Source organism: Allorhizobium sp. DMC15, from assembly GCF_056314065.1.
Genome location: NZ_JBQUZB010000001.1, coordinates 57,672 through 114,858, shown reverse-complemented (window position 1 = coordinate 114,858; position 57,187 = coordinate 57,672). Strand labels below are relative to the sequence as shown.

At 61.5% G+C, this 57,187-nt stretch carries 52 protein-coding genes, 1 tRNA gene and 1 riboswitch (2 of these 54 only partly in view); of the genes, 26 read left to right on the top strand and 27 right to left on the bottom strand.

What is annotated here, in order from left to right; translation table 11 throughout:
* A protein-coding gene (locus tag ACT53S_RS00515; RefSeq protein ID WP_476065546.1) for a nicotinate phosphoribosyltransferase crosses the window boundary here: on the top strand, positions 1–1,177 show its 3' portion. The gene continues 221 nt to the left of window position 1, outside the view; 1,177 of the gene's 1,398 nt are visible here — the last part of the coding sequence; the start codon falls outside the window, past its left edge; the stop codon is at positions 1,175–1,177.
* Positions 1,178–1,191: 14 nt separating this feature from the next.
* Here ACT53S_RS00515 and ACT53S_RS00510 read toward each other — a convergent pair whose 3' ends face one another.
* The gene (locus tag ACT53S_RS00510; protein ID WP_113378337.1) at positions 1,192–1,443 is read right to left on the bottom strand and encodes a hypothetical protein; all 252 of its coding nucleotides are present in this window, start codon (positions 1,441–1,443) and stop codon (positions 1,192–1,194) included.
* Positions 1,444–1,601: 158 nt separating this feature from the next.
* Here ACT53S_RS00510 and ACT53S_RS00505 point away from each other — a divergent pair, with 158 nt between their 5' ends.
* Complete coding sequence (locus ACT53S_RS00505) at positions 1,602–1,925, top strand: DUF6665 family protein (RefSeq protein WP_476065545.1); 324 nt, start codon at positions 1,602–1,604, stop codon at positions 1,923–1,925.
* Positions 1,926–1,937: 12 nt separating this feature from the next.
* Here ACT53S_RS00505 and ACT53S_RS00500 read toward each other — a convergent pair whose 3' ends face one another.
* Positions 1,938–2,561, bottom strand: a complete 624-nt coding sequence (locus tag ACT53S_RS00500) for a ribonuclease D (RefSeq protein ID WP_476065544.1) — start codon at positions 2,559–2,561, stop codon at positions 1,938–1,940.
* 554 nt (positions 2,562–3,115) lie between these two features.
* On the opposite strand from ACT53S_RS00500, the gene ACT53S_RS00495 reads away from it, so the two are divergent.
* Together ACT53S_RS00495 and ACT53S_RS00490 are read left to right on the top strand one after the other, a co-directional pair.
* Complete coding sequence (locus ACT53S_RS00495; RefSeq protein WP_476065543.1) at positions 3,116–4,540, top strand: phosphomannomutase; 1,425 nt, start codon at positions 3,116–3,118, stop codon at positions 4,538–4,540.
* Positions 4,541–4,592: 52 nt separating this feature from the next.
* On the top strand, positions 4,593–5,339 hold the full coding sequence (locus ACT53S_RS00490) for an SDR family NAD(P)-dependent oxidoreductase (protein ID WP_476065542.1): 747 nt from the start codon (positions 4,593–4,595) through the stop codon (positions 5,337–5,339).
* 32 nt (positions 5,340–5,371) lie between these two features.
* Here the strand turns inward: ACT53S_RS00490 and ACT53S_RS00485 are convergent, their stop codons facing one another.
* Genes ACT53S_RS00485 through ACT53S_RS00475 form a run of 3 tightly spaced genes read right to left on the bottom strand, consistent with a single transcriptional unit; the run spans position 5,372 to position 8,732 of the window.
* Positions 5,372–6,589, bottom strand: coding sequence for a class I SAM-dependent methyltransferase (locus tag ACT53S_RS00485; protein WP_476065541.1), 1,218 nt, complete (start codon positions 6,587–6,589; stop codon positions 5,372–5,374).
* A complete protein-coding gene (locus ACT53S_RS00480; RefSeq protein WP_476065540.1) occupies positions 6,586–7,377 on the bottom strand; it encodes a DUF1365 domain-containing protein in 792 nt (263 codons plus the stop codon). Before ACT53S_RS00480 ends, ACT53S_RS00485 begins: the two co-directional genes overlap by 4 nt.
* Positions 7,374–8,732 carry an NAD(P)/FAD-dependent oxidoreductase gene (locus tag ACT53S_RS00475; RefSeq protein WP_476065539.1) on the bottom strand — a complete coding sequence of 453 codons (1,359 nt, stop codon included), beginning with the start codon at positions 8,730–8,732 and terminating at the stop codon, positions 7,374–7,376. Before ACT53S_RS00475 ends, ACT53S_RS00480 begins: the two co-directional genes overlap by 4 nt.
* A 241-nt stretch (positions 8,733–8,973) precedes the next feature.
* On the opposite strand from ACT53S_RS00475, the gene ACT53S_RS00470 reads away from it, so the two are divergent.
* From ACT53S_RS00470 to ACT53S_RS00450, 5 genes are read left to right on the top strand one after another with little or no spacing between them, the layout of a single operon-like run.
* Positions 8,974–9,543 (top strand): sigma-70 family RNA polymerase sigma factor, encoded by a 570-nt coding sequence (locus ACT53S_RS00470; RefSeq protein ID WP_476066612.1) that lies wholly within the window; start codon positions 8,974–8,976, stop codon positions 9,541–9,543.
* Positions 9,540–10,214 carry a ChrR family anti-sigma-E factor gene (locus tag ACT53S_RS00465; RefSeq protein WP_476065538.1) on the top strand — a complete coding sequence of 225 codons (675 nt, stop codon included), beginning with the start codon at positions 9,540–9,542 and terminating at the stop codon, positions 10,212–10,214. The genes ACT53S_RS00470 and ACT53S_RS00465 overlap by 4 nt, the downstream gene beginning before the upstream one ends.
* A gap of 40 nt (positions 10,215–10,254) precedes the next feature.
* Positions 10,255–10,656: a DUF2177 family protein gene (locus ACT53S_RS00460; RefSeq protein WP_113378347.1), complete on the top strand. Its 402-nt coding sequence runs from the start codon at positions 10,255–10,257 to the stop codon at positions 10,654–10,656.
* Positions 10,657–10,713: 57 nt separating this feature from the next.
* Complete coding sequence (locus tag ACT53S_RS00455; RefSeq protein WP_476066611.1) at positions 10,714–11,724, top strand: ligase-associated DNA damage response exonuclease; 1,011 nt, start codon at positions 10,714–10,716, stop codon at positions 11,722–11,724.
* Between the two features lie 4 nt (positions 11,725–11,728).
* A complete protein-coding gene (locus ACT53S_RS00450) occupies positions 11,729–13,345 on the top strand; it encodes a cisplatin damage response ATP-dependent DNA ligase (protein ID WP_476065537.1) in 1,617 nt (538 codons plus the stop codon).
* A gap of 21 nt (positions 13,346–13,366) precedes the next feature.
* On the opposite strand, the gene glpK is transcribed toward ACT53S_RS00450, so the two are convergent.
* The 13 genes from glpK to ACT53S_RS00385 form a co-directional block, all read right to left on the bottom strand.
* Positions 13,367–14,860: a glycerol kinase GlpK gene (glpK, locus tag ACT53S_RS00445; protein WP_476065536.1), complete on the bottom strand. Its 1,494-nt coding sequence runs from the start codon at positions 14,858–14,860 to the stop codon at positions 13,367–13,369.
* A gap of 80 nt (positions 14,861–14,940) precedes the next feature.
* Positions 14,941–16,662 (bottom strand): ABC transporter substrate-binding protein, encoded by a 1,722-nt coding sequence (locus tag ACT53S_RS00440; protein WP_113378351.1) that lies wholly within the window; start codon positions 16,660–16,662, stop codon positions 14,941–14,943.
* Positions 16,663–16,744: 82 nt separating this feature from the next.
* Entirely contained in the window at positions 16,745–17,026 is a 282-nt protein-coding gene (locus ACT53S_RS00435; protein WP_142072391.1) for a DUF2160 domain-containing protein, read from the bottom strand.
* 10 nt (positions 17,027–17,036) lie between these two features.
* Complete coding sequence (locus ACT53S_RS00430; RefSeq protein ID WP_113378353.1) at positions 17,037–17,855, bottom strand: carbohydrate ABC transporter permease; 819 nt, start codon at positions 17,853–17,855, stop codon at positions 17,037–17,039.
* A 13-nt stretch (positions 17,856–17,868) separates the two neighbouring features.
* Positions 17,869–18,738, bottom strand: a complete 870-nt coding sequence (locus ACT53S_RS00425) for a carbohydrate ABC transporter permease (RefSeq protein WP_113378354.1) — start codon at positions 18,736–18,738, stop codon at positions 17,869–17,871.
* 2 nt (positions 18,739–18,740) lie between these two features.
* Positions 18,741–19,811, bottom strand: coding sequence for an ABC transporter ATP-binding protein (locus tag ACT53S_RS00420; protein WP_476065535.1), 1,071 nt, complete (start codon positions 19,809–19,811; stop codon positions 18,741–18,743).
* A gap of 11 nt (positions 19,812–19,822) precedes the next feature.
* Positions 19,823–20,902, bottom strand: a complete 1,080-nt coding sequence (locus ACT53S_RS00415; RefSeq protein ID WP_476065534.1) for an ABC transporter ATP-binding protein — start codon at positions 20,900–20,902, stop codon at positions 19,823–19,825.
* 45 nt (positions 20,903–20,947) lie between these two features.
* Positions 20,948–22,456 (bottom strand): glycerol-3-phosphate dehydrogenase, encoded by a 1,509-nt coding sequence (gene glpD, locus ACT53S_RS00410; protein ID WP_476065533.1) that lies wholly within the window; start codon positions 22,454–22,456, stop codon positions 20,948–20,950.
* A 90-nt stretch (positions 22,457–22,546) separates the two neighbouring features.
* The gene (locus ACT53S_RS00405) at positions 22,547–23,335 is read right to left on the bottom strand and encodes a DeoR/GlpR family DNA-binding transcription regulator (RefSeq protein WP_113378433.1); all 789 of its coding nucleotides are present in this window, start codon (positions 23,333–23,335) and stop codon (positions 22,547–22,549) included.
* A 75-nt stretch (positions 23,336–23,410) separates the two neighbouring features.
* A complete protein-coding gene (locus ACT53S_RS00400) occupies positions 23,411–24,421 on the bottom strand; it encodes an iron ABC transporter permease (RefSeq protein ID WP_142072383.1) in 1,011 nt (336 codons plus the stop codon).
* 70 nt (positions 24,422–24,491) lie between these two features.
* Positions 24,492–25,451 carry an ABC transporter substrate-binding protein gene (locus ACT53S_RS00395; protein WP_476065532.1) on the bottom strand — a complete coding sequence of 320 codons (960 nt, stop codon included), beginning with the start codon at positions 25,449–25,451 and terminating at the stop codon, positions 24,492–24,494.
* A gap of 16 nt (positions 25,452–25,467) precedes the next feature.
* Complete coding sequence (locus ACT53S_RS00390) at positions 25,468–26,262, bottom strand: ABC transporter ATP-binding protein (RefSeq protein ID WP_476065531.1); 795 nt, start codon at positions 26,260–26,262, stop codon at positions 25,468–25,470.
* A 195-nt stretch (positions 26,263–26,457) separates the two neighbouring features.
* Positions 26,458–26,689, bottom strand: a riboswitch (cobalamin riboswitch).
* 124 nt (positions 26,690–26,813) lie between these two features.
* The gene (locus ACT53S_RS00385) at positions 26,814–28,085 is read right to left on the bottom strand and encodes an NAD(P)/FAD-dependent oxidoreductase (RefSeq protein ID WP_476065530.1); all 1,272 of its coding nucleotides are present in this window, start codon (positions 28,083–28,085) and stop codon (positions 26,814–26,816) included.
* A gap of 122 nt (positions 28,086–28,207) precedes the next feature.
* Here ACT53S_RS00385 and ACT53S_RS00380 point away from each other — a divergent pair, with 122 nt between their 5' ends.
* Positions 28,208–28,417 carry a hypothetical protein gene (locus ACT53S_RS00380; RefSeq protein WP_113378434.1) on the top strand — a complete coding sequence of 70 codons (210 nt, stop codon included), beginning with the start codon at positions 28,208–28,210 and terminating at the stop codon, positions 28,415–28,417.
* A 279-nt stretch (positions 28,418–28,696) separates the two neighbouring features.
* Here ACT53S_RS00380 and ACT53S_RS00375 read toward each other — a convergent pair whose 3' ends face one another.
* Entirely contained in the window at positions 28,697–28,876 is a 180-nt protein-coding gene (locus tag ACT53S_RS00375) for a hypothetical protein (RefSeq protein WP_476065529.1), read from the bottom strand.
* 135 nt (positions 28,877–29,011) lie between these two features.
* Between ACT53S_RS00375 and ACT53S_RS00370 the strand changes: the two genes are divergently transcribed.
* The 9 genes from ACT53S_RS00370 (at position 29,012) to ACT53S_RS00330 (ending at position 38,880) form a co-directional block, all read left to right on the top strand.
* Complete coding sequence (locus ACT53S_RS00370) at positions 29,012–29,965, top strand: sugar-binding transcriptional regulator (RefSeq protein WP_113378362.1); 954 nt, start codon at positions 29,012–29,014, stop codon at positions 29,963–29,965.
* A gap of 148 nt (positions 29,966–30,113) precedes the next feature.
* A complete protein-coding gene (locus ACT53S_RS00365; protein ID WP_142072373.1) occupies positions 30,114–31,427 on the top strand; it encodes an ABC transporter substrate-binding protein in 1,314 nt (437 codons plus the stop codon).
* A 159-nt stretch (positions 31,428–31,586) separates the two neighbouring features.
* On the top strand, positions 31,587–32,459 hold the full coding sequence (locus ACT53S_RS00360; protein ID WP_113378364.1) for a carbohydrate ABC transporter permease: 873 nt from the start codon (positions 31,587–31,589) through the stop codon (positions 32,457–32,459).
* 10 nt (positions 32,460–32,469) lie between these two features.
* Positions 32,470–33,294 carry a carbohydrate ABC transporter permease gene (locus ACT53S_RS00355; RefSeq protein ID WP_113378365.1) on the top strand — a complete coding sequence of 275 codons (825 nt, stop codon included), beginning with the start codon at positions 32,470–32,472 and terminating at the stop codon, positions 33,292–33,294.
* 11 nt (positions 33,295–33,305) lie between these two features.
* The gene (locus tag ACT53S_RS00350) at positions 33,306–34,304 is read left to right on the top strand and encodes an ABC transporter ATP-binding protein (protein ID WP_113378366.1); all 999 of its coding nucleotides are present in this window, start codon (positions 33,306–33,308) and stop codon (positions 34,302–34,304) included.
* On the top strand, positions 34,301–35,080 hold the full coding sequence (locus ACT53S_RS00345) for an L-iditol 2-dehydrogenase (RefSeq protein WP_113378367.1): 780 nt from the start codon (positions 34,301–34,303) through the stop codon (positions 35,078–35,080). Before ACT53S_RS00350 ends, ACT53S_RS00345 begins: the two co-directional genes overlap by 4 nt.
* Positions 35,081–35,114: 34 nt before the next feature.
* On the top strand, positions 35,115–36,599 hold the full coding sequence (locus ACT53S_RS00340; protein ID WP_476065528.1) for a mannitol dehydrogenase family protein: 1,485 nt from the start codon (positions 35,115–35,117) through the stop codon (positions 36,597–36,599).
* Between the two features lie 6 nt (positions 36,600–36,605).
* Positions 36,606–37,313, top strand: coding sequence for an HAD family hydrolase (locus ACT53S_RS00335; RefSeq protein ID WP_476065527.1), 708 nt, complete (start codon positions 36,606–36,608; stop codon positions 37,311–37,313).
* The gene (locus tag ACT53S_RS00330) at positions 37,306–38,880 is read left to right on the top strand and encodes an FGGY family pentulose kinase (RefSeq protein WP_476065526.1); all 1,575 of its coding nucleotides are present in this window, start codon (positions 37,306–37,308) and stop codon (positions 38,878–38,880) included. The genes ACT53S_RS00335 and ACT53S_RS00330 overlap by 8 nt, the downstream gene beginning before the upstream one ends.
* A gap of 81 nt (positions 38,881–38,961) precedes the next feature.
* Here the strand turns inward: ACT53S_RS00330 and dnaJ are convergent, their stop codons facing one another.
* The 7 genes from dnaJ to ACT53S_RS00295 form a co-directional block, all read right to left on the bottom strand.
* Positions 38,962–40,107, bottom strand: a complete 1,146-nt coding sequence (dnaJ, locus tag ACT53S_RS00325; protein WP_476065525.1) for a molecular chaperone DnaJ — start codon at positions 40,105–40,107, stop codon at positions 38,962–38,964.
* A gap of 4 nt (positions 40,108–40,111) precedes the next feature.
* Positions 40,112–40,579: a hypothetical protein gene (locus ACT53S_RS00320; RefSeq protein WP_476065524.1), complete on the bottom strand. Its 468-nt coding sequence runs from the start codon at positions 40,577–40,579 to the stop codon at positions 40,112–40,114.
* Positions 40,579–42,483, bottom strand: coding sequence for a molecular chaperone DnaK (gene dnaK, locus ACT53S_RS00315; RefSeq protein ID WP_476065523.1), 1,905 nt, complete (start codon positions 42,481–42,483; stop codon positions 40,579–40,581). Before dnaK ends, ACT53S_RS00320 begins: the two co-directional genes overlap by 1 nt.
* Before the next feature lie 288 nt (positions 42,484–42,771).
* The gene (locus ACT53S_RS00310; RefSeq protein WP_476066610.1) at positions 42,772–45,003 is read right to left on the bottom strand and encodes a transglycosylase domain-containing protein; all 2,232 of its coding nucleotides are present in this window, start codon (positions 45,001–45,003) and stop codon (positions 42,772–42,774) included.
* Between the two features lie 184 nt (positions 45,004–45,187).
* Positions 45,188–45,646 (bottom strand): YbaK/EbsC family protein, encoded by a 459-nt coding sequence (locus ACT53S_RS00305; RefSeq protein WP_142072356.1) that lies wholly within the window; start codon positions 45,644–45,646, stop codon positions 45,188–45,190.
* A 331-nt stretch (positions 45,647–45,977) separates the two neighbouring features.
* A complete protein-coding gene (locus ACT53S_RS00300) occupies positions 45,978–47,366 on the bottom strand; it encodes a dipeptidase (protein WP_476065522.1) in 1,389 nt (462 codons plus the stop codon).
* 120 nt (positions 47,367–47,486) lie between these two features.
* Positions 47,487–47,918 (bottom strand): MarR family winged helix-turn-helix transcriptional regulator, encoded by a 432-nt coding sequence (locus tag ACT53S_RS00295; protein ID WP_476065521.1) that lies wholly within the window; start codon positions 47,916–47,918, stop codon positions 47,487–47,489.
* A 442-nt stretch (positions 47,919–48,360) separates the two neighbouring features.
* Here ACT53S_RS00295 and polA point away from each other — a divergent pair, with 442 nt between their 5' ends.
* Positions 48,361–51,345 (top strand): DNA polymerase I, encoded by a 2,985-nt coding sequence (polA, locus tag ACT53S_RS00290; protein ID WP_476065520.1) that lies wholly within the window; start codon positions 48,361–48,363, stop codon positions 51,343–51,345.
* Between the two features lie 62 nt (positions 51,346–51,407).
* A complete protein-coding gene (gene pcaD, locus ACT53S_RS00285; protein WP_476065519.1) occupies positions 51,408–52,196 on the top strand; it encodes a 3-oxoadipate enol-lactonase in 789 nt (262 codons plus the stop codon).
* Between the two features lie 643 nt (positions 52,197–52,839).
* Here pcaD and ACT53S_RS00280 read toward each other — a convergent pair.
* Positions 52,840–52,929: transfer RNA gene (locus ACT53S_RS00280), tRNA-Ser, on the bottom strand.
* Between the two features lie 172 nt (positions 52,930–53,101).
* Between ACT53S_RS00280 and ACT53S_RS00275 the strand changes: the two genes are divergently transcribed.
* The 5 genes from ACT53S_RS00275 to ACT53S_RS00255 form a co-directional block, all read left to right on the top strand.
* A complete protein-coding gene (locus ACT53S_RS00275; protein ID WP_476065518.1) occupies positions 53,102–53,422 on the top strand; it encodes a hypothetical protein in 321 nt (106 codons plus the stop codon).
* Between the two features lie 135 nt (positions 53,423–53,557).
* Positions 53,558–54,217 carry a peptide-methionine (S)-S-oxide reductase MsrA gene (gene msrA, locus ACT53S_RS00270; RefSeq protein ID WP_476065517.1) on the top strand — a complete coding sequence of 220 codons (660 nt, stop codon included), beginning with the start codon at positions 53,558–53,560 and terminating at the stop codon, positions 54,215–54,217.
* Positions 54,218–54,474: 257 nt separating this feature from the next.
* A complete protein-coding gene (locus tag ACT53S_RS00265; RefSeq protein ID WP_113378379.1) occupies positions 54,475–55,467 on the top strand; it encodes a BMP family ABC transporter substrate-binding protein in 993 nt (330 codons plus the stop codon).
* Positions 55,468–55,535: 68 nt separating this feature from the next.
* Positions 55,536–57,056 (top strand): ABC transporter ATP-binding protein, encoded by a 1,521-nt coding sequence (locus ACT53S_RS00260; RefSeq protein WP_113378380.1) that lies wholly within the window; start codon positions 55,536–55,538, stop codon positions 57,054–57,056.
* A gap of 7 nt (positions 57,057–57,063) precedes the next feature.
* Positions 57,064–57,187 carry the 5' end (the start) of an ABC transporter permease gene (locus ACT53S_RS00255; RefSeq protein WP_476065516.1) on the top strand. 980 nt of this gene lie beyond the right edge of the window, so the window shows 124 of its 1,104 coding nt (coding positions 1–124); its start codon is at positions 57,064–57,066; its stop codon lies beyond the right edge, outside the window.

The window sequence follows — 57,187 nt, the reverse complement described above, 5'->3', positions numbered from 1 at the left end:
CGGTCAGCCATTCGACCGGGCCGGGTGGATGCGCATCGTCGAAACGCATGGTGGCTTGCTGCCGCTCAGGATCGAGGCTTTGCCGGAAGGTACGGCGCTGCGGCGGGGCGTTCCGGTGGTCCAGGTGGTCAACACAGACCCTGCCCTGCCCTGGCTGACCTCGCATATCGAAACTTCGCTGCTGCGTGCCGTGTGGTATCCCTCGACAGTGGCGACCACGGCCTGGCGATTGCGTATGGCGATCCTCCCCTTTCTCGAGCGGACCACGGACGATCCGCAGGGTTTGCAGCCGAGTCGGATCAGCGATTACGGCTGCCGCAGCACATCCGGGATCGAGCAGTCGGCGATCGGAGGGGCTGCCCATCTCGTTCACTTTTACAGTTCCGATTCGCTGCCTGGCATCCTTCAGGCGCGGCGCGCCTATGGCGCCGCCATGCCCGCCTCCTCCATTCCGGCGGCGGAACACGGGACAATCACCGCCTGGGGTCAGGACCGGGAGACCGAAGCCTATTCCCACCTGATCGACAAGTTCTCGAGCTTCGGGGCGTATTCCGTCGTCTCAGATAGCTACGACCTGCACAATGCGGTGACCGAGATCTGGGGTAAGAAGCTGCAGACCAAAGTGCGGGCAGCCGGCGCCACGCTGGTTGTGCGCCCGGACAGTGGCGACCCGATCGATACGCCCGTGCAGGTCGTGGCGCAGCTTGCCTATGCCTATGGGACGCGGTTGAACGGCAAGGGCTTCAAGGTGCTCGACGCGAATGTCCGGGTGATACAATCGGACGGCGTTTCGCTGCAGGATATCCAGATGATCCTGGGGCGGCTGGAAGGCATGGGCTTTTCGGCCGAGAACATCTCTTTCGGCATGGGATCGGGTCTGCTGCACAAGATCAACCGCGACACGCTGTCCTTCACCATGCGTCAGAGCGCCGTTCAGAGCGGGGCCGGCGAATGGCGGGACATCGGACGCCGCTCTCCGCATCCGCAGGACAAAGCCCCAATGGCAGGCCGCGTTGCGGCCATCGCTGACGGGACGGACATCGTGGCTATCCCGCTCGGCGAACTCGGTAGCCGGGAGAACCTGCTACAGCCCGTCTGGGAGAACGGTCGCCTGCTGAAGGAGTGGAGCTTCGACGAGGTTCGCGCGCGGGCCAGCGCCGCGAGCGTGTCGCCTTAACTCTTCAAGAGCCGTCAGTCGACAAGACGAAGGAACATCGGATAGAGCCCGGCTTCGTCCGACGGTGCCGGAATACGCTTTCCAAGCGGCTGATCTGGACGGCTGCGCTCGTCCACCATCAAGGCATCGAGCCAGGTCGCCGGCGCATAATCCGGACCTGAAGCTTCATCCTGTTGATCAATTTTATCGGTGTCCAGTCGGTCCGTATCATACGTGATGGTCGAGCGGGACAGGCTATCAAGGAGGCTGTGGGCTGCTTCCGTCATGGTCGCTTTATTTCTACGCTTTGCTTCTTGCGGAACCCTTGAAACGCGGGCCCCGGTTGCCGATTTCACTGCGGTCATGATGCAAAGTGTGCGTTAATGAAAGCTTGGCGTAATCGTTTCATTGCATCTCAATTGTCGTCTACAAGAACAGCTAGGCCATGAGCTTTAGACCTCCCGCATTTCTGCTGACATCCTCGCCGGAAGGGCTGCTTTCCGCCCTCGACCAGGAACTTGCCGGCGAGATGGCCGATGCGCTCGGACGGGCGGGGCGCAAGGTGGAAGCGGCGCTGGTCCGCTGCGCGGAAGCACGCGCGGAGTCGAGCGGGCGCCTGGAGGCTGCCCTGGACGATGCAGCGCAGGCCGTCTTTGCGCTTTCGGTTCAGCGAGAATTATGCGGTTTGCGCAACCCGGCGGCCATGATCCGCCATTACGGCATTCCGAAGGACGTCATGGCGCGCGTCGGGATCGCGCGCCGGACGTGATGTCACCGTCGCTCAGCTATGGGCGAAGATATCGGTCTCTTCCCAGCCAAGCAGGTCGAGCTTGGCGCGGGTGGGCAGGAACTCAAAGCAGGCTTTCGCATGCTCCATGCGGCCGTCACGCAGGAGCCGCTCCGTGAGGCGGTCGCGCAGCGCATGCAGATAGAGCACGTCCGAGGCCGCGTATTCGAGCTGGGCCTGGCTCAGCTTTTCAGCGGCCCAATCGGAGGACTGCTGGGCTTTGGAGATATCGACTTCGAGCAGTTCCTTGAGATTGTCCTTGAGACCATGACGGTCGGTGTAGGTCCGACACAGGCGCGAAGCGATCTTCGTGCAGAAGACGGACGCCGTGGTAACCCCGAACGTGTGAAACAGGACTGCGATATCAAAACGCCCATAGTGGAAGATCTTCTGGCGTCCGGCGTCTGCGAGAAGAGCAACGAGGTTCTGCGCTTGCGTCTGGCCTGCGGCGATCCGAACCACATCGGCGGATCCGTCGCCCGGTGACAGCTGCACAACACACAGGCGATCACGGCGGGGCACGAGCCCCAGCGTTTCCGTATCCACCGCGATCGCTCCCGTGTAACGGGCTGCGTCCTCAGCAGAAATATCGCCTTCGTGGTAGCGGATCGTCGCCATGAAACGTCTCCAGTCTCTCGTTCGTCTGCCCGCTATAAAGGAAAGGTCGAGGCGGTGCCATCCCGACGGGAGTATCAGACTTCGGGAGCTGGATGATGCAGTGATCCAAGCCATGCCTTCGTCGCATGGAAACACCTTTCAGGAGCAGCAGGATTTTCCAAACGAAGGTTCGCTTTGTCACCGATTGCTGAATTACGAAAGATTCGAAAGCGTGAATTGCAGAAATAAGTACTTCGGACCGCAGTTTCGCAGGCCTTGATATGCGTCAGACGCATTGGTGCGTTGCAACAAAGGTGATTGGCAGACCAAAGCCTTTTGAGTACAACAAACTCATCGAAGCGGCGCACTCCTCCTCCCAGCGCCGCTCGGTAGGATCGGCAATACTCCTCCTCCTCCCAATTGCCGATCAAGTTCAAGAGCCTGGCGCACCTCCTCCCGCGCCGGGCTCTTTTCATTTTTACCCGATGTTTCCTCACCTTCGTTCATCAGCTTGACGCTTGATGCCCCCTTGGGTCGGCCCATATAAGTGGCTCCGACAACCAGGGAGATATGGCATGACGGCAAAGTTCGGCACCAGCGGCCTCAGGGGACTTGCAACGGATCTGGTGGGCGCCGTCTCGGCCCTCTATTCGACCGCATTCGCCCGTCATCTCCTGTCTGAAGGACTGGCGCAGGCCGGATCCCCCGTGGTGATCGCCCGCGACTTCCGTCCGTCCAGTCCTGAGATCGCTGCCACCATCATGGCGGCCCTCAGGCGCCAGGGCCTTGTCCCGATCGATTGCGGGACGATCGCGACGCCGGCGCTTGCCCTTTACGGCGCGTCTTTGGGCGCCGCCGGTATCATGGTGACCGGCTCGCATATTCCTGCCGATCGCAACGGCATCAAATTCTACCGCCCGGACGGTGAGATCAACAAGGAGGATGAGCAGGCGGTCGTGCGTATCGCGGCCGAACTCGCGCATGACCCTGTCGCGAACCTCGTCGAGAGCAGCACCGGGGACGATCAGGAAAGGCAAGCGAGCGCCCTGTTCCTCGACCGCAACTTCCACATCCTGCCGTCCGGTAGCCTCGAGGGGAAACGTATCGGCATCTATCAACACAGCACGGTCGCGCGGGACATGTTGGTCGACGTGGTCCAGCATTACGGGGCGACGGTCTTTCCCCTGGGGCGCTCCGAAGTCTTCATCCCGGTGGATACCGAGGCTGTTTCCCCGGACACCGTGACGCAACTGGCGCGCTGGAGCGACGAGTTGGCGCTCGACGCGATCTTGTCCACGGACGGCGACGGCGATCGACCGCTGGTGGCCGACGAGCACGGGCTGCCGCTTCGCGGCGACCTTCTGGGATTGATTGCGGCGCGGTTCCTCGGCGCCGGAACGGTCGCGACACCGGTCACGTCCAATTCCGGCCTGGAAGAGGATGGCGGCTTTTCCGTCATCCGCACCCGTGTTGGCTCGCCTTACGTCATCGCCGCCATGGAGGCCGCGATGGCGGACGGCCGAGAGGGCGTTCTCGGCTTCGAGGCGAATGGCGGATTGATGCTGGGTTCGGACTTTACGGTCGAGGGCAAGGTGCTGAAGGCACTTCCGACCCGCGACAGCTTTCTGCCTGCCCTGGCGGCGCTCGGCATGGCCGCCCGAAACGCACAGTCACTGTCAGACCTCACCAAAGCCTTCAGCCTGCCGATCGCATTGAGCGATCGACTGGAAAACTTCGCAACTGAGCGCAGTGGTTCCCTGATGGCGCATATTCGCCGATCGCAGGAAAACCTCTCCGGTTTCCTCTCGCCCATCGGCACAGTGGCGGCGGTCAGCGACATCGACGGAGTGCGGGCCACGCTGGCCGACGGACGGGTTATCCATTTTCGACCTTCCGGTAACGCACCGGAAATGCGGTGCTACGTGGAAGCGAAGAGCACGGGCGAGGCGGAGGACCTGCTGAGACGCGGACTCGATCTCCTGCGCAGCTGGGCGGGATAAACCGGCGACCCGTGTCCGGCGTATTGGTCATGACACAACCGAAGAGGATTTCATGACTAAAACCGCATGGATTACCGGTTCGAGTTCCGGCATTGGCCGGGCGCTCGCCAAAAGACTGGTGGCGGACGGCTATCAGATTGCCGTCAGTGCCCGGAATGCCGGTTCGCTTGCGGAGCTCGCCGCCGAGCACCCCGGGCTAATCTTCGCATATCCGCTCGACGTGACCGATCATGAGGCCGTTCGACAGGTCGTGGACGCCGTGACAGCGGCGCATGGGCCAATTGATCTCGCTGTCTTCGCCGCCGGCTCCTACACCCGCGACTATGCCAAGGATTTCAGCGTCGAGCGAATGCGGCAGATGTTCGATCTCAACGTCATGGGAACGGCGCATTGCCTGGAAGCGGTGATGCCCGGGATGATCGCACGGAAAGCAGGGCATATCGCGGTGGTGGCTTCGGTGACCGCCTATGTGGGTCTGCCGGGCGCTGCGAGCTACGGCGCGACGAAGGCGGCACTCAACAGCCTGTGCGAGGCCCTCCATCCGGAGCTTGCCCAGAATGGCGTGACGCTTTCCGTGGTCAATCCAGGCTTCGTCGCCACGCCGCTGACCGAGAAGAACGACTTTCCCATGCCCTTCCTCGTTTCGTCGGACGAGGCCGCAGACATCATCGCCAAGGGCCTTTCCCAAGAGAAATTCGAGATCATCTTTCCATGGAAGATGGCGCTGGCGATCCGTCTGCTTCACGCGCTCCCGCACAGGCTGCGATTTGCGTTGACACGCAAGATGCTGCGCTCCTGAGGCGAAGGCGGGGCTCGCGCCCCGCCTCGGTATCAGGCCGGCTTGTCGAGCCGGAACTGGACCACATCAATGCGACCGACGCGGAAGCCGACGGCGCAGTAGTGCAGATAGAGACGCCACATCCGATAGAAGCGTCGGTCGAAGCCGAGCGGTTCGATCGACGACCAGCTACCGGTGAAGGCATTGTCCCAGGCGACAAGGGTGCGATCGTAATCGCGGCCAAAACGGAACCGGTCGCCGACCTGCAGACCGGCATGAGCGGCATCCCGCTCGAATGTGGTCACGGACGGCAACATGCCACCGGGAAAGATATAGGTCTGGATGAAATCGGCGCTGCGGCGGTATTGCTCGAAGCGGCTTTCATCAATGGTGATCGTCTGGATCATGGCGTTGCCGCCCGGTGCCAGCCGCTCCTGGACTGCCTTGAAATAGACCGGCCAGTTTTCTTCGCCGACCGCCTCGAACATCTCGATCGAGACGATCTTGTCGAACTGGCCGCGGCAGTCGCGATAGTCTTCCAGCCGGATGTCGGCGCGATCGGCAAAACCTGCCGTTTCCAGCCGTTCGCGGGCGAATTTCGCCTGCTCGACCGACAGCGTCAGGCCGGTGACCCGGCAGCCGGTGGTGCGGATGGCGTGATCGGCAAAACCGCCCCAGCCGCAACCGATCTCCAGCACGTGGTCGTTAGGGCCGATCTTCAGTTCTCGGACGATCCGGGCATATTTGGCTTCCTGCGCTTCGGCAAGCGACTGGCCAGGCGTTTCGTAGAGGGCCGAGGAGTAGGTCATCGTACGATCGAGCCACTGGCTGTAGAAGGCATTTCCCAGATCGTAGTGGAAGGCGATGTTTCGCCGGCTACCTTTTTTGGAATTGCGCCGAAGCTTGTGGCGCAGGCGGGCGATCCACTCGAATACTGCCGAGGATGACAGAATTTTTCCGAGTTCGGCTTCGTTCGCCAAAGCGAATTCCACCACGCTGCCAATATCCGGGCTGTCGAGGTCGCCGTCAATGAAAGCCTGGGCAAAGCCGAGGGTACCGCCAGTCAGGATGCGAAGCACCGGTTTTGCGTTGCGAACGCACAGCGTGGCATGGGGACCCGGGAGCCTGCCGACGGCCACGTGTTCGCCATAGCCTTCGAATTGCAGAGTCAAACGGCCCGTCGAGATGCGGTCGGCCCAGCGGCACAACACCCGCTGCCAGAAGGGAAGGGACGTGGCTATGGACGGAATTTCGCGTTCGGCGTGACTCATTGCTTGTTCATCCCATTGTGCAGAACGATCGTCGAGGCGATCGGCGCGGCCGCAGGCGCATGGCGATAAACCGGAACCCCCTTCAACCAGAGCCGCAGCGCTTCCCAATGAATTCCCCCCATGACTTTGAGTGTCATCAGGGGATAGGTCACCAGCATGCGCAATAAGCCGGCATCCGACAAGGGGGAGCGCCTGCCGGAAAAGACTGCCGTCAGCAAGGGACCTTCACCGTCGCTCTCAGCAATGTGCACACCGACCTTGTCAGCCGGCGGATTGATGCGGAAATTGTATCGGCAATCCATGGGCATGAAAGGCGAGACATACATCTCCTTGGCGCATTCATGGCGCAAGACCTCCCGGTCTTCCTCAACCGGGATCACATAGGTGTGGCGCTCGTTGAAGGTGTTGCAGACTTCATAAAGCACGGCCTGCAGCCGACCTTCACGGTGGTAACAGAAATAGACGGTCAGCGGGTTGAAGACGTAGCCGAGGATACGCGGATAGCAGAGCATGCGTATCTTCGAGCCGCGTGCATCAAGCCCTGCCGCTTCAAGCCGGCCCTCGACCCAGTGCCGCAGCGTTCCGGCATGCCCATCGCCATGATCGGCATCATAGACCGCATAGAGCGCACGGCGATTGTGGCCGAACCAGCGGAGATTGCGATCCAGATCGTCGATCTCGTCGAGATCGATCAGCAACGAAAAGACGCTGTAACGCAATTTGTGCTGCCGGGGACGGGTACGCACATGCACGACGTGACCGGCATAAATGGCGGACTGCCGGTTCATTCGGCAGCCTCAAGCTGGCGAGTGACGACGATGCGACCGGACTCGTTTTCTACCGACCAAGGCCGCCGGACGCCGCCGAGCGCTTCTGCCACCGCGAGACCCGATTGTAGACCGTCCTCATGGAAGCCGCTGCCGAAATAGGCACCGCAATACCAGACATTCCGGTGACCCTGGAGATGCCAGATCTCTCGTTGCGCCTTGATCGCTGCAGCATCGAACAAGGGGTGCTCATAGTGGAAGGTCTGGATGACCTTCGCGGGATCGATCGGACGGCAGGGGTTCAGAGTGACGAACAACGGCGTGGCCGGATCGAGCGACTGAAGCTTGTTCATCCAGTAGGTGACGCAAAGCATGTCGCCCGCACCGTCGCGACGACCGGCCACATAATTCCAGCTCGACCACACCGACTTGCGCTTGGGCATGAGGGCCGTGTCCGAGTGCAGGACGGCCACATTCGGGGTGTACTGAAAGGCTTCCAGCATCGCACGCTCTCGCGCGTCGGCATCCTCAAGGAGATCGAGGCTCTGGTTGGCATGGGTTGCCAGGACAACGTCATCGAAGGTTTCGGCATGACCGTTGATGTCGATGACCTCCACACCGGCCGGCAGGCGGCGAACATGCGCCACGGGCGTGGAGAGACGGACCGTGCCGCGGAAATCTGCGAGGATGCGGGCCACATATTCCCGGCTGCCACCTTTCACTGTCCGCCAGCGGGGGCGATCGGTCAGGGTCAGCAGGCCATGGTTGACGAAAAAGCGGATGAAAGCATGCAGCGGATAGAGCCGCATCTCGGATGCAGTCGTCGACCAGATCGCAGCGCCCATCGGCAGAAGGTGATCTTCCACGAAGGAAGGCGCATAGTTCGCCGAATCGAGGTAATCGCCGAGCGACACGCCTTCCAGGTCCGGGCGCTCAAGCAGCGCCGGCGCCTCGCGGTAAAAGCGCAGGATATCCTTGAGCATACGCCAGAAGCGCGGACGGAACAGATTCGTCTTCTGACCCAGCAACCCGCTCAGTCCGGATCCCGAATATTCGAAGGCGCCTTCGCCCAGAGACGCGGCGAAAGACATGTCGGAGGCGATGGTGGGAACGTCGAGATGCTCGAAAATCTTCACGAGGTTGGGGTAATTGCGGTCGTTATAGACGATGAAGCCGGTGTCGACGGGAGTGCCGCGTTCTCCGACAGGCGCAATCACGGTGTTGGAATGACCACCGGCACGCCCCTCGGTTTCGTAAAGAACGACTTCTGCGCTACGGGACAGGAGCCAGGCACAGGACAGGCCCGAGATACCAGAACCGACCACCGCAATCTTGCGCTTCCCGCCGACTGCGGTCTTCGTGACGCCAATATCCATAGACCACCCATTTCCTTTATCGCGAATCATGTGTTTTGCCACTGATTACGCAAGGGTTTTGCGAGTGGATCGATGCGTGCGAATAAATTCGTGCGGGGTGATCCGATTTTCCGGCCTCGGCGTAGTCGGCTTCATGATCAACATGATTTCCATCCAGGCCGATGCGTGCCACAGTGGTCCCGGGCGTAACGCGCGGCAAGCTGCCGTGACCAAGCCCCAGCGAGGGATAAAAAGCGTTTCGATGACCGGATCGGTTGATGAATTAGAGCCGCATAATTTTTCTGAACTTCTGGCCTGCGTCGGTCGCGATCGCGATGTCGAGGCATTCGAGACGATCTTCAAGCATTATGGGCCGAAGGTGCGGGCCTACATGGCCAAACTTGCCCGGGACGGGCAAGCGGCCGAAGAGCTGATGCAAGAGACCATGCTCGCCGTGTGGAACAAGGCGGCGCAGTTTGATCCGACACGCGGAAACGTTTCGAGCTGGATTTTCACGATCGCGCGCAATCAGCGCATCGATGCCTTCCGGCGGGCCAAACGCCCGGTGTTCGATCCGTCGGATCCGGCTTTCGTTCCCGACGACGTGCCACCCGCAGATGTCGAATTCGAAGGCCGTCAGGAGGCAGATCGCCTTCGGCGCGCCATGGAAACCCTACCACCCGAACAACTCGAACTCCTCAAAATGTCATTCTACAGAGAAGCATCCCACAGCACGATTGCAGCCGAACTCGGACTGCCCATGGGAACCGTGAAATCACGCATCCGGCTGGCATTCGCCAAGCTGCGCGCAGCACTGGAGGAGCGGGCATGACGCTCCACGTCCAACATCATATCAGCGACGAACTGTTGCTCGACTATGCCAGCGGAACGCTCGCCGAAGGCTGGAGCATTGCCGTAGCCACGCATCTCGCGCTTTGCCCGAGCTGCCGCGACCGCTTGTCCTTCATGGAGCATGCGGGCGGCGAGTTGCTGGAGACGGTTGATGTGGATGAACCGGTCAGCGAAGCTGCCAGCTGGACATCGATGATGGGCAAGATCGCCGCGGAGAAGGACAGGCCGTCGGTCAAAACACCGGCGCGTGTTTCGGCATCGGGCGAGGCGCTAATTCCGGAGCCACTGCGGTCGTACCTGGGCAGTGATGTCGATGGATTGAAGTGGCGGGCGCTCGGACGGGGTGCCTACCACATCCCGATCAAGACCGGTGATACGGAAAGCCAGGTTCGGCTTTTGAAAATCCCTGCGGGCAAGCCCGTGCCGGAGCATTCGCATGGCGGACGCGAACTGACGCTCGTGCTGAAGGGCGCCTTTACGGATGGCTCGACGGTATTCCGGCGCGGCGATCTGGAAGAGGCGGACGAGACGCTGACGCATCAACCGGTTGCCACACCCGACGAGGATTGCATCTGTCTTGCCGTCACGGATGCGCCGCTGAAATTCAAGAGCCTGATCGTCAGGCTCGTGCAGCCGGTTCTGGGGATATGAGGAGGGCGGGCATTCTGCCCTGCCCTCGTGGAGACGACGCATGACCTATCTGATCGCCTATGTATCGACGGCCGTTGTCTTCTTTGCGCTGGACTACGTGTGGCTGACGCGCGTGGCGATCGGCTTCTACCGCCAGAACATCGGGGAACTGCTGCTTGCCACCCCGAATTTCGCGGCGGCCGGGATCTTCTACCTGTTCTACGTGATCGGCCTTGTCTATTTCGCCGTGATGCCGGCATTGACGGCGAGCAGCGTTGTCACGGCTTTGCTCAACGGCGCGCTACTCGGCCTCCTGGCCTATGGCACCTACGACATGACGAATTTGGCGACGCTTAAGGGCTGGTCTCTTTCCGTTAGCCTGGTCGACATGGCCTGGGGCGCCGTGCTTTCCGCGACGGCGGCTGCCGCCGGTTATCTCGTCGTTTCCCGTTACGCGGCCTGAACGGCGAAAGCCCGGCATCTGGCGGTCTGCACCGGACCGCCCTATCTTGCCCTGATGATCAAACCGGACCTTCTTCTGCATCCGACGCCCGGCGGGCTGTATTGCCCGGCGGGCGATTTTTACGTCGATCCGGTGCGGCCGGTGGGTCGAGCGCTGATCACGCATGGGCATTCCGACCACGCGCGCTCGGGTCATGCGCATGTGCTGGCGACGCGCCAGACGCTCGACATCATGGCGATCCGCTACGGCGAGGATTTTGCCGGGTCGTCGCAAGCGGCCGGCTTCGGCGAGACGATCAACGTGAACGGCGTTTCCGTGCGCTTCCATCCGGCAGGGCATGTGTTGGGATCGGCGCAGATCGAGATCGAAAAGGACGGCACGCGCATCGTCGTTTCCGGCGACTATAAGCGGGGTGTCGATCCGACCTGTGCGAGCTTCGAGCCGGTGCCCTGCGACGTGTTCATCACCGAGGCGACCTTCGGCCTACCGGTCTTCCACCATCCGCCGGCAGCGGGCGAGATCCAGAAGCTGCTCACCTCGCTTCGGCAGTTTCCCGAGCGCAGCCATCTTATCGGCGCCTATGCCCTTGGCAAAGCACAGCGGGTGATCTCGCTGATCCGGCGTGGCGGCTACGACCAGCCGATCTATATCCACGGCTCCCTCGCCAGGCTTTGCGACTACTATGAGAGCGAGGGAATCGATCTCGGCGAATTGCGGCCGGCGACGACCGAGGACAAGAAATCGGGAAGCCTGAAAGGGGCTGTGGTGATCGGTCCGCCGTCGGCTTTCAACGATCGCTGGGCGCGGCGCTTCGAGGACCCACTGCCGATCTTCGCTTCCGGCTGGATGATGGTGCGGCAACGCGCCAAGCAGCGGGGGGTAGAACTGCCGCTCGTCATTTCCGACCATTGCGACTGGCCAGAGCTCCTGGACACGATCCGCGAGGTGAAGCCGCAGGAGGTTTGGGTGACGCATGGGCGCGAGGAGGCGCTGGTGCGCTGGTGCGAGCTTTCAGGCATTGCCGCACGGCCGCTGCATCTCGTCGGTTACGAAGACGAGGGGGATTGAGCCGATGAAGGCCTTTGCCGATCTTCTCGACCGCCTGGTGCTGACCCCAAGCCGCAATGGCAAGCTGACGTTGCTCGTCGATTACTTCAAGACGACACCGGATCCTGACCGGGGTTATGCGCTGGCGGCGCTGACCGAGGGGCTCGACATCAAGGGCGTGAAGCCCGCCTTGCTCAAGGAACTGGTGCTGGAGCGGATGGACCCGGTGCTGTTCCAGTATTCCTACGACTATGTCGGGGATCTCGCCGAGACGATCTCGCTTGTCTGGGAACCCTCGGATATGGAAGCCGCCTCTGAAGAGGACGATCGGCTGTCGGCGATCGTCGAGCGGCTGCAACGGTTGGGGCGCAGCGAAACGCGCGGGGTGATGCGATCACTGTTGGACCGGCTTGATACGTCGGAACGCTTCGCGCTGATCAAGCTGGTGACGGGGGGGCTCCGGATCGGTGTATCCGCGCGGCTCACGAAGCAGGCACTGTCGATCTTCGGCAACAAGGAAGTCACCGAAATCGAGAGCCTGTGGCACGGGCTGAAGCCGCCCTATCTCGACCTTTTCGCCTGGCTGGAAGACCGGACGGATAAACCGGTTCTGGCGACACCGGCGATCTTTCATTCGGTCATGCTGTCGACGCCGGTGGAGGATCGCGACATTGCGACGCTCGATCCGGCGGATTTTGCGGCGGAATGGAAGTGGGACGGGATCCGGGTTCAGCTTTCCTGCGCGGGCGGACGCAACCGGCTCTATTCGCGCTCGGGCGATGATATTTCTGGTGCCTTTCCCGATATCGTCGAGGCGGCGCGGTTCGAGGGGGTCATCGACGGGGAGTTGCTGGTCGGCGGCACATCACGCACCAATGCGCCGACCCGGACCTTTTCCGACCTGCAGCAAAGATTGAACCGGAAGACCGTCACGGCGCGGATGCTGGAGGAGTATCCGGTTTTCGTCAGGGCCTATGACATTTTGTTCGACGGTGCGGAAGATGTCCGGCAGGAGGTTTTTCTCGACCGGCGGTCGCGGTTGAGCGCCCTTGTGGAGCGACAGCCGCCGAACCGTTTCGACCTGTCGCCGCTCGTGCCTTTTTCGAGCTGGGACGAGCTGGAGCGGCTCAGGGCCGACCCGCCCGACCCGGTGATCGAGGGGGTGATGCTGAAACGCTACGACAGCATCTATCAGGCAGGCCGCGCCAAGGGGCCCTGGTTCAAGTGGAAGCGCGATCCGATGAATGCCGATGCGGTGCTGATGTATGCGCAGCGTGGGCATGGCAAGCGATCCAGCTACTACTCCGACTTCACGTTTGGGGTCTGGACGGCCATTCCGGGCCAAGGCGATGTGCTGGTGCCGGTGGGCAAGGCCTATTTCGGCTTTACCGACGAGGAGCTGGAGGTTCTCGACCGCTTCGTGCGCAACAATACCGTGGAGCGGTTCGGGCCGGTGCGCAGCCTGAGAGCCGAGCCGGAGCACGGATTCGTGGTCGAGGTGGCATTCGAAGGGCTGGCGCGTTCGACCCGGCACAAGTCGGGGATCGCGATGCGGTTTCCGCGCATCGCGCGGCTGAGGCAAGACAAGCTGCCGAAGGACGCCGACCGGCTGGAGACACTGGTCGCCATGCTGGAGGGTTAGACCGCTCCGGCGTTTTGAGCCTCAGCGGGTGGTGAGGCAGCGGGAGACGCTGTCCTGCCAGCCGGCAATGGCGGCTTCCCGTTCACCCGTCTCCATCGATGGCTCGAAGCGGCGGTCCCGTTTCCAGGTGGCGGCAAAGCCAGCCTGGTCGGGCCAGAGGCCGGCGCGGGAGCCGGCAAGCCAGGCGGCGCCTAGAACCGTGGTTTCGAGCACGACGGGACGATCGACCGGGGCGGCCAGGATGTCAGCGAGGCGCTGCATGGTCCAGTCGGAGGCGACCATGCCGCCATCCACACGCAGAACCGTTTGCGAACTCGCGCCGGTCCAGTCCTTTTTCATTGCTTCGAGAAGATCATGCGTCTGGTAGGCGACGCTTTCGAGCACGGCGCGGGCAAATTCGGCGGGGCCGGTGCCACGGGTCAGGCCGAAGATGGCGCCGCGCGCATCGGCGTCCCAATGGGGCGCGCCTAGGCCGGTGAAGGCGGGCACGAGATAGACGCGCTGGTTCGGGTCAGCCTTGCTGGCGAGCGCATCGGTTTCAGAGGCGACCTTGACGAAGCCCATCTGGTCACGGAGCCATTGGACGGCGGCGCCTGCGATGAAGATCGAACCTTCGAGCGCATAGGTTGTCTTGCCGTTCAGGCGATAGGCGATGGTGCTCAGGAGGCGGTTCGACGACGTAACGCGGTCCGTGCCGGTGTTGAGAAGGGCGAAGCAGCCCGTGCCGTAGGTGGATTTCATCATGCCCGGTTCGAAGCAGGCATTGCCGATGACCGCGGCCTGCTGATCGCCGGCCACGCCGAGGATCGGGATTTCCGCGCCGAGCACCGTCTTGTCGGTGGTGCCGAAATCGTCGGCGCAATCCTTGACCTCGGGCAGCATGGCGCGCGGGATGTCGAGGATGGAGAGAAGCTCGTCGTCGAAGCGGTTTTCGCCGATGTCGTAGATCAGCGTGCGCGAGGCATTGGTCGCATCCGTGGCGTGGACCTTGCCGCCGGTCAGCTTGTAGATGAGCCAGCTATCGACCGTGCCGAAGCAGATCTCGCCGTTTTCGGCGCGGGTCTTCAGGCCATCGACGTTTTTCAGCAGCCAGGAGAGCTTGGTGCCGGAGAAATAAGGATCGAGCAGCAGGCCGGTCTTCTGGGTGAAGAGCGCCTCCAGGCCCTTGTGCTTCAGCTCGTCGCAGAAGCGGGCGGTGCGGCGGTCCTGCCAGACGATGGCGCGATGAGCCGGCTGGCCGGTCTTGCGGTCCCAGACGACGACGGTTTCGCGCTGGTTGGTGATGCCGATGGCGGTGATGTCGGTAATCTTGATCTTTGCGGCCGATAGCGCCTTTTCGATCGTCGCGAGCACACTCTGCCAGATCTCGTCTGCATCATGTTCGACCCAGCCGGAATCGGGAAAGTGCTGGGTGAACTCCTGCTGGGCGACACCGACGATGTGCATCTCGTGATCGAAGATCATCGAGCGGGTCGAGGTGGTGCCCTGGTCGATGGCCAGAATGTAACCGCTCATCAGGCTGAGACTCCTTAAGTGAAGAAGCCGGGGCGTAGATTTCGCCCCGGCGATTGTCAATGATCAGGGTCTGATCCGGCTCACTTCTGCCAGCTCTTGACCAGTTCGTCGTAGTTGACGGTGATCGGCTTTTCTTTCTCGTTCTCGATCTTCAGCTGCGGTGCCAGGTTGCCCTTGGCGACAGCGTCCTTGTTCCAATATTCGAGATCGTGCTCTTCGGCGAGCGCCGGACCGATGTCACCCTGAACGCCTGCGCGTTCCAGACGCTGCAGGACCTTTTCCTGCTCGGCGCAAAGCGAGTCCATGGCTTCCTGCGCGGTCTTCGCACCCGAGGATGCGTCACCGATTGCCTGCCACCACAGCTGAGCCAGCTTCGGATAGTCCGGGATGTTCGTACCGGTCGGCGACCACTGAACGCGGGCCGGCGAACGATAGAACTCGATCAGACCACCGAGGTTCGGCGCACGGTCGGTGAAGGACTTGTGCTGGATCGTCGATTCGCGGATGAGGGTCAGGCCTACGTGGCTCTTCTTCACGTCCACGGTCTTCGAGGTGACGAACTGCGCATAGAGCCAGGCGGCCTTGGCGCGGTCGTCAGGGGTCGACTTCATCAGGGTCCAGGAACCGACGTCCTGATAACCGAGCTTCATGCCGTCCTTCCAGTAGACGCCGTGCGGGCTCGGAGCAAAACGCCACTTCGGCGTGCCGTCCTCGTTGACGACCGGCAGGCCCTTCTTGACGAAGTCGGCAGTGAACGCCGTGTAGGTGAACATCTGCTGAGCGACGTTGCCCTGAGCAGGTACCGGACCGGCTTCACCGAAGGTCATGCCCTGGGCTTCCGGCGGCGCATAGGCCTTCAGCCAGTCGAGGTACTTCTGGATGGCGTAGACTGAGGCAGGGCCGTTGGTGTCACCGCCGCGGGCGACGCAGGAGCCGACCGGCTGGGACTTTTCATTGACCTTGATGCCCCATTCGTCGACGGGCAGACCGTTCGGCAGGCCCTTGTCGCCGTTGCCGGCCATGGAGAGCCAGGCATCGGTGAAGCGCCAGCCGAGCGACGGGTCCTTCTTGCCGTAGTCCATATGGCCGAAGACCTTCTTGCCGTCGATTTCGCGACCGGTGAAGAATTCGGCGATGTCTTCGTAAGCGGACCAGTTGACCGGGACGCCGAGGTCGTAGCCGTACTTGGCCTTGAAGTCGGCCTTGTTCTTTTCGTCGTTGAACCAGTCGTAGCGGAACCAGTAGAGGTTGGCGAACTGCTGGTCGGGCAGCTGATAGAGATCGCCGTCCGGAGCGGTCGTGAACTTGGTGCCGATGAAGTCAGCAAGATCGAGGCCGGGGTTGGTGACGTCCTTGCCTTCGTTGGCCATCCACTTGGTCAGCGAGCGGGCCTGCTGGTAGCGCCAATGGGTACCGATCAGGTCGGAGTCGTTGACATAGGCGTCGTAGATGTTTTCACCCGACTGCATCTGGGTCTGCAGCTTTTCGACGACGTCGCCTTCGCCGATCAGGTCATGGGTGATCTTGATGCCGGTGATCGCGGTGAAAGCCGGGGCCAGAACCTTGGACTCGTATTCATGGGTGGCGATGGTTTCGGAAACGACCTTGATCTCCATGCCGGCAAAGGGCTTTGCCGCATCGATGAACCACTGCAGTTCGGCTTCCTGGGCGGCGCGGTCGAGCGTCGACATATCGCCGATCTCAGTGTCCAGGAACTTCTTCGCCGCTTCCATGTCGGCGAATGCCACGCCGGTCATGGCGAGCAGCATGGCCGCTGTCGTTGTCAAAAGGTGCTTTCGCATTTTCGTCCTCCCTAAGGTTGCGATTGCAGAGTTGAAGTCATCAGGATGGCAGCCTCCCGCCGCCATCCGCCGTTGTCCGGCCCTATACGTAGCGGAATACGCCGATGGCGTAGACCACGGACAGAGCGAGAGCCCACCACAGGTTCGGCCCAACAAGGCCGAGCCAAGCGAGATGAATGAAGGCCGAGCCGAGCAGCGACACGAACAGGCGGTCGCCACGGGTTGTCTCGAACCTGAGTATGCCAACCCGGGGATTGCCGCCGGGCGAGACATATTCCCACACCGCCATCGAGACGATCAGCGTCAGGATCGCGATGAAGAAAAGCGCCGTCGGAAGCGTCCAGGCCATCCATGTGAAGTTCATCGACGCCTCCTCAGACGCGGCCCAGGGCAAAGCCCTTGGCGATGTAATTGCGAACAAAATAGATCACGAGCGCGCCCGGGATGATGGTCAACACGCCGGCGGCGGCGAGCACGCCCCAGTCCATGCCGGATGCCGAAACCGTGCGCGTCATGATGGCGGCGATCGGCTTGGCATCGGTCGTCGTCAGCGTGCGGGCAATCAGAAGCTCGACCCAGGAGAACATGAAGCAGAAGAAGGCGGCGACTCCGATGCCGGAGGCGATCAGCGGGATGAAGATCTTCACGAAGAAGCGCGGGAAAGAGTAACCGTCGATATAGGCGGTTTCGTCGATTTCCTTCGGTACGCCGGACATGAAGCCTTCCAGGATCCAGACCGCCAGCGGCACGTTGAACAGGCAGTGGGCGAGTGCCACAGCGATATGCGTGTCGATGAGGCCGAAGGCCGAATAGAGCTGGAAGAAGGGAAGCGCAAAGACGGCCGGCGGCGCCATGCGGTTGGTGAGCAACCAGAAGAACAGGTGCTTGTCACCGAGGAAGCGATAGCGCGAGAAAGCGTAGGCTGCCGGAAGTGCCGCAGCGACCGAGATCACCGTGTTCAGGCAGACATAGATGATCGAGTTGATATAGCCCTTGTACCAGGACGGATCGGTGAAGATCACGGCATAGTTGGCAAGCGTCGGATTGACCGGCCAAAGGGACAGCGCGCCGGTGATTTCCGAATTGGTCTTGAAGCTCATGTTGACCAGCCAATAGATCGGCAGCAACAGGAAGATGATGTAAACCGTCGGGATCAAGAACCCGAAGCGCGAACGATCGTCGGAACTGCTCATCGAGTGCGCCTCCTTACTGGCTCTTTGCGTCGCTGACGGTCATCACGGTGTAGAAGACCCATGACATCAGCAGGATGATCAGGAAGTAGATGATGGACATGGCGGCCGCCGGACCGAGGTCGAACTGGCCGACGGCCATCTTGACCAGGTCGATCGACAGGAAGGTCGTGGAGTTGCCGGGGCCACCGCCGGTGACGACAAAGGGCTCGGTGTAGATCATGAAGCTGTCCATGAAGCGGAGCAGCACGGCGATCAGAAGCACGCGCTTCATCTTCGGCAGCTGGATGTAGCGGAAGACGGAGAAGCGGGAGGCACCATCGATCTTGGCGGCCTGGTAATAGGCATCCGGGATCGAGACGAGGCCGGCGTAGCAGAGCAGCACGACGAGGCTGGTCCAATGCCAGACGTCCATGGCGATGACCGTGATCCAGGCATCGACCGGATCCTGAGTCAGGTTGTAATCGATGCCGATGGCGTTCAGGACGTAGCCGAGAAGACCGATGTCGACGCGGCCGAAGACCTGCCAGATGGTGCCGACGACGTTCCACGGAATGAGAAGCGGCAGGGCCATGAGCACCAGGCAGACCGGCACGCCCAGACCCTTTTTCGGCATGTTGAGCGCGATCAGGATGCCGAGCGGGACCTCGATCGCCAGGATGATCATCGAGAAGATGAGATTGCGAACCAGAGCGTCCCAGAAGCGGTCCGACGACAGGATTTCGGCGAACCAGTCGGTGCCGGCCCAGAAGAATTCGTTGTTGCCGAAAGTGTCCTGAACGGAATAGTTGACCACGGTCATCAGCGGGATGACGGCCGAGAAGGCCACCAGCAGCAGGACCGGAATGACCATGAACCAGGCCTTGTTGTTCCAGGTCTTTTCCATCGTCAGCCCTCCAGACCTACGCGCCAGGAATCGGCGAAGATGCCGATGCCCGCTGGGTCGAACGTGATTTTTGGATCGGTCGGAATGTCGGCGTCTTCCGAAACCACGATCGACAACGGCTGGTCGCAGAAACGCGCCCGGACGATCTTCTGGCGGCCGATGTCTTCGACCTTCGTGACCGTGACCGGCATGCCTTCGCGTCCCAGGCGAACGAATTCGGGACGAATGCCGAGTTCAAGCTTCGACTGAGAAGCGAGCTTGGGTGCACCGGGAAGCGCGATCGACTGGTCGCCGACGGTGGCGGTCGTGCCGCTGACTTTGGCCGGCATGACGTTCATGCCCGGCGAACCAATGAAATAGCCGACGAAGGTGTGGCTCGGGCGTTCGAAAAGTTCGGCCGGCGTTCCGATCTGAACAATCTGGCCGTCATACATCACGACGACCTTGTCGGCGAAGGTGAGGGCTTCGGTCTGGTCGTGGGTGACATAGACCATGGTGAAGCCGGACTGGCGGTGCAGGCGCTTCAGCTGCGAACGCAGGACCCATTTCATATGCGGATCGATGACGGTCAGCGGCTCATCGAAGAGGATGGCGTTGACGTCGGAACGCACCAGGCCACGGCCGAGCGAAATCTTCTGCTTCTGGTCGGCGGTCAGACCTTGGGCGCGCTTTTTCGCCATGGGCTGGAGGTCGATCATGTCGAGGATCTCGTTGACCCGCTTGTTGACCTGATCTTCCGGTACATGGCGGTTGCGCAGCGGGAAAGCGAGGTTGTCGTAGACAGTCATGGTGTCGTAGACGACCGGAAACTGGAAGACCTGGGCAATGTTGCGCGCCTGGGTCGGCAGCGTGGTCACGTCGACGCCGTCGAATTCGATGCGGCCATCGGAGGGGTGCAAGAGACCCGAAATGATGTTGAGAAGGGTGGTCTTGCCACAGCCCGACGGGCCTAGAAGCGCGTAGGCACCGCCGTCATCCCACTCGTGATGCACTTCCTTGAGGGCGTAATCTCCAGCAGCACGAGCGGCCGGGGTGTAGGCGTGGCGGATATGGTCGAGATTGATGCGCGCCATGTGGTCCTCCCTCACGCGGCCAGTTCGGGCGAAGCGCCAAGGGCGCGGCCCGCGGCACCGAAGGCCATCAGGTGTCGGGTGTCGATGAAGACGTCGATGTCCCGGTCGGGTTCGATGTCGTGAATGCCGTGCTCGAGGCTGACCCAGCGGGCATTGCCGTATTCGACGTGGATGAAGCTTTCCGAGCCAGCGATTTCCGAGACAAGGGTGCGGGCCGTGAGACCGGCGGAGCCATCCGATGGGGACAGGGAGAGGTGGTGCGGATGGAAAGCAATCGTGACCGGGCCGTCCGGGATCGCGGCCAGATGGGCCGGGACCGGAAGAACCATCCGTCCATCGCGCTGGAACTGGTTCGACACCTTCACCACGTCCAGGGTATTGAGCGGCGGATCGGCGAAGATGCGGGCCGAAGCGAGATCGGCAGGCTTACGATAGACCGAGATGGTGCTGCCGAACTGGGTGATGCGGCCTTCGCTGAGGGTTGCCGTATTGCCGCCGAGCAGAAGAGCTTCCGAAGGTTCGGTGGTGGCGTAGACGAAGATGGCGCCCGATTCGGCGAAGATCTTGGGCAGTTCTTCGCGCAGTTCTTCACGCAGCTTGTAGTCGAGATTGGCAAGCGGTTCGTCGAGCAGGACGAGATTGGCCTTTTTGACGATCGCACGGGCGAGCGCCGTGCGCTGTTGCTGGCCGCCGGAGAGACTGAGCGGCGTGCGATCGAGATAAGGGGTGAGCCGAAGGAGATCGGCCGCCTTGCGGACTTCGCGGTCGATCGTTGCCTGATCGACGCCCTTGACCCGCATCGGCGAGGCGATGTTCTCGTAGACCGTCAGGGCGGGATAATTGATGAACTGCTGGTAAACCATGGCGACCTGGCGCTTCTGCACCGGCACGCCGGTCACATCGACCCCGTCGAAGAAGACGCTGCCGGATGTGGGCTTGTCGAGGCCCGCCATCAACCGCATCAGCGAGGTCTTGCCCGAAAGCGTGGGGCCGAGCAGGACGTTCAGCGTACCCCGCTGCAACGTCAGGTCGGTAGGATGAATGTGATAATCCACCCCCACCATTTTCGAGACTTTACGCAGTTCCAACATGTTTCCTCGGGCCTCCTCCAAACCGTCGGTATCTTCGCTTCGGCCTCAGGCCGCAGCCATCAACCCCATATATCCGTCCAGCCCTTCCGCCTCCTCTGGCGTCAGGAACAATCCCTGCTTCGTCCGGCGCCACAGCACGTCTTCGGCCGTGACAGCCCATTCGCGTTCGATCAACCAGCGAACTTCCGCCTCGTATAGCGTGCCGCCGAAATAACGGCCCAGATCCTCGAGCGTCCGTGCGGCACCAAGAATGGCATGGGCATCCGTGCCGTAGCAGCGGATCAGCCGCTCGGCATGAGCCCGCTGCAGGAAGGGATAGGCTTTCAGCAGTTTCTCCACGGTCGCCTCGTAGGCGTTGACGCCGAAATCACCGCCGGGAAGCTGGCTGCCGGCCGTCCAGGATGTGCCCTTCGAACCGATGGTTTCACCAATCTTTTCCAACGCATGCTCGGCCAACCGGCGATAGGTGGTGAGCTTGCCGCCGAAGACGTTGAGCAGCGGCGCCTCGCCTTCCCGCGCTTCGACCTTCAGCACGTAGTCACGGGTCGCTTCCTGGGCCTTGGAGGCGCCATCATCGAAGAGCGGGCGCACCGCCGAATAGCTCCAGACGATGTCATCAGGAACGACCGGCTCCTGGAAATACTCGCTCGCCGCGCCACAGAGATAGTTCACCTCTTCGGGGCTGATGCGAACATCCTTCGGATCCTCGGTATAGTCGCGGTCCGTCGTGCCGATGAGGGTAAAGTCGCGCTCGTAGGGGATGGCGAAGATGATGCGATTGTCCGGGTTCTGGAAGAAATAGGCGCGCGGATCGTTGAACTTCTTCTTTACGATGATGTGGCTGCCCTGGACGAGCCGGACATTGTGCACGTTGTTGCGGCCGAAGGCGCCGGCGAGCACCTGATCGACCCAGGGACCGGCGGCATTGACCAACATGCGGGCGCGGTGCGTGGAGACCGATCCGTCGCGCTTGCGGGTGGTGATGACCCAGACGCCCTCTTCGCGCTTCGCCGATGTCACACGCGAGCGGCTGAGGATGGTGGCACCGCGGATTTCGGCATCGCGGGCATTCAAGACCACCATGCGGGCGTCATCGACCCAGCCGTCGGAATATTCGAAGGCCTTGGAGAAGATCGGCTTCAGCGGCTTGCCGGCCGGATCGCGGCGCAGATCGAGCGTGCGCGTTGCGGGCAGGAGCTTACGGCCACCGAGGTGGTCATACAGGAAAAGGCCAAGGCGGATGAGCCAGGCCGGGCGAATGCCGCCCTTCTGGAAAGGCAGGACGAAACGCAGCGGCCAGATGACATGCGGCGCCATCGCCCAGAGCACTTCGCGCTCCATCAGCGCTTCGCGGACCAGTCGGAATTCGTAGTGTTCGAGGTAGCGCAGGCCCCCATGGATCAGCTTGGTGGCGCCGGACGACGTGCCGGAGGCGAAATCATTCATTTCCGCCAGGGCGACGGAATAACCACGGCCAGCCGCGTCACGCGCGATCCCACACCCGTTGATCCCGCCACCGATCACAAACAGATCGTAGATAGGCTGCCCCGACATCGTTCCTCCCTGTTTTCGCACTGCAGCATTTGCTGCGATAGCGAAAGTCTGGATATCTAAAACGCAATTTAAACGAATGTCAAACGAAAGTTATTCGGCTTCGATCGCGGCTGTAGCGACGGATGTTTCGATCATGCGGACATCATTGTCGAGGCAGATCGAGCGGATGCTGTCGGAGGGACAGTGATCGGTTATGAAGGTCTGCACCTGCGATATATGGCCGATGCGAACGGGTGCGGTCCGTTCGAACTTGGAGGCATCCGTGACCAGAATGACGTGTCGCGCGTTGGCAATGATGGCCTGGGCGACTTTCACTTCGCGGAAATCGAAATCGAGCAGCGCGCCGTCTTCATCAATCGCGGATACACCGATGACGGCGAAATCGACCTTGAATTGACGAATGAAATCGACGGCTGCTTCGCCGACGATACCGCCATCAGAACCCCGCACGACACCGCCCGCGATGACCACCTCGATCGAGGGAAAGACACGCAAGCGGTTGGCAACATTGATATTATTGGTAATGACCATCAATTCCTTGTGGTCGACCAGGGCGTCGCCCACCGCTTCCGTTGTGGTGCCGATGTTGATGAAGAGCGAGGAGTTGTCGGGAATGAGATCGGCTGCGGCCCGGCCGATCGCCTGCTTCTCGGTCGCGGCCATCGAGCGGCGCGCTTCGTATTTGACGTTTTCGTTTCCGCTGGGGAACACCGCGCCGCCATGAATGCGGTTCAGCGCGCGGGCATCGCACAGATCGTTGAGATCCTTGCGAATCGTCTGGGGTGTCACCGCGAACCGGGCTGCCAGTTCATCCACGAGAACGCGGCCATATTCCTTGGCGAGCGTCATGATTTCCGTCTGTCGGGCCGAAAGCAGCATCTCCATCCCCTACTCTTTCGTTTTTCTTCAACCTAAGTCAAAACGAACCAAGGGCAACAGAAATCTGAACAGTGCTTATCGGCGCCTCAGAAGAAGAATGAAGGATAGGCCCCCGACGAGACCGGTGATCACGCCGATCGGCACGTCCTCCGGGGCCATGATCGTGCGGGAGACGACGTCGGCGAGGATCAGAACCACCGCGCCAACCAAGGCCGACAGCGGGATGACGCGGACATTGTCGCTGCCGCCGGTCAGGCGAACAAAATGCGGAACCAATAGTCCGACGAAACCGATCGCGCCGGAAAAGGCGACCATCACGCCCGTCAACAGCGCCGTCACCACAAAGAGTTCCGCGCGAAAGCGGGCAACGGGCACCCCCAAGGTGGCTGCCGTTTCATCGCCCATGGCGAGCGCATTGATTTCGCGGGCACGCAGGACAAGGAAGACAAGGGAGGCGGCAAGCGTGGCCGCCGGATAGACAAGATGGCTCCATTCGGCGAGGCCGAGGCCGCCGAGCATCCAGAAGATCACCGTATGCGCGGCGCGCGGATCGCCAAGAAAGATCGCGAGATTGCCGAGCGAGGTGGCGATGAAAGCGACGGCAACGCCCGACAGAACTAGCCGGTCCGGTGCGGCTCCGGTCATGCGGGTGACGGCGACGACGGCCATTGTGGCGCAGAGCGCGCCGGCGAAGGCGAAGAGCGGAACCGTGATGACGCCGAAGATCAGTCCGGTGTGGAGGAGCGCGATGATCGCCCCCAATGCACCGCCCGAGGAGACGCCAAGCAGATGCGGATCGGCGAGCGGGTTGCGGGTAATCGACTGGAGGACGGCGCCGACGACTGCGAGACCGGCGCCAACGAGAGCGGCCAAAAGCACGCGCGGCAGCCGCACTTCCCAGACGATGCTGTCGCGGCCAGCCGACCAGGTCTGCTCGAAGAGGTCCGGCGCGGCATGGTGGCCGAGGATCGACCATACCATGCCGACGGGAATACGCGCCGAGCCGAGCGAGACCCCGAGGGTGATGCAGAGGAGGAGCAGCCCGAGTGGGCCGACCGTCCAGAGGAAGATCCTGCTGCCGCGCATCGCGTTCCTGTTTTTTAAAAATGCAGCCGGTCGCGGCCTCAGAGTATAAGCTGAGGCCGGTCAGCCGGCATTACATGTTGCGCGGGTGGAAAGCCTCGGCGAGGCGTTCGATGGCGGCGACATTGCGTGGACCAGGTGTCGCCTCGACATAAGCGAGCACGACGAAACGATCATTCTTGACGGCGTCGAGGTTCTTGAATGCCGGGTTTTCCTTCATGAAGGCGATCTTCTGCTCGGCGGTGACATCGCCATAGTCGACGATGACGATCACCTCAGGATTGCGGTCTATCACCGGCTCCCAGGAGACCTCCGTCCAGCTCTTTTCGACATCCTCCATGATGTTGATGCCGCCGGCGGCCTCGATCATGGCCGTCGGAATGCCGAAACGGCCAGAGGTGAACGGCTTTTCGGTGCCCGAATCGTAGACGAACACGCGAACGGGCTCCTTGATGGTGCCGATGCGCTCCTGGACCTTTGTCAAACCGGTCTTGTAACCGGCGACCAGGGCCTCTGCCCGATCCTCGACGCCGAAAATCGTGCCGAGGTTGAGCAGGTCGACGAACATGTCGTCCATGGTGGGTTTGGCCTTGGCCATGATGTGGCTGCAGGATTCCGTCAGTTCATAGACCTTGATGCCAAAGGGGCTGAGCGTCTCGGGCGTCACTTCGCCGCCGACCTTCATGCCGTAGTTCCAGCCGGCAAAATAGAAATCGGCATCGGCTTCGAGCAGGACCTCCTTGCTCGGATATTTGGGAGAAAGCTCGGGCAGTTCCTTCACACCTTCGCGCAGGCTCTCATCCAGCGTCTTCCAGCCAGAGATGCCGGTATAACCGACCATGCGGTCCTGCAGTTTCAGGGCCAGCATCATTTCGGTGAGATTGACGTCATTGGAGACTGCGCGTTTGGGGGCCTCCTCGAACGTGACATCGCGGTTGCAGCTCTTCACCGTGACAGGAAAGGCGCCGGCTGCCGAAGCGGCGAGGACAGCGATGAGGAATGTGGCGGCGGAGGACAGGCGGAACGAGACCATCTTGGTTCTTTCGAAATCAGGAGTTGGCAAGGGAGAATGAAAAGCGCGAGGAGCCGGCACTCGCCATATGCTGGCGTTCGGCGAGAACGCCGAAGGTGCCGGAAATGGCATGGTCGGTCAGGACCTCGTCGGGGTGGCCGAAGGCCGTCATGCGGCCCGACTGCATCAGCGCGACATGGGTGGCGAAATCGGCTGCGAGATTGATGTCGTGCAAGGTGGTGACGATTGTCAGCCGCAAGGTGGCCAGTAGGGCCAGGATCTCCAGCTGATGACGGATATCGAGATGGTTGGTCGGCTCGTCGAGGATGATGACCTCCGGATTTTGCGCGAGCGCGCGCGCCACGAGAACGCGCTGCTTCTCACCGCCGGACAGCGTGGAGAACTGACGGGACGCAAGGGAGAGCAGATCCAGATGTTCCAGTGCATGGCGGGCTTCGTCGCGGTCCTGCGCAGTCCAGCCGGTCAAGCCTTCCCGCCAGGGTACGCGTCCCATCAAGACGACGTCCTGGACGGTGAAGGGAAAATCGGCCGGCATTTCCTGCAACACGACGGCAACCCGGCGGGCAACCTGACGGGGCGTCAGATCGGCGATGTCCTGGCCATCGACTTCTACCCTGCCCTCAAGCGGCGTCACACCGCGATAGAGGCAACGCAGAAGTGTCGTCTTGCCGGCGCCGTTCGGGCCTACAATGGCGAGGCGATCCCCGCCCCCGATCGAAAAGGAGACGTTGCGCACAAGAAACTGCGAGGTTCTGGGTCCCCAACCGAGGTCAACTGCCCTGACGGATATGCCCCTGGTATCACAACTCATCGTCCAACCCTCCCCAAGAGAAAGGCAGCGGTCACGCCGTGTATTCCAGCAGGCCTGCTGAAACTATCGCTGATGATGTCCGGCAAGTCTTTCCTCCGCAGGACTTCTCCGGAGGCAAAATGGCAACCATGAAGCCGCGCGAAAGACGCGGTCTGCAAGCCAGTTCGTATCCATCGGAACACCCCGTCCGCTACGTTTCTCACTCATCTGACGGCAGGTCTCCTGGCTTGCGAATATCTGTCGTCCATCTGCCTTCCCACGATCGCTCGCAGTGGCCCGACGCTTTCGCGCCGCGAGAATGGACGGCAATCCGCTTACAGTTGCGGGGGCAGCCACGGTCTTGGTCCCTACAGGGTCTTCCGCACCGTGTTCCCTATTAATCCCCTCGGAGTCATCCGGTGGGGGAACCGTCGCCTCCTGCATAGAGCCTCCGCGACAGACTGGTCAAGCATGTCCTGCGTCAATTGTTCGATATGTAATAACATTACATTCGTCAACCGATTTTGATCGCGGAAGCGGAATTTTCGTCAGGCCATCGAATTGTTGGTCTTTCAAGGCACGGACCGCAGGCGATCTGCTGCGTGCTCATCGATCAACCGTGCGCCGCGCTGCCGCGTTGCGTAGCGCCAGACCCACTGGATGCTGACCAACAGCCGCTTCTCGAAGTTGACGAGCAGCCAGACATGAACGATCGCCCAAAGGAACCAGGCAAGGCGCCCCTTCAAATGCCATCGGCCGAAATCGAATATTGCGGCGTTGCGGCCGATGACTGCGGTATTGCCCCGGTTGCGAAAGGCGAACGGTCCCGGGGTTCTGCCGGACAAGAGTTCCGCGCGCAGCGCCTTCCCCAGATAGGTGCCCTGCTGCTTGGCCACTTGGGCAAGTGCCGGCAGGGGTTTTTCGTCAGCGCCGAGGGTGAGTGCCGTGTCGCCGAGTGCGTAGATGCCCGGCCGGCCGGGCACGGTAAGATCGGCATTGACCGGGATACGGCCCGCAGCGCCGGGTTCGACGCCGAGCCAACGGGCAGCCGGTGACGCCTTGACGCCGGCGCCCCAGACGATGGAACCAGCGGGGAGCCATTCTCCCGCGATACGAATGCGTGTCGCCTCTATCTCTTCCACTGCGGATTTCACACGGATTTCGACGCCGATCCGGGTCAGATAGTTCGCGGCATAATCGGCCAGATCCTCCGGAAAGCCCGCCAGAATCCTGGGCCCCGCCTCGACCAGCAGAACGCGAAACTGGTCGTGAGCGAGGCTGTCGAAGTCATTGGCGATCATGAAGGTGCCGAGTTCCGAGATCGCTCCTGCCATCTCCACGCCTGTCGGGCCGCCACCCACGACCACGCTCGTGAGAAGCCTGCGCTTCTCGCTCTCGTCCGTGCTGCGTTCGGCCCGTTCGAAGGCGAGCAGAAGGCGGTGGCGGATCTGGCGGGCCTCGTGCACCGATTTGAGGCCGGGCGCGTGCTTGTGCCAGTCGGGATGACCAAAGTAATTGTATTCTGATCCCGTCGCGATGACGAGGCGGTCATAGGAAATGCGGGCGCCGTCGGCGAGCAGCGCCTGCTTTGCCTCCACGTCTATCCCGGAGACTTCGCCCATCAGCACGCGGATGTTGTCATAACGCGCAAGGGTGCGACGAATCGGTTCTGAAACGTCGGCGGGTGAGAGGGCGGCGGTTGCGACCTGGTAGAGCAGCGGCTGGAACAGATTGTGGTTGCGGCGGTCGATGACGGTAACCCTGACATCACTGTTGCCGAGCGCTTTTGCGCAGGCCAGGCCGCCGAAACCCGCACCGATGATGACCACGTGTGGCTTCGTCATCCTTTTTCTCCCATGCCTCGCGTTGAAGTCCATCCGACAAACAGAAGCCGCCGGCGAATGTTCCGGGGGAACCGTCGCATGAAACTGCGGTTGGAAGGGAGATGAAAACGCAGGAGATCAAAATGGGTATGAACGGTCCAAAGGACGGCAAAGCAGGAACGACGGACCAGTCCCCGCGCTGGGAAGGGCCACAGGAGAACCGGCCACGCGGCTATCTGCCGGCAGAAGACAACCCCGACATCGACCGCGATGCCAAAGGCGAAAACCTGTCGGACCCGGTCAAACGGAACCTGGGCGATGCAATGAAGACATCGGACGACGACGCACAGTGAGCCTAGCGCCGAACTCGAAGAGGGCGCGGGGTCAGACAGTTCTTGCAGAGAGAGGAACACACGCGCGCACATGATTGCGCTTGGTGCCAACCAGTACCGATCGCAGTCCGTCAAAAACCATGTTCCCGCTGTGGAACAATTGGAACTCTGGGCCGTTTGATCGTCAGTATGTTCCCCCAACCTCCCCCGGCAGCCTCAGGGCTCCCACCTCGATCCCGCTTCGGCGGGATCGTTTTTATTTGGGCAAAGAGTGCGATCGATCGTCGCCCGCCACCGGTTTCAAGGATTGCTGATATCGCCGGTCGCGCTTGGCGGTAAGCCGGGAACGGAATCGTGCCGTGTCGGCGCATCGGTTGGGGCCGTTTGGGTGTCATCCTGTAGCAGTTCAGCGGCAAACACCATGACGAGCGCAATCGCCAAGGCGGCCAGTATCGCCACGAGTTGCCATTTCCTGTTCATCTGCTCTCTCCCTGATCGGACACGAGTTCCAACCGGCCAAAAGCTGGGTGGTTCCTGGCGGCTGCTTGCCTCGGCGCCATTTGACAGCGGCTCGCAAACTTGGCAGCACTGTTTCCATCGGGGAGGCGAGGTGTCATGGCGCGGCGCAGTGAAGGACAGACAAGACTGGACGATGCCGCGCGGGCCGGCTGGCTCTACTATGTTTCGGGTCGCACCCAAGATGAAATCGCAGCCCTCATGGGCATCTCACGTCAGAGCGCTCAACGTCTGGTCTCGTTGTCGATCGCGGAACGCCTGATCAAGGTCCGGCTGGATCATCCGATTGCGGCCTGCCTCGAACTGGCGGAAGCGCTGAAGGACCGGTACGGTTTGCGGCAGGTTGAGATCGTTCCCTCCGATCCCGAATCGGAATCGGCGACGGTGGGCGTGGCCGAAGCCGGCGCTGCGGAACTCGAACGCTGGCTCAAACAATCCGATCCCCTGGTTATCGCCATGGGGACCGGCCGCACGCTGCGCGCCATGATCGACCAGTTGTCGCCGATCGAGTGTCCGCAACACAAGATCGTCTCGTTGACCGGCAATATCAGTCCGGACGGGTCTGCCGCCTATTTCAACGTCATTTTCTCGATGGCGGATGCGATCAAGGCGCCGCATTTTCCCATGCCTTTGCCGGTCATCGTCTCTTCCCCCGAGGAAAAGGCGTTGCTTCATGCGCAGCCGCTGGTCGCGCCGACGATCGCGCTCGGACAGAAATCCGATGTTACCTTCGTGGGTATCGGAGATATCGCACTCACAGCCCCCCTCCTCGTCGACGGCTTTTTGAAGCGGGACGAAATGGAGGACCTTCTCAAGGCCGGCGCCGTCGGCGAAATCTGCGGCTGGATCTTCGGTGCCGACGGAAAACTCCTCGATCATCCGGTCAATGACCGGGTTGCCAGCCTTCACATTCCCTCCCGTGAACGCTCGACTGTGATCGGCATGGCACGCGGCAAGCGCAAGCATGCCGCCATTCTCGCCGCCGTGCGCGGCGGTCATATCAATGGCTTGATCACCGATGAAGAGACGGCCAAGCAGCTCTTGAAGCGGTGAATTCCGCAAGTTTTTCTCTCGATTTTTCATAGACTTGGCTTTCCGTTGCGGCATTGCAGCGAAGAATCCCGCTTGACTTTGCACGCGCGGCAAATGAGTAATTGCCCATGAGCAAAGCGAATGCTCATTATTCTTCTGGGAGGAAGACATGAATTTGAAGACGATTTTGCTGGGCGCCTGCTCAGCGCTGGCGCTTGCCGGCATGGCCTCGGCTGAAACCCTCACGATTGCCACCGTCAACAACGGCGACATGATCCGCATGCAGGGCCTGACCTCGGAGTTCACCTCCAAGAACCCGGACATTCAGGTCGAGTGGGTGACGCTTGAGGAAAACGTTCTGCGCGAGCGCGTGACGACAGACATCGCCACCAAGGGCGGCCAGTACGACATCATGACGATCGGTACCTATGAAGTTCCGATCTGGGCCAAGCAGGGCTGGCTTCTGCCGCTCGAAAATCTCGGCGCCGATTACGACGTCGACGATCTGCTACCGGCCATCCGCTCGGGTCTGACCGGCGATGACGGCAAGCTCTATGCCGCACCGTTCTACGGCGAAAGCTCGATGGTGATGTATCGCAAGGACCTGATGGAAAAGGCGGGACTCACCATGCCCGACGCTCCGACCTGGGAGTTCATCGCCGACGCCGCCCGCAAGATGACGGACCGCGCCAACGACATCAACGGCATCTGCCTGCGCGGCAAGGCCGGCTGGGGCGAGAACATGGCCTTCCTGACGGCGACCTCGAACGCCTTCGGCGCTCGCTGGTTCGACGAGAACTGGAAGCCGCAGTTCGACCAGCCGGAATGGAAGAACACGCTCGACTTCTACGTGAAGCTGATGAACGACGCCGGCCCGCAGGGCGCATCCTCGAACGGCTTCAACGAGAACCTCGCACTCTTCCAGCAGGGCAAGTGCGGCATGTGGATCGACGCCACCGTCGCTGCCTCCTTCGTCACCAATCCGAAGGATTCGACGGTCGCCGACAAGGTCGGTTTTGCACTGGCTCCCGACACCGGCCTCGGCAAGCGCGGCAACTGGCTGTGGGCCTGGAACCTCGCGATCCCTGCCGGTTCGCAGAAGTCGGCCTCGGCCGAGAAGTTCATCTCCTGGGCAACCAGCAAGGCCTATCTTGAGCTCGTGGCTTCCAAGGAAGGCTGGGCCAACGTTCCTCCGGGCACGCGCACCTCTCTCTACGAGAACCCGGAATACCAGAAGGCTGCGCCGTTCGCGAAGATGACCCTCGACTCGATCAATGCAGCTGACCCCAAGAACCCGACCGTCAAGCCGGTGCCTTATGTCGGCGTGCAGTTCGTGGCCATCCCCGAGTTCCAGAGCCTCGGCACGTCCGTCGGCCAGCTCTTCTCGGCAGCTCTTGCCGGCCAGATGTCGGTCGATGATGCCCTTGCTCAGGCTCAGAGCCTGACCGAGCGCGAAATGACCCGCGGCGGCTACATCAAGTAATCGGCTTACCTCCCGAAAACCTCCGCCCGGACTGCGGTCCGGGCGGATCGAGGTTTCCCAAATCCGACGACACCCATGCCGCTTCGGCATGCTGTTTGCGCAACGCGCCTGTGACGGCGTTTCGGCCTCGTTCACACGGCTACCAAGGCGGGCTCTCCCATGGCTACGGAAAACACACGGACCCTGGCACGTCTGATGATGGCGCCGTCTGTCGGGCTTCTGCTGATCTGGATGATCGTGCCGCTGTCGATGACGCTGTGGTTCTCGTTCCAGAACTACAACCTCTTGAACCCTGCCAATGTCAGCTTCGGCGGTCTGTTCAACTACCGCTATTTCTACACCGATCCCGCCTTCTTCCAGTCGATCTGGAACACCCTGCTGATCGTCGGCGGCGTTTTGCTGATCACCATCGTCGGCGGAATTCTGCTCGCCCTGCTGCTCGACCAGCCGATCTTTGGCCAGGGAATCGTGCGCATCCTGGTGATCTCGCCGTTCTTCGTCATGCCGCCTGTCGCCGCGCTGATCTGGAAGAACATGATCATGCATCCGGGCTATGGCGTTCTGGCAGACATCAACCGCGCCATCGGGCTGAAACCGGTCGACTGGTTCGCGCAGTATCCGCTGTTTTCGGTCATCGTGATCGTCGCCTGGCAATGGTTGCCGTTTGCGACGCTGATCCTGCTCACGGCCCTGCAATCGCTCGACATGGAGCAGAAGGAAGCCGCCGAGATGGACGGCGCGAATTTCATCAACCAATTCATCTACCTGACGCTGCCGCATCTGGCCCGCGCGATTACCGTCGTGATCCTGATCCAGACGATCTTCCTGCTGGGCGTCTATGCGGAGATCCTGGTCACCACCAATGGCGGCCCCGGTTATGCCTCGACCAACCTCGCCTTCCTCATCTATCGCACCGCGCTGCTCGGCTACGACGTCGGCGGAGCTTCGGCCGGCGGCATCATCGCCGTCATCCTCGCCAATGTCGTCGCCATCTTCCTGATGCGCGCGGTCGGCAAAAACCTCGACCGGTAAGGAGAGAACCATGGCCCGCATCACCAGCCCGCGCCGCAGACTGGCCTTCACCACCCTGGCCTGGATCGTCGCCTTCGTCATCTTCTTCCCGATCCTCTACACGCTGATCACCAGCGTGAAGACGGAAACCGAGGCGATCCAGGGCTTCGACATGATCCCAACCTTCACGTTGGAAAATTACGTGACGGTGCAGACACAGCGCGACTACATCAAGCCATTCATGAATTCGGTGGTGCTATCGGTCGGATCCACGATCCTGGCGCTCATCATCGGCATTCCCGCCGCCTGGGCGATGGCGTTTTCGCCGACCAAGCGGACCAAGGACATCCTGATGTGGATGCTCTCGACGAAGATGATGCCGGCCGTTGCCGTGCTCGTGCCGATCTACCTGCTGTTTCGCGATTTCGGCCTGCTGGACACCCGCATCGGCCTGACGATCATGCTGACGCTGATCAACCTGCCGATCGTGGTGTGGATGCTCTATACCTATTTCCGCGAAATCCCGGGCGAGATCCTGGAAGCCGCGCGAATGGACGGCGCGTCCCTGTTCAACGAGATCTTTCACGTTCTGACGCCAATGGCTCTGCCGGGCATCGCCTCGACACTGCTGCTCAATATCATCCTCGCCTGGAACGAATCTTTCTGGTCGATCCGGCTGACGACCACGAACGCAGCGCCGCTCACCGCCTTCATCGCTTCGTTCTCCAGTCCGCAGGGCCTGTTCTGGGCGAAGCTTTCAGCGGCCTCTACCATGGCTATCGCCCCGATCATCATCCTTGGCTGGTTCAGCCAGAAACAACTCGTGCGCGGCCTCACCTTCGGCGCCGTCAAGTAAGGACAACCACCATGGGCAGCATCAAGCTCGAACAGCTCTCCAAGTCCTTCGGCGAACATGCCGTTATCCCGGGGATCGACCTCGAGATCAACGACGGTGAATTCGTTGTCTTCGTCGGTCCCTCCGGCTGCGGCAAGTCCACCCTGCTGCGGCTAATCGCAGGCCTTGAGGACGCGACCGGCGGGCGGATCCTGATCGATGGCAAGGACCAGACGCAGACGCCCCCTGCACAGCGCGGTCTGGCGATGGTCTTTCAGTCCTATGCGCTCTATCCGCACATGAGCGTGCGCTCGAACATCGGCTTTCCGCTGAAGATGGCGAAGGTGGATCCGGCCGAGATAAAGCGGAAGGTCGAGGAGGCAGCCCGTATCCTGAACCTCACCGACTATCTGGAGCGTCGACCAGGCCAGCTTTCCGGCGGTCAGCGCCAGCGCGTCGCCATCGGCCGCGCCATCGTGCGCAATCCGCGCTGCTTCCTCTTCGACGAGCCGCTCTCCAATCTCGACGCAGCCCTGCGTGTCGCGATGCGCCTCGAAATCACCGAATTGCATCAGAAGCTGAAGGCGACATCGATCTACGTGACCCATGACCAGGTCGAAGCGATGACGATGGCCGACAAGATCGTCGTTCTGAACAAAGGGCGAATCGAGCAGGTCGGATCGCCGCTCGAGCTCTATCGCAGCCCCGCCAACCTGTTCGTCGCCGGCTTCATCGGTTCGCCGAAGATGAACCTGATTTCCGGCCAGGCCGCTTCGGCCCATGGAGCGCATACGATCGGCATCCGGCCGGAGCATGTGACGCTTTCGACTACCGAGGGCATGTGGCGCGGCATCGTCACCGTCGCAGAGCATCTCGGTTCGGATACCTTCCTTCATGTTCAGGTGGAGGGCGTGGGTACGATCACGACACGAACGGGCGGAGAATTCCCTGTCCGGCACGGGGACACCGTCTTCGTCACGCCGGACCTCGCCCGTCTGCACAAATTCAATGACAAGGGACTTGCCCAATGACTGGCAGACTGAACGGAAAATCGGCGATGATCACGGGTGCTGCTCGCGGCATTGGTCGCGCCTTCGCGGAAGCCTATGTGCGCGAGGGGGCAACCGCCGTCGCAATCGCCGACATCGACTTCGACCGTGCGACGGCGACTGCCGCCGAGATCGGTCCCGCCGCCTATGCCGTGCGGATCGACGTTTCGGACCAAGGGTCTATCGACGACGCGGTTCAGGCCTGTGTTGACCGCGCGGGTGGCATCGACATTCTCATCAACAATGCTGCAATCTTCGATCTCGCACCGATCGTCGAGATCACCCGGAAGAGCTACCAGCGCGTCTTCGACATCAATGTCGGCGGCACGCTCTTCACGCTCCAGGCCGTGGCCAAGCAGATGATCGCACAAGGGCGCGGCGGCAAGATCATCAACATGGCCAGCCAGGCCGGACGGCGGGGGGAGCCGCTGGTCGGCGTCTATTGCGCGTCGAAGGCGGCGGTCATCTCGCTCACCCAGTCAGCCGGTCTCAACCTCATCAAGCACGGAATCAACGTCAATGGAATCGCGCCCGGCGTCGTTGGAAGCGAGATGTGGGACGAAGTGGACGCGCTGTTCGCCAAATACGAGAACCGCCCTCTTGGCGAGAAAAAGAAGCTGGTCGGGGAAGCCGTTCCCCTCGGCCGCATGGGCCGGGCGGAAGACCTGACCGGTATGGCGGTCTTCCTCGCGTCGGCGGAGGCCGATTACATCGTTGCCCAGACCTATAATGTCGACGGCGGAAACTGGATGAGCTGACGGCTCGTGCAGCCCCCAGCCAAGGAATGCACCCATGACGACCAAACTCTCACTTGCAACTCTCGATGACATTGGCGGCCGAGCCTCCCTGCCCGCCTATCGCCGTGAGGAAATCCGTCCCGGGATCCTGCATTTCGGTGTCGGCAATTTCCACCGCGCGCATATGGCCGTATATCTGCATGAGTTGTTCAACCAGGGGCGGGATCTGGACTGGGGGATTATCGGCGCCGGCGTCATGCCTTCAGACCAGAGGATGCGCGACACGCTGAAGGCGCAGGATTTTCTGACGACCGTCGTCGAGCAGGACACAGCGCGCTCGGCTGCGACGGTCACCGGCCCGATGCTCGACGTGATCACCGCACCGGATTTTCACCGGATCATCGAGACCCTTGCGGACCCCTCGATCCGCATCGTTTCGATGACGATCACCGAAGGCGGCTATTTCATCGATCCGGCAACCGGCAAGTTCGATCCTCAGCATCCGGCGATCGTCGCGGATGCGCAGACCCCCGACGCGCCAAAGACTGTCTTCGGGTTGATCATTGCGGGCCTCAAGGCGCGACGAGATGCCGGGCATCCGCCGTTCACCGTCATGTGTTGCGACAACATCCCAGGCAATGGGGAAGTCACCGAGGCCACACTTTGCGGCCTGGCAAACCTCTCCGATCCAGATTTTGCCCATTGGATCCACGAGAACGTGGCCTTCCCGAACTCGATGGTGGACCGAATCACACCGGCGACGGGCCAGAGGGAAATCGATCTGACGCGGGACGTCTATGGAATCGAAGACGGCTGGCCGGTGTTCTGCGAAGAGTTCAAGCAGTGGGTGCTGGAGGATAAGTTTCCGCTCGGGCGGCCGGCATTGGAGCGGGTCGGCGTGACTTTCGTGCCTGATGTCGCCCCCTACGAGTTGATGAAGCTCCGGATTCTGAATGGCGGGCATGCGGCCATCGCCTATCCGGCAGCACTGATGGACATTCATTTCGTGCACGAAGCCATGGAGCATCCGCTGATCCGGGCCTTCCTCGCCAAGCTCGAACACGAGGAGATCATTCCCGTCGTGCCGCCGGTCCCGAACACCAGCCTTCAGGACTATTTCACCCTCATCGAGAACCGTTTCTCCAACCCGAAAATCGGGGATACCATACCGCGCCTGGCACAGGACGGATCGAACCGGCAGCCGAAATTCATTCTGCCCTCAACAGCCGATCGGCTGACCCAGGACTCCGACGTACAGGGGCTGGCTCTCGTCTCCGCACTCTGGTGCCGGTATTTCGAGGGCAAGAGCGACGGCGGAAGGACGATTGTCTTCAATGACCCAAGTGCAGAACGCCTGCATGCTGCAGCGCTCGCTTCGCGCTCGGACCCCATGGCCTTCATCGGCCTTGGCGACATCTTTGGCTCGGTCGGGGCAGATGCCCGATTCCAGAAGCGGTTTAACGAAGCGATCGACAGCTTGCGGAGCCAGGGTGCCGCCATTACGCTCCAGCGCTACATCGATGGAACCCTTTCAAGCTGAGTGACCATGGACCTACAGCCGATCCGCCTCGTCATCTTCGACTGTGACGGTGTCCTCGTCGATAGCGAGCCGATTGCGCTTGAGGTGTTGGTCGAGGCGCTGGCCGTCAAGGGGATCGAGATGAATGCCAATGGTGCGGCCGAGCGTTTTCTCGGACGCAGCATCAGCTCTATGGCCGATGTCGTGCGTCAGGAGTTCGGTGTCGAAATCGACCATGACTTTCTGAACCGGATGCGCGAAGCCCTGTATGTCCGGTTTCGCCGCGAACTCCAGCCGATTGCCGGGATAGAGCGGGCCGTGGCCGGGCTGAAAGAGCTGGGGCTCTCCTGGTGCGTCGCCTCTTCCAGCCAGCGGGAGCGGATCGAATTGTCGCTGGCGGCAACCGGCCTGCTCGGTCTTTTCGAGCCGTCGATCTTCAGCGCCACCATGGTCGAGAACGGCAAGCCGGCGCCCGATCTCTTTCTTTACGCCGCCGCTGCCATGGGCATCGAGCCATCGGCCTGCCTGGTCGTTGAGGACAGCCCTGCCGGCATTGTCGCGGCTCGCGCGGCCGGCATGAGGGTCTGCGCTTTCACCGGCGGGTCGCACACCGTCCACACTTCGTATCAGGAAGCCCTGACGGCACTTCATCCCGATGCCCGGTTTGACGCGATGGAGGAATTGCTCCACTTTGTCGACGGAGCGAGGAGACCGAAAGACCATTCCGATGCGTGAGCACCTCATGGCCGTGGATGTGGGCACGGGCAGCGCGCGGGTCGGTATCTTCGACCTTACGGGGCGCCAACTCGCCCGATGCGTCGTGCCCATATCGCTGCATCGTCCGCAGCATAATCACATGGAGCAGGACAGCGAAGAAATTTGGGGCGCCGTTTGCCAGGCATCCCGGGCTGCCCTTGCGGCCGCGGGCGTGGATGCCGCGAGCGTTCGTGCCATCGGTTTCGATGCCACGTGTTCGCTGGTGGTGCGAAGCCGGGACGGCTCGCCGCTTTCCGTTTCCTATGGTGGAAAGCCAGAGCATGACACCATCCTGTGGATGGATCATCGTGCCATTGCCGAAACCGATGAGTGCAACGCAATCGATGATCCCCTGTTCGACCGGTTCGGTGGGCGGCTGTCGGTGGAGATGCAACTGCCAAAGCTCCTGTGGCTGAAACGGCATCTGCCCGATACCTGGGCCCGGGCCGGACTGATCTCCGATCTCAGTGACTTTCTGACCTGGCGGGCGACGGGGATCGATCGAAGAAGCCATTCGCCGCTTGCCTCGAAATGGGGATATTCACCTGAGCCGCCCGGTGTGCGACCCGACGCTTTCTATGCGCAGATCGGGCTTCAGGACCTTGCAGAGAAGGCGGCGCTTCCGGAAAGGTCGCATCCGATTCGCATTCCGGTCGGGCCGCTTTCCGGGCCTGCGGCAGAGGCGCTTGGGCTGACCACCGCATGCCTCGCGGCACCCGGCCTGGTGGACGCCTATGCCGGTGCCGTGGCGCTGTTCGGAACGGACGCATCGCCTGCGGGCAGCCGCGCCGCCCTGATTGCCGGCACCTCGAGCTGCATCGTGATGCTGTCCCCCGACCCGATATCCGGACCAGGCTGCTGGGGCGGGTTCCGGGACGCCGCACTCCCCGGCCTCTGGCTGACCGAGGCAGGGCAATCGGCCTCGGGTGCCTTCCTCGATCATATCGTCAGGGACCATCCGGCAGGTGGAATACCGACCAAGGATCGCCATCGCGACCTGCTCGACCGGATCGCGGAGCGAGTGGCGGAGGAAGGTCCGGACTTTGGGCTGCCGATCAGCGTATTGCCCGATTTCCATGGAACACGGTCGCCGATTTCAAACCCCTCGCTCACCGGTGCCATTTCGGGTCTCGATCTCGACCGCAGCCTCGACGGCCTGTTGAGGCTCTATTGGCGAAGCTGCGTCTCCCTGGCCTGCAGCATCCGCAACATTCTCGACCATCTGCCAGCTAAGGCGGGAAATCCGCAGGCCCTGTTCCTTGCAGGCGGGCTTGCCGATCATCCGCTGCTTTCGCAACTGTACGCCGATGCGACCGGCTGCGTGATGCACGTGCCTGACGGGTGCGACGCCGTGCTCCTCGGCTCCGCACTGCATGCCGCCGTTTCCGCTGGCTTGTTCCCGACACCCGAAACCGCCGGGGCGGCGATGCGGTTTCCGCTGAAGACTGTCCGGCCGGATCCCGCGCGGCAGGCAGCGCTGGCGCGCGACCACGCCCTGTTGCGCGCGATGATGCGTCATCGCGATGAGCTGTCGGCGCTGATGTAGCCGCCGTCCTTGCAGGTATGAATGAAAAAGGGGTGAACCCTGCGGCTCACCCCTTCTTTGCTTTTTAGACCCGTCCTTCGATCAGTCGCTCAGCGTGTCGAAGAAATCCTTCATACGGGCGAAGAAGCCCGTCGATTCCGGGTTGTTTTCCTTCGACGAAAGCTGCTCGAACTCCTGCAGAAGTTCGCGCTGGCGCTTCGTCAACTTCTGCGGCGTCTCGATCTGGATCTGGATGTAGAGGTCACCCGTCTGCGTCGAACGCAGGACCGGCATGCCCTTGGCCTTCAGACGGAACTGCTTGCCGGCCTGGGTGCCTTCCGGCACCGTTACGCGCGACTTCGTGCCATCCAACGTCACCACGTCGAAGGTGCCGCCAAGGGCAGCAGTGGTCATCGAGATCGGCACGGAGCAATAAAGGTCGGCACCATCTCGCTGGAAGAACTCGTGCGGCTTGACCGACAGGAAGATGTAGAGATCGCCCGCCGGACCGCCACGCAGACCGGCTTCGCCTTCGCCCTGCAGGCGAATGCGCGTGCCGTCCTCGATGCCAGAGGGGATGTTGACCGAGAGCGACCGCTCTTCTGTCACGCGACCATGGCCGTGGCACTTGGCGCAGGGATCAGAGATGGTCTGGCCGCGACCGTGGCAGGTCGGGCAGGTGCGCTCGATCGAGAAAAAGCCCTGGGCTGCACGGACGCGCCCCGAGCCCTGACAGGTTGCGCAGGTTGTGGGCTTGGTACCGGGTTTGGCACCGGTGCCCGTGCAGAGATCGCAGGTGATCGAGGTCGGAACCCGGATCTGCGCCGTCTTGCCGGTGAAGGCCTCTTCGAGGCTGATTTCCATGTTGTAGCGGAGATCCGCGCCGCGCTCACGACCGCCCGTGGAGCGCGCCCGGCCGCCGCGGCCGCCGCCCATCATTTCGCCGAAGATGTCTTCGAAAATGTCGGAGAACCCGCCGCCGGAGAACCCGCCGCCGCCACCGCCGAAGCCGCCGCCGCCCTGTTCGAAGGCGGCGTGGCCGAAGCGATCATAGGCTGCGCGCTTCTGGGGATCCTTCAAGGTCTCGTAGGCCTCGTTGATCTCCTTGAACTTCTTCTCGGCTTCGCTGTCGCCCGGGTTCTTGTCCGGATGAAATTTCATGGCCAGCTTGCGAAAGGCGCTTTTCAGCTCCTTTTCATCCGCAGTGCGGCCAACCCCAAGGGTCTCGTAGAAATCTGCCTTTGCCATCGTCTTACAAAGCCCTCAAAGCTTTCCCAACGCTCGTGTGACCGCCCGACGCTTTGCCGGCGAGCTTGTCACAGGCCTGCATGTCTTTCTGGAAGTCGGAAGCCGCCGCCATCGCATCGTCCATCAGGAGCTTGCGCGCCTCGCCCTTGCTGATCAAACCATCGGCCGCTGAAACGGCAACAAAGGCAAGCGAATGGGCCGCCATGTCACAGGCCGACACCGAACCGCCATCCTCGCGCCGCTGCAAGGCCGCCTCGATGATCTTTCCAAGTTCACTGCCAATCCGGGAAAGTCCCTTGGAGTCCTTGGCGGACAGGGCCTTGGAGACTTTCGCCTCGGCGCCCGCGACCTGTCGATAAACGGATCCGACCTCGGCGTTCTGCGCAAGAGCTGCCGTCGCCATCATCAACGCGATGCAGGCTGGCCCAAAGGCCAGCCCGCCCGAAACGATGCGCGTGAAGCGAGCCGGCATCAGGCCGACTTCTTCGCGTCTTCGTCCTTCACTTCCTCGTAGTCGGCATCGACAACATTGTCGTCACCGGCTTCGGCATTGCCACCTTCGGCCTGCTGGGCCTCATAGATGGCCTGACCGAGCTTCATGGAGACTTCCATGAGCGCCTGGGTCTTCGTGCCGATGTCTTCCGGCGACGGATCGGAGGCTTCAAGCGAAGACTTCAGCGCGGCGATCGCATCCTCGATCGACTTGCGGTCGGCTTCGGATACCTTGTCACCGTAGTCCTTCAGCGACTTTTCGGTCGAGTGGACGAGGCTTTCGGCGCTGTTCTTGGCTTCGACCACCGCACGACGCTTCTTGTCGGCTTCAGCATTCGCCTCGGCGTCCTTCACCATCTTCTCGATGTCGGCGTCGGAGAGACCACCGGAGGCCTGGATGCGGATCTGCTGTTCCTTGCCGGTGCCCTTGTCCTTGGCCGAAACTTGGACGATGCCGTTCGCGTCGATGTCGAAGGTGACTTCGATCTGCGGGACGCCACGCGGTGCCGGCGGCAGGCCAACGAGGTCGAACTGACCGAGCAGCTTGTTGTCTGCAGCCATTTCGCGCTCGCCCTGGCTGACGCGGATGGTCACGGCCTGCTGGTTGTCTTCAGCGGTCGAGAAGGTCTGGCTCTTCTTCGTCGGGATCGTCGTGTTGCGGTCGATCAGACGGGTGAAGACGCCACCGAGGGTCTCGATGCCGAGCGACAGCGGGGTCACGTCGAGCAGCAGAACGTCCTTGACGTCGCCCTGCAGAACGCCGGCCTGGATCGCTGCACCGAGGGCAACGACTTCATCTGGGTTCACGCCCTTGTGCGGCTCCTTGCCGAACAGCTGCTTCACGACTTCCTGGACCTTCGGCATGCGGCTCATGCCGCCAACCAGAACCACTTCGTCGATATCGGCTGCCGAAACGCCGGCATCCTTGAGAGCTGCCTTGCACGGTGCGATCGTGCGCTGGACGAGATCGTCGACCAGGCTTTCGAACTTCGCGCGGGTCAGCTTCATCGTCAGGTGCTTCGGGCCGGAAGCGTCCGCCGTGATGAACGGCAGGTTGATTTCGGTCTGCTGCGAGGACGACAGCTCGATCTTTGCCTTCTCGGCGGCTTCCTTCAGGCGCTGCAGGGCCAGCTTGTCGCCCTTCAGGTCGATGCCCTGATCCTTCTTAAACTCGGCTGCGAGATATTCGACGAGACGCATGTCGAAGTCTTCACCGCCGAGGAAGGTGTCGCCGTTGGTCGACTTCACTTCGAAGACGCCGTCGCCGATTTCCAGAACCGAGATATCGAAGGTACCACCGCCAAGGTCGTAAACGGCGATCGTCTTGCCGTCCTTCTTGTCGAGGCCGTAAGCGAGAGCAGCAGCAGTCGGCTCGTTGATGATACGCAGAACTTCCAGACCTGCGATGCGGCCGGCATCCTTGGTTGCCTGGCGCTGCGCGTCGTTGAAGTAGGCGGGAACGGTGATGACGGCCTTTTCGACCTTTTCGCCGAGATAGGCTTCAGCCGTTTCCTTCATCTTCTGAAGGATCATGGCCGAGATCTGCGACGGGGAATAACCCTTGTTCTGGGCTTCGACCCAGGCGTCGCCATTGTCACCCTTGACGATCTGGAACGGCACGAGGCCCTTGTCCTTTTCAACCGTCGGATCTTCGTAGCGGCGGCCGATCAGGCGCTTGACGGCGAAGAGGGTGTTGGTCGGGTTGGTGACCGCCTGGCGCTTGGCCGGCTGGCCGACGAGGCGTTCGCCGTCGTCCGAAAATGCCACCATGGACGGCGTGGTGCGTGCGCCTTCCGAATTCTCGATGACCTTCGCATCCTTGCCGTCCATGACGGCGACGCAGGAATTGGTCGTTCCAAGGTCGATACCGATTACTTTTGCCATGTCATATTCTCCTTGAAGCAGGCCGTCGGAACCCCAATCAGGCATTCCTGACAGCCCCTCGACGTGGATGGTCTGGGATCTGCTACAGCGGTGCTGCGGCTATGTCGCGTATATAAGAAGCGGTTTTTCCGACTGCAAGGCTGGAAATCCGCTGAAAATCAGTAAAAAGAACAGATTGCAATGGCCTCTTGAGCCACTTTCCATGCTGCCCGTTCGTCTTCTCCGACAAGGCCTTTAGCATTCAAGGCTTGCTCCTGGCCATCGCCAAAATGGTCCGATGAGACGCGATCACTGACCGAGGATCAGGTCGAGCAACGTGGTGCGTCGCGGTGCACCGTTTTGAGGACCCTGGCCGACATCGCCGGGCGGCACGGGACCTTCCAACACAGGCCAGTCGCCCTGCTCTTCCTGTGGGATCGGCTGTTCGTCCGCCGCCTGCGGCTGGGCTGGATAGCGCTCTTCCCCACCACCGTTCAGCACATCCGATATGATGGAGCCGATGGACGGATCCTCTGCGATGGGGGCGGGATCCTGATAATCGCCACCCGGCAAGGGTGCGGGCGCCAGGCCCTGATGGGCGGCAGACATGAAATCGTGCCAGGCACGTGCCGGCAGCCCGCCGCCTGTGACCTTCTTCATCGAATCGCCATTGTCGTTGCCGAACCAGACACCGGTGGTCAGATTGCTGGTGTAACCGACGAAGAGCGCGTCGCGGAACGACTGGGTGGTGCCGGTCTTTCCAGCCGCTTCCCACCCCTTCAGGCGCGCCTTCTTGCCAGTGCCGTCGTTGATCACACCCATCAGCATCTGGTTCATTTCGCTGACAACCTGATCGCTGAGAACGCGGGGTGGTTCGAGATAGTTGTTCTCATAGATGACCGTGCCGTCGGATTTGAGGATGCGCTGAACGATATGGGGTGTCGCCTTGTAGCCGCCGTTCATGAAGGGCGCATAGGCTGCCGTCAGCTCGAGCAGCGAGACTTCGGAGGTACCGAGGGCGATCGAGGCATTGTTCTGAAGGTCGGAATCAATGCCCATGCGATGGGCAAGCTTGATCACCTGATCGGGGCCGACTTCCATGACCAGTTGGGCGGCGATGGTGTTGAGTGATTCGGCCAACGCGTGGGACAGCGTCACCGGACCGCGATACTTCTCGTCATAGTTCTGAGGCGTCCACGATCCGATGCGGATTGGAGCATCGTTGCGGGTGGAGCCCGGTCGCAGGCCGATCTCCATCGCGGCGGCATAGACGAAGGGCTTGAAGGCCGAACCGGGCTGTCGCTTCGCCTTGACCGCGCGATTGAACTGGCTTTCGGCATAGTCACGCCCGCCGACCAGAGCCCGGATCGCGCCGGTGCCATCGATCGAGACCAGCGCTGCCTGGGACGCATTCACCTTCGCGCCTTCGGCTGCCAGCGACTCGGTCAGGGCCGCCTCGGCCTTTTTCTCCAGCGTCATGTCGATCGTGGTTTCGACGACAATATCTTCGGTGACCTGACCGATCAGGGCCGTGACATCGTCGCGGACCATGTCGGCGACATACTGGCCGGCGCCGCTCCAATAGCGCTTCGCCTTGGTCGGGGATTGCGACATCGCCGTCTTCACCTCGTCGGCGGTGATATAACCCTCTTCCAGCATGGCCTGGAGCACGACCTGGGCACGGGCTTCTGCTGCTTCCGGATCACGGGCGGGAGAGAGTCTCGACGGCGCTTTCAGCAATCCGGCGAGAAGAGCGGCTTCCCCGAGATTCACATCGCGCGCCGATTTGTTGAAATAGCGACGTGCGGCGGCTTCCACGCCATAGGCGTTCGAGCCAAAATAGACCCGGTTCAGATACATCGCGAGGATCTGATCCTTGGTGTATTTCTGCTCCAGCCAGAAGGCGAGCAGGACTTCCTGCACCTTGCGCTCGACGGTGCGCTCCGGGGATAGAAAGAGGTTCTTGGCCAGCTGCTGGGTCAGCGTCGAGCCGCCCTGCACCGCGCGGCCGCTCACCACGTTGGTCACGATGGCGCGGGCGAGGCCCAAGGGGTCGATGCCGAAATGCGAATAGAAGCGCCGGTCTTCGATCGCCATCACCGCCTGAGGGATGAAGGGCGACATCTCTTCCAGAGGAAGCGCTTCGCCGCCGGTCGCGCCGCGATTGGCAATCACCGTGCCCTCGACGGAGACGATCTTCATGTTCGGCGGGCGTTCGGGGATCGACCAGCTGCTGGCGCTCGGCATCTGGGAGCCGTAATAGGCAATCAGAGCACCAAGCCCGATGGCACCCCAGATCGACAGGACGAAACACCAGTAGATCAGGCGTCCGAGGCCAAAGCCGCCGGACGATTGGCGCTTGCGGGGCGGAGATTTTTTGCCGCTGTTGGATCTGGCTGTCGGGGCCGATCGCTTGCCGGCCGCGCGCGCCTTGCGGCCGCCTGTAATCCGATCGTCCGCATCCAGCCGCAGATCCTCGTCCTCGCGTTCCTCCTCGAAGCTCGGTTCAATACGGTCGCGGGATTTGCCTCGGCTCACCATTCCGGCGGTCTTGCTCCAGATGCTCATGTGGCAGACGACGCACGAACCGAGATGCTCGCGAGCCGCCGTGCTGATATCGCTGAAATCCGCGTCCGGGCCGGTGCGGCTTTCCTCCGATTGCACAATAATTGCGGCGATTTAAGGGGTGGTTAAGACGCGGTAAACAGCCATAACCACACTTCAGTCACTGGCAGAGGTCGGCCCATTCCGCATCGACCAGCGTTGCCATGCGCTGCGGCTCTATCCTGACCGCGGCATTGGTCGCTCCGCCAGCGGGCACGACCTCGGTCCAGTTTTTCAGCGAGATGTCGCAATAGATCTTGAGCGGCGCGGGAAGACCGAAAGGACAGACACCGCCGACCGGATGACTGGTGGCTTCGACAACAGCCTCTGCATCAAGCATGCGCGGCTTGACGCCGAAGCGATCCTTGAACTTTCTGTTGTCGAGCCGTCTGGTGCCCGCAGTGACGACAAGCACCGTGTCCTCACCGATCCGCAGACAGATCGTCTTTGCGATCTGGTCGGGTTCGACACCATGGGCTTCAGCAGCCAGAGCCACGGTCGCAGAACTCGCTTCCGTCACAATGACGGAAAGATCTGGGGCATGGGTGCGGAAAAACTCACGGACGGATTCAAGACTCATGGGCTTACCCTACTCGGCTTTAGTCGCAATCTTCAACTCTGAACGCAGAGGGCCCTTGAAACATGATCGGGCCGTTCCCATCTCCAGGCTACCAAGCGACGAGCGAATCGTTTCAGCGCAGAGATTGCACGAAACGTGACGCCCTTAAGGAATTGTTCATCATCCCGCGCGATCCTGTGGATCAGGGATGAGCTTGCCGAGGCAAGCAGACATCCGAAGCATCGCATGGCACGTTTCCGCCCCTGACCACGGATGTACTGGCAGGACAGCGTTGAAGCGTAAAGGAAAGGCCGGTTTTTGACCGGCCTTTTTGCTTTTCTGGCTTATGCGCTCACTTGTTGGCTAGCGCGTCGAGGATACGGATCCACGAGCGGATACCCTTGTGGAACGAGTTCAGGTCATACTTCTCGTTGGGTGAATGGATGCGGTCATCGGTCAGACCGAAGCCGACGAGCAGCGAGTCCATGCCGAGCATTTTCTGGAAATCTCCCACAATCGGGATCGAGCCGCCCATGCCGACGATCACGGCCGGCTTCGGCCACTCATCCGAAAGCGCATTCTTCGCCTTGGTCAGCTCCGGCGAATCATAGGAAAGCTGGATTGCAGGCGAGCCCCCATGTTCGTGGAAATCCACCGAGCAGTCGGCCGGAATCCGCGCCTTCACGAAGCTTCGGAAGCTCTCGCGGATCTTTGCGGGATCCTGGGTTCCGACGAGACGGAACGAGATCTTAGCGGAAGCCTTGGCGGCGATGACCGTCTTGAAACCTTCGCCGGTGTAGCCACCGATGATGCCGTTCACCTCCGCCGTCGGACGGGCCCAGGTCAGCTCCAGAACCGAACGACCCTTTTCGCCCGAGGGGATCGACAGACCAACTTCGCCGAGGAAGCTTTCTGCGGTGCGGCCAAGGCTCTCCCAGGATGCCTTGATGTTGGAGGGTGTTTCCTCAACGCCGTCATAGAAGCCCGGCAGGGTGACCTTGCCGGTTTCGTCATGCAGATCGGCCAGGATTTTCGTCAGGATGTGGACCGGGTTCGCAGCGGCACCTCCGAACAGGCCCGAATGCAGATCGCGGTCAGCAGCCGTGATGGTCACCTCTTCACCGACAAGGCCCCGCAGCGCAGCGGCGATGGCTGGGGTCTCGCGGTCCCACATGCTGGTGTCGCAGACCAGGGCAAAATCGGCCTTCAACTCTGCCGCATTGGCTTCGAGAAAGGGCTTCAGCGAGGGCGAACCGGATTCCTCCTCACCTTCGAACAGGATGGTGATTCTGACTGGCAGGGAGCCCTTGACCGTCTTGTAGGCGCGGCAGGCTTCGACGAAAGTCAACAACTGACCCTTGTCGTCAGACGTGCCACGCCCGGTGATGATCTTGCGGCCGTCCTTTTCCTTGATCGCTGGCGCGAAGGGGTCATCCTCCCAGAGGTCCAGCGGATCGACCGGCTGAACATCGTAGTGACCGTAGAAGAGCACGTGGGGCGCGTCCGCACGGTCGGCAGCGTGATGCGCCACGACCATGGGATGGCCGGGCGTGTCGCGCAGCGAGGTATCAAAGCCAAGCTCGGCCAGTTCCTTCACCAGCCATTCGCCGGCCTTGCGGCATTCGTCCTTGTAGGTGGGGTCGGTGGAGATGGAAGGGATTCGGACCAGATCGAACAGCCGGTCGAGGCTCTGTGGCAGAGTATCATCGGCCTTGGCGAGGATGGGAGAAAGATCGGTCATGGTCATGTCCTGCAGAATTGAAATCGCGGCGGAGCATAGAGCAAAGCGACTGTCGTTTCGAGGCATGACGACGGTAAATTTCGAGATGCCGGACCGGCCCGCCAGCCAACCGACCACCGCTCACAGCTTGCGGGCATTCGCGATCGCCCAGCGGATATACTCCTTCAACAACTCCTTTTCGAAGCGCCGGAAACCGGAAAACACGGCATCTTCCGCTTCGCGGACCAGAACGAGTGCTTCCTCGCGCATTGTTCGCGCCTTTTCGGTCAGGAAGATCTGCTGGGCACGCTTGTCACGCGGATGCACGCGCCGCTCGATCAGGCCGTCCCGCTCCATGCGGGCCAAGGTGTTGGCCATGGTCGCCTGTTCCACATCGACGCGATCGAGCAGTTGTCGCTGGGTTAGCCCCTCCTCCTCCCACAATTCGAGCAGAACGGGAAACTGACCCGGTGAGAAGCCGAGACGCACGGCCCGGCTCTGTAGAGCACGCGTCACGCTGCGGGCGAACTGGGTCGCCAGTTGTGTGGCAGATTCCGGGCGGTCATTGGCCATGGCACGACAATGTCGAGAGGTTAGGAATTTGGGTTGCCGACTTTAACGGCAAGAAGCATCGCAGGCGATGCATTCCTGTGGCTGACCAGTCATGGGATGCGCTCTTGACTTCGGAAGCCGCCGTGGCTTGAGGCGGGGACTGCCACGGCGGCTCCGGAATATGGGGACAAAGGCCCGGAGAGGGGGATAAGGCCTTTGCCCGAGTCTGACGCGGCGGGGGACGAGCCTCATTCAGACTACGGCGTGATCAGACGCCGATGACTGTGATCTGAGGTTCCAAATGTGGTTTTTCAAGGGAAAGAGGCATTACAAATCGGTAAGCTTTTTGTGAGCTTTCCATTTCAGGTCAGGGTCGCGTGCTGCCCAAGCGCATACTCGGTTTTTGTCCACGCAGAACAAACCGTCATGGACGTTTTCGCCGCCCCGCGCTATCCATGCCGACATGAAAAAAGGCGATCACCTCTTCCTCGTCGACGGCTCGGGTTTCATCTTCCGCGCCTTCCACGCCATCCCGGCCCTGAACCGCAAGTCGGACGGCCTGCCCGTCAACGCGGTCTCCGGCTTCTGCAACATGCTGTGGAAGCTGTTGCGCGATGCCCGCAACACCGATGTCGGTGTGACGCCAACGCATCTGGCCGTCATCTTCGACTACTCGTCGACGACCTTTCGCAAGGAAATCTACCCGCTCTACAAGGCGAACCGCTCGGCCCCGCCGGAAGACCTGATCCCGCAGTTCGGCCTGATCCGCCATGCGACCCGCGCCTTCAATCTGCCCTGCATCGAGACCGAAGGTTTCGAGGCCGATGACATCATTGCCACCTATGCCCGCCAGGCTGAGGCCGTCGGCGCCGATGTCACCATCGTTTCCTCCGACAAGGACCTGATGCAGCTCGTCACCGCGAACGTGCATATGTACGACGCGATGAAGGACAAGCAGATCGGCATTCCCGACGTCATCGAGAAATGGGGCGTGCCGCCGGAAAAGATGATCGATCTGCAGGCGATGACAGGCGATTCGACCGACAACGTTCCCGGCATTCCCGGTATCGGCCCCAAGACCGCCGCCCAGCTGCTCGAAGAGTTCGGCGATCTGGAAACCCTGCTCGCCCGTGCTGATGAGATCAAACAGGTCAAGCGCCGCGAAAACATCGTCGCCAATGCCGAGCTCGCGCGTGTCTCGCGCCAGCTCGTCGAACTGCGCACCGATGTGCCGCTCGACATGAAGCTCGAGGAGTTGGTGCTCGAACCGCAGAACGGTCCGAAGCTCATTGCATTCCTCAAGGCGATGGAATTCACCACGCTGACCCGCCGTGTGGCCGAAGTCTGCGACTGCGATGCCGCCGCGATTGAGCCGGCTGTCGTGCCCGTCGAATGGGGCGATTCGGCCCGCGGCCCCGATCTTGACGCGGGAGACGCAGCCGCCTCGTCGTCGGCTCCCGACACTGCACCAACAGCTGCGTCAACGGCGACAGCGACCGGCAGCCCCGACGGCAAAACCCCTGTCGATCTTGCGGCAAGCCGCGCCAATGCCTTTGCCGGCAAGCCGCTCGACACCAGCGCCTATGTGACGATCCGCGATATCGAGACCCTTGAGCTCTGGATTGCTGCTGCCCGCGAAACCGGCCTCGTCGCCTTCGACACAGAGACCACCTCGCTCGATCCGATGCAGGCCGAGCTGGTCGGCGTCTCGCTCGCGATCCAGGACAATGTCCTTTCGCCCGGCTCCACCGAAATCCGCGCCGCCTATATCCCGCTGACCCACAAGACGGGCGTCGGTGATCTTCTCGGTGGCGGTCATGCCGAGGGCCAGATCCCGATGAAAGAGGCGCTGGCCGCCCTGAAGGGCTTGCTCGAAGATCCTTCCGTCCTGAAAGTCGCGCAGAACCTGAAATACGATTACCTGGTGATGAAGCGCCACGGGATCACGCTTCAGTCCTTCGACGACACTATGCTGATGTCCTACGTGCTCGACGCCGGCAAGGGCAATCACGGCATGGATGGCCTGTCGGAAAGATGGCTCGGCCACACGCCGATTCCGTACAAGGATGTCGCCGGCTCCGGCAAATCCTCCGTCACCTTCGATCTCGTCGACATCGATCGCGCAACCGCCTATGCCGCCGAGGACGCCGATGTGACGCTGCGTCTCTGGCTGGTTCTGAAGCCGCGTCTCGCTGCCGAGGGTCTGACGCGCATCTATGAGCGGCTGGAACGCCCGCTGGTGCCGGTGCTTGCCCATATGGAAGAGCGCGGCATCACCGTCGATCGCCAGATCCTCTCCCGCCTCTCGGGCGAGCTTGCCCAGAAGGCCGCTGCCGCCGAGGACGAGGTCTATGAACTCGCCGGCGAGCGTTTCAACATCGGCTCGCCCAAACAGCTCGGGGATATCCTGTTCGGTCGAATGGGCCTGCCGGGCGGTTCCAAGACCAAGACCGGCCAGTGGTCCACCTCCGCCCAGGTCCTCGAAGACCTCGCCGCCGAGGGTGCACCCCTGCCGCGCAAGATCGTCGACTGGCGCCAGCTGACCAAGCTGAAGTCCACCTATACCGATGCACTTCCCGGCTATATCCACCCGCAGACCAAGCGCGTCCACACGGGCTATTCGCTCGCCTCGACGACGACGGGCCGCCTGTCATCGTCGGAACCGAACCTGCAGAACATCCCGGTCCGCACCGCCGAAGGCCGCAAGATCCGCACGGCCTTCATCTCGACGCCGGGCCACAAACTGCTTTCGGCAGACTACAGCCAGATCGAACTGCGCGTGCTCGCTCATGTCGCCGAGATCCCGCAGCTGCGCCAGGCCTTCGCCGATGGCGTCGACATCCATGCCATGACCGCCTCGGAGATGTTCGGCGTGCCGGTAGAGGGCATGCCGTCGGAAGTCCGCCGCCGCGCCAAGGCAATCAATTTCGGCATCATCTACGGCATTTCCGCCTTCGGCCTTGCCAACCAGCTCGGCATCGAGCGCTCGGAGGCCGGCGACTACATCAAGAAGTATTTCGAGCGCTTCCCCGGCATCAAGGACTACATGGAGAGCACCAAGGCCTTCGCCCGCGAGCATGGTTATGTGGAAACCATCTTCGGTCGCCGCGCCCATTACCCGGAGATCAAGTCCTCCAACCCCTCCATGCGTGCCTTCAACGAACGCGCTGCGATCAACGCGCCCATCCAGGGCTCGGCTGCCGACATCATCCGTCGGGCGATGATCCAGATCGAGCCGGCGCTTGCCGCGGCCGGTCTCTCGGAGCGCGTGCGGATGCTGCTTCAGGTGCATGACGAACTGATCTTCGAAGTCGAGGACGAGGCCGTCGATGCCGCCATGCCTGTCATCGTCGACATCATGGAAAACGCCGCCATGCCGGCCGTCTCCATGCGCGTGCCGCTCAAGGTCGACGCCCGCGCCGCCCACAATTGGGACGAGGCGCACTGAGAATTCCCGGCCTTGCCGGTTTGCGAAACACGGGCGCTGTTCAACCCGCAGGAGTACAAGATTTGGCCTTCAAGACCATCAACGGCAATGTCGTGCACTACGAACTGATCGGCGAGGCGAAAGCCAAGAACCTGATCGTCTTCTCCAACGGCCTCGGCACCGACTTCCGCATCTGGCTGCCGCTCTTCGACGAACTCGGCGACGATGTCTCTGTGCTGCTCTATGACAGCCGTGGCCACGGCCTCTCCGGCGGCGCCGACAAGCCCTTCGGCATGGCCGATCTCGTCTCGGATCTCGCCAGCCTCTGCGACGAACTCGGCATCCGCAAAGCCACCTTCTGCGGCCTCTCCGTTGGCGGCCTTGTCTGCCAGGGCCTCTGGCAGGAGCGGCCGGATCTCTTCCGCAAGCTCATCCTCTGCGACACCGCGCCCCGCATCGGCACTGCCGAAATCTGGGCCGAGCGCATCGCCGGCATCGAGAAGGGGGGCCTGGAGAGCGCTGCTGATAGCGCCATGGCGCGCTGGTTCACCCCGGCCTTCCATGAGGAGCGCGCCGATGAACTCGCCGGCTATCGCCTGATGATGACCCGCCAGTCCATCGCAGGCTATCTGTCGACCTGTGCTGCCCTGCGCGACACAGATTTCTCCGACGTCCTGCCGACGATCACGGTTCCTACGCTCTTCGTGGTCGGCGACCAGGACGGCTCCACGCCGCCCGCCACCGTCAAGGCCGGTGCCGATCTCGTGCCGGGCGCGCGTTTCGAGGAAATTGCCGATTGCGCCCACATCCCCTCGGTCGAGCAACCGGAAGCGCTCGCCGATCTCATTCAGAAGTTCATGCGGCAGAGCTGATCGCGCGCGGACGAAAACCGCTGTCAACAGCCGTCGGGCATTTGCCCGGTGGACAGGCAGGAAAGTCGCACGAAGGCCGAAAACGAAAAAGCCTGCCGCGGGAGGAGGTGCGGCAGGCTTTTCGAATGGTTTGAACACCGACTGGGAGGAGGAGTGCCGGTGTTCTGTAGGACGACCTTGGGAGGAGGAGTGGTCGCCCTGCGTCGAAGCTCTGCGGGAGGAGGTGCATTGCTTCGATGACTGTGATCATACGCTGACCACCGCCGTTTCCAAGCATCAATGCTGCACTGCAGCTATGCGAAACATGCATTGCTTGGTGATTACGAATTGGGCAGAACAGGGCTCGCTGGGAGACCCCAGTCCCGTGGTCCGCTGGTCATGGAACCAACGAATTAGCCAGCAGCCAGCGGGTCTCAGCACAAATCGTCAGGTCAATCTGGATTGTTTTGGGCGCTTGCGATCCGGCTGCATAGGCCCACGGTTCACACCGCCTGCCTCAATGGAGATTGGCATACGCGGCCGGCAACCGGTCGCCAAGTCACTCTTTCATCAGCTCGTGTAGGAAACGGAATCCACGTTCCAGCATCGGCCTCACCAGGGGACCAGGAGGAGCGCTCAGGAATAACGGTAGAATATCAAGGAATGGCGGACAGGGTGGGATTCGAACCCACGGTACGCTTTCACGCACACACGCGTTCCAGGCGTGCGCCTTCAACCACTCGGCCACCTGTCCAGGGAGGTCGCGGCGAAAATCACCGCGGTTGGTCGGGCGCGATATATACCCATGAAATTCGGCTGATCAACCGAAATCTCTCATTATTTTGACATCGGCCGACAAATCCCTATCTATAGCCCCAGACAGCAGCGGGATCGGAGGCTGCCGTCGAGTTCAGCCGGGGATGTTGATGGTGCGGCTTGCCTTGAGAATGATGAGTTTGCTCCTGCTGTGCGCGGGGGTGGTTGCAGCGACGGTGGACACGATCGCATCTGTTTCGGCTTCCCGCATGATTCTGACACCGTTGACGTCCGTCTGGGCAGATGTCAGCCCGGCGTCGTTGGCGATGTTGCAGCAGACACTCGAGGCCCGCTTCGGCATCGGCACCTGGGCAGCCTTGCGCGACACCGTCCTGGTGCAACCTGCTTTTGTCGTGCTGTTTGCGATGTCGCTGGTCTTCTGGATGCTGGGCTACAAGAAGCCGTCGCTTGCCGGACGGTTTGCGGCCTGAGCGCCGGCTCGAAGCGTTGAGCCACCGCATGGGCATGTAAGGTCAGCGGGAAAACTGCGACATACAACAGTCATTCGCCCCACCCGTGCTTGGCCCGCATCCGGCGGCGCCCCGCTTATCAGAAGGAGTATCGAGATGTTCCTGATCGACATGTTCAACAAGAAGACGACAATGCCCACCGCCGAAAGCGCGCTTCCCGGGAGAGCCGAGGCCCTGCCGACCGCCGAAACACACTTCGTCTCCGGTCTGCCTCTCAAGGGGCCCTACCCCGAGGGCATGCGGACCGTCTATCTGGGTATGGGATGTTTCTGGGGCGCGGAACGGCTGCTTTGGCAGACGCCCGGCGTCTATGTCACGGCGGCAGGCTATCAGGGCGGAATCACACCGAACCCGACCTATCAGGAGACCGTCACGGGGCTCACCGGCCACACCGAGGTGGTCAAGGTGGTCTACGATCCGGCGAAGATCAGCTTGGAAGAGATCTTCAAGATCTTCTTCGAGGCCCATGACCCGACACAGGGCATGCGGCAGGGTAACGATATCGGCACGACCTACCGGTCTGCAATCTATGTCGAAACGGACGAGGACATGGAACTCGCGATCACAGTGCGCGATCGGTTCCAGCACGCCTTGGTTCAGGCCGGACACAGCAGTCGCGTAACGACCGAAATCGCCCATGCCGGTCCCTTCTACTACGCCGAAGACTATCACCAGCAGTATCTTGCCAAGAATCCGAACGGCTATTGCGGTCTGCGTGGCACGGGCGTTGCCTGCCCGATCCAGCCGGCGGCCTGAGAGGTGCTGCCCAAAGCGGCAGCACAAATCCCCTTGATCTGACTAGATTTTCACACTCGATGCTGAATTTTCAGCACGGGTGTGAATCTTTACCAGATGAAAAAAATCTGGTGAATTTTTGCGAAAGCCATGCAAGGATGCGGCCCAGCCAGGACCTCTGGAAAAGGGGAGCGGCGGTTCCGCAGACATGTCTTTCTCATGTGGAAAGGCTTGCGGGAGGACCCAACAAGATCAATAGCAACAAACAGGGCTGCACAATGAAGAAAACCCTCCTCAGTCTCTTTGCCTTGGCCGCGATGTCGGCGACCGCACTTGCGGCCGACATCAAGCCGGCGCTGGTTTATGGCACGGGCGGCAAGTTCGACAAGTCGTTCAACGAAGCCGCCTATGGTGGCGCCGAGAAGTTCAAGGCCGAAACCGGCATCGACTATCGTGATTTCGAGCCGACCAGCGACACCCAGGGCGAACAGGCGATCCGCAACTTCGCCTCGAAGGGCTTCAACCCGATCGTTGCCGTGTCCTTCGCATGGACCTCGGCCATCGAAAAGGTCGCGGCAGAATTCCCCGACACCCAGTTCGTCATCGTTGACTCGGTCGTCGACAAGCCGAATGTCCGTTCGGTCGTCTACAAGGAAGAAGAAGGCTCCTACCTGGTCGGCCTGCTCGCCGGCATGGCGTCGACCACCGGCAAGGTCGGTTTCGTCGGCGGCATGGACATTCCGCTGATCCGCAAGTTCGAATGTGGCTATGAGCAGGGCGCACGCGCCGCCAAGGCCGACATCGAAGTCCTGCAGAACATGATCGGCACGACGGGTGCTGCATGGAACGATCCGGTCCGCGGCGGTGAACTCGCCAAGAACCAGATCGACCAGGGCGCTGACGTCATCTACGCGGCAGCCGGCGCTTCCGGCCTCGGCGTTCTTCAGACCGCCGCCGACAACAAGAAGTTCTCGATCGGCGTCGATTCCAACCAGAACCACCTGCAGCCGGGTTCCGTTTTGACCTCGATGGTCAAGCGCGTCGACCTCGCCGTCTACAACGCCTATTCCGATTCCAAGAACGACAAGTTCACGCCCGGCCTGCTGGCACTCGGCGTCAAGGAAGACGGCGTTGGCTATGCGCTCGACGACAACAACGCCAAGCTGATCACCGATGACATGAAGGCAGCCGTCGAAAAGGCGAAGGCCGACATCATCGCAGGAACCGTCAAGATCCACGACTACATGTCGGACAATTCCTGCCCGAAGTGATCTGAAATCCGGGCGCAGGACGGCTCATTCGTCGTCCTGCGCCCTTTTTGTATGTCTGGGGGACCGGAATGACTGCAACGAGCCAGGTACCGGCGATCGAATTGATCGGCATCGACAAGAAGTTCGGTGCGGTGCATGCCAACAAGAACATCAACCTTACGGTCGCCAAGGGCTCCATTCACGGTATCATCGGTGAAAACGGCGCGGGCAAATCGACCTTGATGTCGATCCTCTACGGCTTCTATCAAGCCGACCAGGGATCCATTCAGATCGGCGGCAAGCCGACCACCATCCGGGACAGCCAGGCGGCGATTTCCGCCGGCATCGGCATGGTGCACCAGCATTTCATGCTGGTCGAAAATTTCACGGTGCTCGAGAACCTGATGCTGGGCGCCGAAGGTGGCGCGACACTGGCCAAGGGTGTGGACAGCGCGCGTGCCGCGCTGAAGAAGCTCGAAGAGGATTATGAGCTGGAAGTCGATCCCGACGCGGTGATCGAAGAACTGCCGGTCGGCCTTCAGCAGCGTGTGGAAATCCTGAAAGCCCTCTATCGCGGCGCAGAAATCCTGATCCTGGACGAGCCGACGGGTGTGCTGACGCCGGCCGAGGCCGACCACCTGTTCAAGATCCTCGGCGTGCTGCGTGATCAGGGCAAGACCGTCATCCTGATCACGCACAAGCTGCGCGAGATCATGGCGATCACCGACACCGTCTCGGTGATGCGACGCGGCGAAATCGTGGCGACACGCAAGACAGCCGAAACCACGGTCGAGGAACTCGCAGAGCTGATGGTCGGCCGTCGCGTGCTGCTGCATGTCGACAAGCAGCCAGCCAATCCGGGCGACATCTACCTCTCCGTGCGGAACCTGACCGTCAAGGACAGCCGTGGCGTCGTCATGGTCGACAATGTCTCCTTCGACGTGCGCTCCGGCGAAATCGTCGGAATCGCAGGGGTCGCGGGTAATGGCCAGAGCGAATTGCTGGAAGCGATCACCGGCATCCGCAAGCCGACATCCGGCGAGATCTGGATCGGCGGCCGCAACGTCGCGGGGCTCGATCCGGCAGAATTGCGCGGCATTGGCGTTGCCCATATTCCGGAAGACCGACACCACATGGGCCTGGTCCTGCCTTTCGAAGAGAGCCAGAACGCCATTCTCGGTTATCATCGTGACGAACGCTACGGGAAGGGCTTCTTTCTCGACCCGGATGCGATCCGCAAGGCCGCCGTCGCCGAGATCGAAAAATACGACATCCGCCCGCCGAACCCGCGGCTGAAGACCGCCAACTTCTCCGGTGGCAACCAGCAGAAGATCGTCGTTGCCCGCGAAATCGAACGCGACCCGAAACTTTTGATCGTCGGCCAGCCCACACGCGGTGTCGACATCGGCGCCATCGAGTTCATTCACAAGCGGATCGTCGAGACGCGTGACGCCGGCAAGGCCGTGTTGCTCGTCTCCGTCGAACTCGACGAAATCCGTTCGCTGTCCGACCGGATCCTGGTGATGTTCGCCGGCAAGGTGGTTGGCGAGAAGACACCGGACGCCGGTGAACAGACACTTGGCCTGATGATGGCCGGTATTGCCGCTTGAGGATTTGATGAGCACTGCATCCGTACCCCTTCCAAACTGGATCAATTATGCGCTGCTGCCGCTGATCAACCTCACGCTGGCGTTTCTCGTCTCCGGGCTTGTGGTCTGGATCATCGGCGAGAACCCGTGGG

Coding starts and splice junctions, on each gene's coding strand:
- ACT53S_RS00510 (WP_113378337.1), bottom strand. CDS start 1,443: ATGACGGAAGCAGCCCACAGCCTCCTTGATAGCCTGTCCCGCTCGACC.
- ACT53S_RS00505 (WP_476065545.1), top strand. CDS start 1,602: ATGAGCTTTAGACCTCCCGCATTTCTGCTGACATCCTCGCCGGAAGGG.
- ACT53S_RS00500 (WP_476065544.1), bottom strand. CDS start 2,561: ATGGCGACGATCCGCTACCACGAAGGCGATATTTCTGCTGAGGACGCA.
- ACT53S_RS00495 (WP_476065543.1), top strand. CDS start 3,116: ATGACGGCAAAGTTCGGCACCAGCGGCCTCAGGGGACTTGCAACGGAT.
- ACT53S_RS00490 (WP_476065542.1), top strand. CDS start 4,593: ATGACTAAAACCGCATGGATTACCGGTTCGAGTTCCGGCATTGGCCGG.
- ACT53S_RS00485 (WP_476065541.1), bottom strand. CDS start 6,589: ATGAGTCACGCCGAACGCGAAATTCCGTCCATAGCCACGTCCCTTCCC.
- ACT53S_RS00480 (WP_476065540.1), bottom strand. CDS start 7,377: ATGAACCGGCAGTCCGCCATTTATGCCGGTCACGTCGTGCATGTGCGT.
- ACT53S_RS00475 (WP_476065539.1), bottom strand. CDS start 8,732: ATGGATATTGGCGTCACGAAGACCGCAGTCGGCGGGAAGCGCAAGATT.
- ACT53S_RS00470 (WP_476066612.1), top strand. CDS start 8,974: ATGACCGGATCGGTTGATGAATTAGAGCCGCATAATTTTTCTGAACTT.
- ACT53S_RS00465 (WP_476065538.1), top strand. CDS start 9,540: ATGACGCTCCACGTCCAACATCATATCAGCGACGAACTGTTGCTCGAC.
- ACT53S_RS00460 (WP_113378347.1), top strand. CDS start 10,255: ATGACCTATCTGATCGCCTATGTATCGACGGCCGTTGTCTTCTTTGCG.
- ACT53S_RS00450 (WP_476065537.1), top strand. CDS start 11,729: ATGAAGGCCTTTGCCGATCTTCTCGACCGCCTGGTGCTGACCCCAAGC.
- glpK (WP_476065536.1), bottom strand. CDS start 14,860: ATGAGCGGTTACATTCTGGCCATCGACCAGGGCACCACCTCGACCCGC.
- ACT53S_RS00440 (WP_113378351.1), bottom strand. CDS start 16,662: ATGCGAAAGCACCTTTTGACAACGACAGCGGCCATGCTGCTCGCCATG.
- ACT53S_RS00435 (WP_142072391.1), bottom strand. CDS start 17,026: ATGAACTTCACATGGATGGCCTGGACGCTTCCGACGGCGCTTTTCTTC.
- ACT53S_RS00430 (WP_113378353.1), bottom strand. CDS start 17,855: ATGAGCAGTTCCGACGATCGTTCGCGCTTCGGGTTCTTGATCCCGACG.
- ACT53S_RS00425 (WP_113378354.1), bottom strand. CDS start 18,738: ATGGAAAAGACCTGGAACAACAAGGCCTGGTTCATGGTCATTCCGGTC.
- ACT53S_RS00420 (WP_476065535.1), bottom strand. CDS start 19,811: ATGGCGCGCATCAATCTCGACCATATCCGCCACGCCTACACCCCGGCC.
- ACT53S_RS00415 (WP_476065534.1), bottom strand. CDS start 20,902: ATGTTGGAACTGCGTAAAGTCTCGAAAATGGTGGGGGTGGATTATCAC.
- glpD (WP_476065533.1), bottom strand. CDS start 22,456: ATGTCGGGGCAGCCTATCTACGATCTGTTTGTGATCGGTGGCGGGATC.
- ACT53S_RS00405 (WP_113378433.1), bottom strand. CDS start 23,335: ATGCTGCTTTCGGCCCGACAGACGGAAATCATGACGCTCGCCAAGGAA.
- ACT53S_RS00400 (WP_142072383.1), bottom strand. CDS start 24,421: ATGCGCGGCAGCAGGATCTTCCTCTGGACGGTCGGCCCACTCGGGCTG.
- ACT53S_RS00395 (WP_476065532.1), bottom strand. CDS start 25,451: ATGGTCTCGTTCCGCCTGTCCTCCGCCGCCACATTCCTCATCGCTGTC.
- ACT53S_RS00390 (WP_476065531.1), bottom strand. CDS start 26,262: ATGAGTTGTGATACCAGGGGCATATCCGTCAGGGCAGTTGACCTCGGT.
- ACT53S_RS00385 (WP_476065530.1), bottom strand. CDS start 28,085: ATGACGAAGCCACACGTGGTCATCATCGGTGCGGGTTTCGGCGGCCTG.
- ACT53S_RS00380 (WP_113378434.1), top strand. CDS start 28,208: ATGGGTATGAACGGTCCAAAGGACGGCAAAGCAGGAACGACGGACCAG.
- ACT53S_RS00375 (WP_476065529.1), bottom strand. CDS start 28,876: ATGAACAGGAAATGGCAACTCGTGGCGATACTGGCCGCCTTGGCGATT.
- ACT53S_RS00370 (WP_113378362.1), top strand. CDS start 29,012: ATGGCGCGGCGCAGTGAAGGACAGACAAGACTGGACGATGCCGCGCGG.
- ACT53S_RS00365 (WP_142072373.1), top strand. CDS start 30,114: ATGAATTTGAAGACGATTTTGCTGGGCGCCTGCTCAGCGCTGGCGCTT.
- ACT53S_RS00360 (WP_113378364.1), top strand. CDS start 31,587: ATGGCTACGGAAAACACACGGACCCTGGCACGTCTGATGATGGCGCCG.
- ACT53S_RS00355 (WP_113378365.1), top strand. CDS start 32,470: ATGGCCCGCATCACCAGCCCGCGCCGCAGACTGGCCTTCACCACCCTG.
- ACT53S_RS00350 (WP_113378366.1), top strand. CDS start 33,306: ATGGGCAGCATCAAGCTCGAACAGCTCTCCAAGTCCTTCGGCGAACAT.
- ACT53S_RS00345 (WP_113378367.1), top strand. CDS start 34,301: ATGACTGGCAGACTGAACGGAAAATCGGCGATGATCACGGGTGCTGCT.
- ACT53S_RS00340 (WP_476065528.1), top strand. CDS start 35,115: ATGACGACCAAACTCTCACTTGCAACTCTCGATGACATTGGCGGCCGA.
- ACT53S_RS00335 (WP_476065527.1), top strand. CDS start 36,606: ATGGACCTACAGCCGATCCGCCTCGTCATCTTCGACTGTGACGGTGTC.
- ACT53S_RS00330 (WP_476065526.1), top strand. CDS start 37,306: ATGCGTGAGCACCTCATGGCCGTGGATGTGGGCACGGGCAGCGCGCGG.
- dnaJ (WP_476065525.1), bottom strand. CDS start 40,107: ATGGCAAAGGCAGATTTCTACGAGACCCTTGGGGTTGGCCGCACTGCG.
- ACT53S_RS00320 (WP_476065524.1), bottom strand. CDS start 40,579: ATGCCGGCTCGCTTCACGCGCATCGTTTCGGGCGGGCTGGCCTTTGGG.
- dnaK (WP_476065523.1), bottom strand. CDS start 42,483: ATGGCAAAAGTAATCGGTATCGACCTTGGAACGACCAATTCCTGCGTC.
- ACT53S_RS00310 (WP_476066610.1), bottom strand. CDS start 45,003: ATGGTGAGCCGAGGCAAATCCCGCGACCGTATTGAACCGAGCTTCGAG.
- ACT53S_RS00305 (WP_142072356.1), bottom strand. CDS start 45,646: ATGAGTCTTGAATCCGTCCGTGAGTTTTTCCGCACCCATGCCCCAGAT.
- ACT53S_RS00300 (WP_476065522.1), bottom strand. CDS start 47,366: ATGACCGATCTTTCTCCCATCCTCGCCAAGGCCGATGATACTCTGCCA.
- ACT53S_RS00295 (WP_476065521.1), bottom strand. CDS start 47,918: ATGGCCAATGACCGCCCGGAATCTGCCACACAACTGGCGACCCAGTTC.
- polA (WP_476065520.1), top strand. CDS start 48,361: ATGAAAAAAGGCGATCACCTCTTCCTCGTCGACGGCTCGGGTTTCATC.
- ACT53S_RS00275 (WP_476065518.1), top strand. CDS start 53,102: ATGGTGCGGCTTGCCTTGAGAATGATGAGTTTGCTCCTGCTGTGCGCG.
- msrA (WP_476065517.1), top strand. CDS start 53,558: ATGTTCCTGATCGACATGTTCAACAAGAAGACGACAATGCCCACCGCC.
- ACT53S_RS00265 (WP_113378379.1), top strand. CDS start 54,475: ATGAAGAAAACCCTCCTCAGTCTCTTTGCCTTGGCCGCGATGTCGGCG.
- ACT53S_RS00260 (WP_113378380.1), top strand. CDS start 55,536: ATGACTGCAACGAGCCAGGTACCGGCGATCGAATTGATCGGCATCGAC.